This window comes from Streptomyces sp. NPDC104096, from assembly GCF_055584385.1.
In genome coordinates this window covers 146715-203203 of the sequence record NZ_JBVJMD010000002.1, presented here as the reverse complement: position 1 = coordinate 203203, position 56489 = coordinate 146715, and the positions used below count along the sequence as shown (strand labels likewise).

Sequence of the window (56489 nt, the reverse complement as noted above, 5' to 3'; positions counted from 1 at the left end):
CAGCAACGGTGCGCCGGCGAGCAGTGCTCCGGTGCACCGCAGCAACCGGCGGGCAGGTGAGGGACTCGTCCCCTGGAAGTCTGCCGCCTCGGCCACGCGCTCGCCCGTCCCTCGTCGTCGTCAGTGGTCGTTGGAATGTGCGTCCACGCATGGTAACGATGTGCGCTGAGGGGAAGTGCCGCGGACTGCACTACAAGATCGGTGGCCGTCGGCCTACCGAACCCCTATCGGCCGATATGAAGAGAACCTTCGGTCTGGGCTCACAAAGGCGCACTCTGCGAGCGTATCGGCCGGGATGTCTGTACGTGATTAATGCGGACGCCTCCGGTCGCCCCGGCCACGTACCCTCTTCTGTTGTGCCGAACGCCAACGAAGACACCTCCAGTGCCCTCAGCCAGGGGCAGCACCACGCGGTCAGCGAACTGCTGCGGGTCGCTCCTGTCGCCGACGAGCTCGCCCACCGTTTCCAGGAGGCCGGGTTCTCCCTCGCCCTGGTCGGCGGATCGGTCCGGGACGCGCTGCTCGGCCGGCTCGGCAACGATCTGGACTTCACGACCGACGCCCGTCCCGAGGACGTACTGAAGATCGTCCGGCCCTGGGCGGACGCCCTGTGGGAGGTCGGGATCGCGTTCGGCACCGTCGGAGCGCAGAAGGACGGCTACCAGATCGAGGTGACCACCTACCGCTCCGAGGCGTACGACCGGACCTCGCGCAAGCCTGAAGTCTCCTACGGCGACTCCATCGAGGAGGATCTCGTCCGCCGCGACTTCACCGTGAACGCGATGGCCGTGGCGCTGCCGGCGAAGGAGTTCATCGATCCGCACGGCGGCCGTGCGGACCTCGCGGCCCGTGTGCTGCGTACCCCGGGCACTCCGCAGGACTCCTTCTCCGACGACCCGCTGCGGATGATGCGGGCCGCGCGCTTCGCGGCCCAGCTCGACTTCGAGGTCGCCCCCGAGGTCGTCGCCGCGATGGAGGAGATGGCCGGCCGGATCGAGATCGTCTCGGCGGAGCGCGTGCGGGACGAGCTGAACAAGCTCATCCTGTCCACGCACCCCCGCAAGGGGCTGAGCCTGCTCGTCGACACGGGCCTGGCCGATCATGTGCTTCCCGAGCTTCCGGCGCTGCGTCTGGAGAGTGACGAGCACCACCGGCACAAGGACGTCTACGAGCACACGCTGATCGTCCTGGAGCAGGCGATCGCGCTGGAGGCGGACGGTCCCGACCTCACCCTCCGGCTGGCCGCGCTGCTGCACGACATCGGCAAGCCGCGTACGCGGCGCTTCGAGACGGACGGCCGGGTCTCGTTCCACCACCACGAAGTGGTCGGGGCGAAGATGACCAAGAAGCGCATGACCGCGCTCAAGTACTCCAACGAGCTGGTGAAAGACGTCTCACGGCTGGTCGAACTCCATCTGCGCTTCCACGGCTACGGCACCGGAGAGTGGACGGACTCGGCCGTCCGCCGCTATGTCCGGGACGCCGGCCCCCTTCTCGATCGCCTGCACAAGCTGACCCGCTCGGACTGCACCACGCGGAACAAGCGCCGGGCAGCCGCGCTGTCGCGGGCCTACGACGGCCTGGAGGAGCGCATCACGCAGCTGAAGGAGCAGGAGGAGCTGGACTCCATCCGGCCCGACCTCGACGGCAACCAGATCATGGAGATCCTGGGTGTGGGTCCCGGCCCGGCCGTCGGGCAGGCGTACAAACACCTTCTGGAGCTTCGGCTGGAGCACGGCCCCATGGAGTTCGACGCGGCGGTGGCAGCGCTCAAGGAGTGGTGGGCCGAGCAGAGCTGACCAGGTGCGGAACGTCAGCAGAGCTGACGGTGCACGCAACGGGGGCATGTTTCACGTGAAACATGCCCCCGTTCTGTATGAGGCAGGGGCGGTGTTTCACGTGAAACACCGCCCCTGCCTCTTGCCCCCCGACTGCCTTACTTGACTTCGCTCAGGCAGAGAACGACGTCGTGGCCGTTGCCGTACTGGACGTAGGAGATCGTCGCTTCCGTGACGGCCTCGCACTTCTTGTCGTCACTGGTGTCGTCGAACTTCTTGACGACCTTGTACTGGGCGTCGCTGGAGGAGCAGTCGACCTCGTTGAGGTCGGCGTTGCTGTCCGAGCCGTCGTTGTGCATGCAGGAGCCCACCGAGGTGGTCTCCGCGTCGGTCTCGCTGGCCCAGAAGCCGATGCCGAACTTGATGAGACCGATGATGACGGCGACGACGATCAGCCCGACTATGCGCATGACCTTCTTGCCGCCGCTCCTGCCCGGAGCGGCCGGAGGCGGAACCGGAGCGCCACCCTGGTTGGGGAACGGAGCGTAGGGGGCTCCCTGCGGCGGGACCGGCTGCTGCCCCGCGGGCGGGGGAGGTGTCTGGGCGTACGGGTTCTGGCCCTGGGGCGGCGGAGTTGTCACGGTGGGAGTCCCCCTAGAACATGGGTGCGCTGAACATGAAGTAAGACCCAGGTAAGCTACCGGGCCCCACTGGTCACTTTGCTTTCCCGAGAGGACTCTGTGGCTTTGATGTGACACTTACCGGTACTCAAAGCGGGCCATAGTCAGAGCAACCGCTCCGTAGACCGTGGCCACGAACACCACCAGCGCCACCGAGCGGCCGTCCGCGGGGAGCATCACGGCGGCCACCGCGGCGGCACCGACGAAGGCGACGTTGAAGAGGACGTCGTACAAGGAGAAGACCCGGCCACGGAAGCCGTCCTCGACCGAGGACTGCACGACCGTGTCCGTGGCGATCTTGGCCCCCTGGGTGACGAGTCCCAGGACGAACGCGCCGACGAACAGGGCGACTTCGGTGAAGGGCAGGAACAGGACGAGCTCCAGAACGGCGGCGGCCGCCGAGCAGACGACGATCCAACGGCCCGGCCCGAGTCGGCCCACCGCCGCCGGTGTCACCACGGCGGCCGCGAAGAAACCCGCTCCGGAGATACCCACCGCGAGGCCCAGCAAGGCCAGTCCCTCGTCCGAGCCGGGCGACCAGGCGTACCGGCAGAGCATCAGGACCATGACGGTCAGGGCGCCGTAGCAGAACCGCATCAGGGTCATCGAGGCCAGCGCCCAGGCGGCCTCCCTCCTGGGCGGCTCGGCGAGATGCCGTACACCGGCAGCGAGCCCGCGGGCGGTACCGCTCAGCGCCGTCGTCAGCCTGGGGTGAACCAACGCGCGCTCGGGGCCCAGCAGATGGGGTGCCATCCGCAGTGACGCGAGGGCCGCGCACAGATACAGCGTGGCGCCCAGCAGCACCACGGCGGCATCGGAGTCCGAGACCACCAGACGGACGGTGAAGGCGAGGCCGCCGCCGGCCGTCGCGGCCAGCGTTCCGGCGGTCGGGGACAGCGAGTTGGCCATCACCAGACGCTCGGTGTCGACCACACGGGGCAGCGCGGCGGACAGTCCCGCGAGGACGAACCGGTTGACGGCGGTGACGCACAGGGCGGAGACGTAGAAGAGCCAGTCCGGGACCTGGCCGACCATCAGGGCAGCCGTCACCGTGGCCAGCAGGGTCCGCAGCAGATTGCCGTACAGGAGGACCTGGCGTCGGCGCCAGCGGTCCAGCAGGACACCGGCGAAGGGGCCCACCAGGGAGTACGGCAGCAGGAGCACCGCCATCGCGGAGGCGATCGCGGACGCCGAGGTCTGCTTCTCCGGTGAGAAGACGACGTAGGTGGCGAGGCCCACCTGGAACACCCCGTCGGCTCCCTGGGAGAGCAACCTCACGCCCAGCAGGCGCCGGAAACCCCCGAAACGCAGCAGGACGCGCAGATCGCGGACGACGGACATGGGGCACAGCCTCACATATGCGGAGGGTCCCCGGGTCGTGGAACCCGGGGACCCTCAACCGCCCTGGCAGGAGCAGTGTCAGCGCCGTGGCGCGATGCCCGGCCGACGCTCGGCGCGCGGTCTCGCTAGCGCTCGACCTCGCCCTTGATGAACTTCTCGACGTTGGCGAAGGCCTCGTCGTCGAAGTACTGGACCGGCGGGGACTTCATGAAGTACGAGGAGGCCGACAGGATCGGGCCACCGATGCCGCGGTCCTTGGCGATCTTGGCGGCGCGCAGGGCGTCGATGATGACACCGGCCGAGTTCGGGGAGTCCCAGACCTCGAGCTTGTACTCCAGGTTCAGCGGAACATCGCCGAAGGCACGGCCCTCGAGGCGGACGTACGCCCACTTGCGGTCGTCCAGCCAGGCCACGTAGTCCGACGGACCGATGTGGACGTTCTTCTCGCCCAGGTCGCGGTCGGGGATCTGCGAGGTGACGGCCTGGGTCTTCGAGATCTTCTTCGACTCGAGGCGGTCGCGCTCGAGCATGTTCTTGAAGTCCATGTTGCCGCCGACGTTGAGCTGCATGGTGCGCTCAAGACGGACACCGCGGTCCTCGAACAGCTTCGCCATCACGCGGTGCGTGATGGTCGCGCCGACCTGCGACTTGATGTCGTCGCCGACGATCGGGACGCCCGCCTCGGTGAACTTGTCCGCCCACTCCTTGGTGCCGGCGATGAAGACCGGGAGGGCGTTGACGAAGGCGACCTTGGCGTCGATGGCGCACTGGGCGTAGAACTTCGCCGCGTCCTCGGAACCGACGGGCAGGTAGCAGACGAGAACGTCGACCTGCTGGTCCTTGAGGACCTGGACGACGTCCACCGGCGCCTCGGCGGACTCCTCGATGGTCTGGCGGTAGTACTTGCCGAGACCGTCCAGGGTGTGGCCGCGCTGGACCGTGACGCCCTTGTTCGGGACGTCGCAGATCTTGATGGTGTTGTTCTCGCTGGCGCCGATGGCGTCGGAGAGGTCGAGACCGACCTTCTTGGCGTCGACGTCGAAGGCGGCGACGAACTCGACGTCACCCACGTGGTAGTCGCCGAACTGCACGTGCATCAGGCCCGGGACCTTGGCCGCCGGGTCGGCGTCCTTGTAGTACTCGACGCCCTGCACCAGCGATGCAGCGCAGTTGCCCACGCCGACGATGGCTACGCGAACCGAACCCATTCCGGTTGCTCCCTGTGTGTACGAGTGAGGCCCTGAATGGGACTCACGTGGCGGTGTCGTCGGGCGTATCCGGCCGGGGGTCGAACCCCGGCCGGGGCAGGCCGCCCGTCGCTCCAGATGTGTTGTCCTGCTGAGCGGACCCCCCAGAAGCGGAACCTTGGAGGTCCCGTCCGGCCCGCTCACTTTCGATGAGCTCGTTCAGCCAGCGCACTTCGCGCTCCACGGACTCCATTCCGTGGCGCTGGAGCTCAAGCGTGTAGTCGTCGAGGCGCTCCCGGGTGCGCGCCAGGGAGGCGCGCATCTTCTCGAGGCGCTCCTCCAGCCGGCTGCGGCGACCCTCCAGTACGCGCATGCGTACGTCGCGTGACGTCTGCCCGAAGAAGGCGAAGCGAGCGGCGAAGTGTTCGTCCTCGTACGCGTCGGGGCCCGTCTGCGAGAGCAGATCCTCGAAGTGCTCCTTACCCTCCGCCGTCAACCGGTAGACGATCTTGGCGCGACGCCCCGCGAGGGAAGCGGCGAGGGCGTCCTCGGGCGCATGGCCCGCCTCTTCGATCAACCAGCCGTTGGTGACCAGCGTCTTGAGACAGGGGTACAGCGTTCCGTAGCTGAACGCCCGGAACACACCGAGTGACGTATTGAGTCGTTTGCGCAGCTCATAGCCGTGCATCGGGGATTCGCGGAGCAGGCCGAGTACGGCGAACTCGAGGATCCCGGAACGCCGGCTCATCGTCGCCTCCTCTCTGCCGCGGACTGGCCGTGACGGTTGCTATGTCGTGCTGATGTATCGACTCGATACATCAGCACGATAGAACGACCTTCCTCATGGGACAAGGGGAGGGAGGGTGAACGGGATCACATCGCAGATTCGTTGTGTGCAAGTTGCCTGATTTGGGGTGAACTTCGGAGCTCGGCGGGTTTTGGCGGTGCGTAGTCTGTGCGCCATGCACACCACCGGGAACCGAGTGACGCCTGGGGACGTCCTCGTCCTCGGTGCAGTACGGGTGAATGCGAGACCGACCACATCCGTACTTCGGGGGGACCGGAAACCAGCCGCCGTTTCCAGGCGCGCAAGGGTGCGCCTGCCCGAGGAGTAATCGTTCGATGAGCGAGCACCGTCGCAAACCGCCGCAGCCGCAGGGAGGCGGACGTGCCGCGACCCGACGTGGCCAGTCCGGTCCGTCCTCCGGTCGCCGTGCGGCACCGCGAGGCGCCACCGGGTCTCTGTCCGATTCGTACGGGTCGGATTCCTATGAGCCGGATGGCGATGAGTCGTCGTACGGCAGCCGTGCCGAGGCCCGACGCGCGGCGCAGAGAGGTGGAGGCCGCCGCAGAGTGGCCGACAACGGCCCCGGAGGTCGCCAAGGCGGCCCCGCCGGCCCTGGACGAGGCAGGGGGCGTGCGACCGCGCCCGGCAGGAAACGCCTCATCGACTATCCGCGCTACGGCAAGGACGGATGGCGCCGTTGGATGCCGTCCTGGAAGCTCGTCTCCGGCCTGTGCATCGGCTTCGTGGGCAGCTTGGTGGTCGTCGCGGGCGTCGGGTACGCCATGGTGAGCGTGCCGAACGTCGCGGACACCGCGACGGCCCAGAACAACGTCTACTACTGGTCCGACGGCTCCCAGATGGTCGCCACGGGCGGTGAGACCAACCGCCAGATCATCAACCTGTCGCAGATCCCCAAGGCGATGCAGTACGCCGTGATCTCGCAGGAGAACAAGACCTTCTACACCGACAGCGGCATCGACCCCAAGGGCATCGCCCGCGCCGTGCTGAACATGGCGAGCGGCGGTCAGACGCAGGGTGGATCCACCATCACCCAGCAGTACGTGAAGAACGCGCGCCTCGACGACCAGTCGCAGACCGTCACGCGCAAGTTCAAGGAGATCTTCATCTCCATAAAGGTGGGCGCCACGGTCAAGAAGGACGACATCATGGCGGGCTACCTGAACTCCGCGTACTACGGGCGTAACGCCTACGGAATACAGGCCGCCGCCCGTGCGTACTTCAACAAGGACGCCATCAAGCTGAACCCGGGCGAGTGCGCCTTCCTGGCGGCGATGCTCAAGGGCGCCACGTACTACGACCCCGCCGGCGGTGTCACCTACGACACGACCGCCACTCCCGACGCGAACAGCAAGCGGGCTTTTCGCCAGATGCAGGACACCCTCGACAAGATGGTCGAGTACGGCCACTTGGAGGCCGCGGTCAGGGCCCAGTACACCAAGATGCCCGACTGGAAGAACCCGCGCTCGAACACCCAGCTCGGCGGCCAGGTCGGATATCTCGTCGACCTCGCCAACAGCTACCTGGTGACCCACAGCGACGAGACCGGAATCACCCAGAAGAAGCTCACGCAGGGCGGCTACTCGATCCGTACGACCTTCGACAAGAAGAAGGTCAAGGAACTCGAAGCCGCCGTCTCCAAGGTCCAGAAGGCGAACATCAAGCCCAAGGAGCGCCCGGAGACCGACACCCACGTCCAGTTCGGCGGGGCGTCCGTGGATCCGGCGACCGGTGCCATCAAGGCCATCTACGGCGGTGAGGACGCGACCAAGCACTTCACCGACAACGCCGACACCACCGGTGCCCAGGTCGGCTCCACGTTCAAGCCGTTCGTGCTCGCCGCGGCGATGAAGTGGGGCGTCAAGGATCCCAAGGGTCTGGCGTCGCAGGCGCAGGACGAGCGCACCATCGCCTCTCCGAAGAGCCTGTTCAGCGGTCAGAACAAGCTCAAGATCAAGGAGTACAACGGGGAGGTCTGGAGGAACGAGAAGGGCGAGGAGTGGCTGCAGACCAACGACGGCAACGCCTCGTACGGCGCCGCGCCCAAGTACCAGATCGATCTTCGTGAGGCGATGCGGGAGTCGGTCAACTCCGCCTTCGTCCAGCTCGGCATGGATGTCGGTCTGGACAAGGTGAAGGAGTCGGCCGTGGACGCGGGTCTGCTGGAGTCCAGCCTGACCGGCACCAGCTTCCCGTCCTTCTCCATCGGCATCTCGGACCCCAGCGCCATCCGCATGGCGGGCGCGTACGCCACCTTCGCGGCCAGCGGCAAGCAGCGGAGCCCGTACTCCGTCCAGTCGGTGACCAGCAAGGACGGCCCGGTCTACACGCACAAGGTCAAGTCCGAAGAGGCCTTCACCCCGGCGGTCGCCGACAACGTCACCGACGTCCTGAAGACCGTGGTCGAGAAGGGCACGGGTACCAACGCCCAGCTGCCCGGCCGCGATGTGGCGGGCAAGACCGGTACCACCGACGGCAACAAGTCGGCCTGGTTCGTCGGCTACACCCCGCAGCTGTCCACGTCGATCACGATGTTCCGGTACGACGACGACGAGACCAAGAAGAACCGCACGTTCCTCGAGATGTACGGAACGGGCGGCCAGAAGAAGATCCACGGTGCGTCGTTCCCGGCCCAGATCTGGCACGACTACATGGCGGAGGCGCTGAAGGGCGAGGAGGCGGAGAAGTTCCCGACCCCCGAGCCCATCGGTGAGGTCGTCAACGCGCAGCCCTCGCCGTCCCCGACGCCCTCGGCCACCGAGAGCGAAGAGGCGAGCCCGAGCCCGACGCCTTCGGAGACGCTGACCAGCCCGTCTCCCTCGGCGAGCGAGACCTGCCGGTTCACCCGTTTCTGCAACAACAGCAACGGTGGTAACAACGGTGGCTCCACCGACGCCGGCACCACGGACGGCGGTACCACCGACGGCGGGGTGACCTCCTCGCCGACGGCCACGGACACGGCCGACACCTCGAGAGGCAATACCAACGGCAACGGAGGCGGCATCTTCGGAGGAACGACCGGATAGTCGCGCACATCCCCGGCGTGGGTGTTTCACGTGAAACGCCCGAATGTTTCACGTGAAACGAGGGCCGTCGCACCGATTCAGGTGTGGCGGCCCTCGGTGTATTCCTAGGTGCGTACGGCAGGATGTGCCCCATGCCCAGTGCAGAATCGACATCGACGAGCGTGCACGAGCCCGATCCGGTACGGCCGACCAGGGACGACGAGGTCGCGGCGGCCGCCAGCGAGCTGATCGGTGGTCCCATCGGCCGGCGTGCCCTGCTGGGGACGTCCTGGTGGACCCCGGTGCGAGTCGTCGCGCTTGTGGCGATCGGGATGTTCGCCCTCGGTCTCGTCCAGAAGATGCCGTGCTACGACAGCGGCTGGTTCTTCGGCGCCAGCTCCCAGTACACGCATGCGTGCTACTCGGACATTCCGCACCTCTATCAGGGACGCGGATTCGCCGACGGGCTCGTGCCGTACTTCGACAAGCTCCCCGGCGACATGCAGTACCTCGAGTACCCGGTGCTGACGGGTGTGTTCATGGAGGTGGCCGCCTGGCTGACGCCCGGAAGCGGCACGATCCAGCACCAGGAGCAGTGGTACTGGATGGTCAACGCGGGGATGCTGATGGCCTGTGCGGCCGTCATCGTCGTCTGTGTCTCCCGCACCCACGGCCGTCGCCCCTGGGACGGCCTGCTGGTCGCTCTGGCACCGGCCTTCGCGCTGACCGCCACCATCAACTGGGACCTCCTGGCGGTCGCTCTGACCGCCGCCGCGATGCTGATGTGGTCGCGGGGCCGTTCCCTCGCCTTCGGCGTCCTCCTGGGGCTCGCCACGGCCGCCAAGCTCTATCCCGTCTTCCTGCTCGGTCCGCTGTTCGTGCTGTGCTGGCGTGCGGGCAAGTGGCGGGACTTCGGCAAGGCCTTGGGAGGCGCGGCCGTCTCCTGGGTCGTGGTGAACCTGCCGGTGATGCTCTTCGCCTTCGAGGGCTGGTCGAAGTTCTACACGTTCAGCCATGACCGAGGCGTCGACTTCGGATCCTTCTGGCTGATCATGGCGCAGAACTCGACCCATCCGCTCAGCACCGACTCGGTCAACACCGTGGCCATGGTCCTGGTGCTGCTCTGCTGCGTGGGCATCGCGGCCCTGACCTTCACGGCTCCGCGCCGGCCGCGCTTCGCACAGCTGGCCTTTCTGATCGTCGCGGCGTTCATCCTCACCAACAAGGTGTACTCCCCGCAGTACGTCCTGTGGCTGGTGCCGCTGGCCGTGCTGGCCCGGCCGAAGTGGCGGGACTTCCTGATCTGGCAGGCCTGCGAGGTGGCGTACTTCCTGGGGATCTGGCTGTACCTCGCGTACACGACCAGCGGGGACGCCCACAAGGGTCTGCCGACCGACGGCTACCACTGGGCCATCGGCGTGCACCTGCTGGGGACGCTGTACCTGTGTGCCGTCGTCGTGCGTGACATCCTCATGCCGGAGCGGGACGTGGTCCGCCGTGCGGGCGACGACGACCCCTCGGGCGGGGTGCTCGACGGCGCGGCGGACGTGTTCGTGCTCGGCTCGGCGGCCCATCCGCCCAGGCACGCCGTCCCGTTCGACGGCCCGCAGGTGGAGTGGGGCAAGCAGGAGCCGACCGACGGTTCGCTCTGAGCGAACAGGGCGCGGGCGGGTCACACGAAAGGCCGTACACGGAGACTCCGTGTACGGCCTTCGGCTTACGCGTGCGGCTCAGCGCCGGACCCGCACCGCTCAGCGGTCGACGATGCGGTCGAACTGGGTGGTGGTGTGCCGCAGATGGGCCACCAGCTCCTCGCCGACCTTCGGTTCCGCGGAGTCCGCGGGTACGAACAGGATGGAGACCTGCATGTGCGGCGGTTCGGCGAACCAGCGCTGCTTGCCGTCCCAGACGAACGGCGAGAGGTTCCGGTTCACCGTGGCCAGGCCGGCACGGGCGACGCCCTTGGCGCGCGGCATGACGCCGTGCAGGGCCTTGGGGGCCTCCAGACCCACCCCGTGCGAGGTACCGCCCGCCACGACCACCAGATAGCCCTCGGAGGCCGCCTTCTGCTGCCGGTAGCCGAACCGGTCGCCCTTGGCCACACGCGTGACGTCCAGGACGGCGCCCCGGTACTCGGTGGCCTCGTGGTCCCCCAGCCACAGCCGCGTGCCGATGCGGGCACGGAAGCGGGTCTGCGGGAACTGCTGTTGCAGCCTGGCGAGTTCCTGCGCCTTGAGGTGGCTGACGAACATGGTGTGCAGCGGCAGCCGGGCCGCGCGCAGCCGGTCCATCCAGCCGATGACCTCCTCGACGGCGTCCGAGCCGTCGGTCCGGTCCAGCGGCAGATGGATCGCGAAGCCCTCGAGGCGGACGTTCTCGATGGCGGAGTGGAGCTGGGACAGGTCCTGCTCACTGATGCCGTGCCGCTTCATCGAGGACATCACCTCGATGACCACCCGGGCACCGACCAGGCCGTACACACCGTCGATGGACGACACCGAGCGGATCACCCGGTCCGGCAGCGGCACGGGCTCCTCCCCGCGCCGGTACGGCGTCAGCACCAGCAGATCGCCGCCGAACCAGTCCTTGATGCGCGCGGCCTCGTACGTCGTGCCGACGGCCAGGATGTCCGAGCCCAGCCGCGTGGCCTCCTCGGCCAGCCGCTCGTGACCGAAGCCGTAGCCGTTGCCCTTGCAGACCGGGACGAGTCCCGGGAACTGCTCCTGCACGTGCTTGTGGTGCGCCCGCCAGCGCGCGGTGTCGACGTAGAGGGTGAGCGCCATGGCCGGACCTGGAACCTTTCTGGTGGCAGCGGTGTGTCAGAGGTATGGAAGCACTGAACGTGAGGTCAGCGTCGCGACATGTAGATGTCGAGGGCCTTGTGGAGCAGTTTGTTCAGCGGGAAGTCCCATTCGCCGAGGTATTCGGCGGCCTGTCCGCCCGTACCCACCTTGAACTGGATCAGGCCGAAGAGGTGGTCGGTCTCGTCCAGTGAGTCGGAGATTCCGCGCAGGTCGTAGACCGTGGCGCCGAGTGCGTAGGCGTCGCGCAGCATCCGCCACTGCATCGCGTTCGAGGGGCGGAACTCACGACCGATGTTGTCGGAGGCGCCGTAGGAGTACCAGACGTGGCCGCCGACGATCAGCATCGTCGCCGCCGACAGGTTCACGCCGTTGTGCCGCGCGAAGTACAGCCGCATGCGGTTGGGGTCCTCGGTGTTGAGGGCCGTCCACATGCGCTGGAAGTACGAGAGCGGGCGGGGCCTGAAGTGGTCGCGCACGGCCGTGATCTCGTACAGGCGCTGCCATTCCTCCAGGTCGTGGTAACCGCCCTGGACGACCTCGACACCGGCCTTCTCGGCCTTCTTGATGTTGCGGCGCCACAGCTGGTTGAAGTTCTTGTGGACCTCTTCCAGGGAGCGGTTGGCCAGCGGCACCTGGTAGACGTAGCGGGGCTGGACGTCGCCGAAGCCGGCACCGCCGTCCTCGCCCTGCTGCCAGCCCATGCGGCGCAGCTTGTCGGCCACCTCGAACGCGCGCGGCTCGATGAAGTCGGCCTCGATGTCCCGCAGCCGCTTCACGTCCGGGTTCTGGATGCCGGCCTTGATGGAGGTGGCCTCCCAGCGCCGGATGATCACCGGGGGGCCCATCTTCACGGAGAAGGCGCCCTGTTGCTTGAGGTGCGCGAGCATCGGCTCGAGCCACTCGGTGAGGTTCGGCGCGTACCAGTTGATGACCGGGCCCTCGGGCAGATAGGCCAGATAGCGCTTGATCTTGGGCAGCTGGCGGTAGAGGACCAGGCCCGCGCCGACCATCTCGCCGGTGCGCTCGTCGAACCAGCCGAGGTTTTCGGAGCGCCACTCCGCCTTCACATCTGCCCAGGCCGGAACCTGCATGTGACTCGCCGCCGGCAGGCTCTGGATGTATGCCAGATGTTGCTCGCGGCTGATGGTCCTCAGGGTCAGGCTCATTCGGGGGGCTCCTCGGGCTGGGCTGTCCCCATGGGTACAGGGGCTCCGGCTCTCGCGCGAAGCCTACTGCGCCGTGCGAGCGGCTCGAATGGGCGTATGGGGGGATGCCCCGGCACGGAGACCGGCCGGGGCGTCCGCAGTGGTCCGCACGGTGTCCTTGTGTGGGGACTTCGTGTGGTTCGACGGAGCCTTCGGCGGACTCAGAAAAGTCCGCCGAAGAGTCCGCCGTGTGCCATGCCGAGATAGAAGCCGAGGGCCGAGGCACCGAGGCCCAGGATCAGCCCGAAGCGCTCGCGGGTCGTCTCGGAGATCCACTGGCCGTAGGCGCCGGTGACGATCCCCACCAGGCCGGCCCAGGAGCTGAGCAGGTGCAGGCTGTGGAAAGCCGAGGAGACGAGAGCCGTGATGCCCAGCACCAGGGTCACCACGAGCAGGGTGTCCTGGAGTACATGGGGCTTTCCGTCCGTGGCGAAGAGTCCGCCGACGGTGTTGGGTCGCAATGCCTGTGCCATAGGGCACCTCCTGCGGAAGGCGGCGCATCGTAGCGCCGTACACACCCGATGTGTACAGATTGACGGTCCCCACCCTCGGATTTCAACCGGAAGCAGGTGTGCGGGTAGTCTGTAGCGTCTGCACCGGTGTCTGCCCAGGCTCAGCCAGGGATCCGCCCAGGCCAGAACGGGGACGTCGTCCGACGACCCCCGATTGTCAGTGGCGGCCGATACCGTTGCGTACGCATCACAACCCTCCTGCCACGGAACGACCGTGGCCGCTGAGTCCAAAGGAGGTGGGTTACACATGCGTCACTACGAGGTGATGGTCATCCTCGACCCCGATCTGGAGGAGCGCGCTGTCGCCCCCCTGATCGAGAACTTCCTCTCCGTCGTCCGCGAGGGCAACGGAAAGGTCGAGAAGGTCGACACCTGGGGCCGTCGTCGTCTCTCGTACGAGATCAAGAAGAAGCCCGAGGGCATCTACTCGGTCATCGATCTGCAGGCCGAGCCTGCGATCGTCAAGGAGCTCGACCGCCAGATGAACCTGAACGAGTCGGTCCTCCGGACCAAGGTCCTCCGTCCCGAGACCCACTGAGCTCTCCCGCTCAGCTGATCTCGGGATTCGAGTAGCAGCACCAGCAGCCAGCAGCAAACCCGCCGAGAGGTTCCCCCATGGCAGGCGAGACCGTCATCACGGTCGTCGGCAATCTTGTCGATGACCCCGAGCTGCGCTTCACCCCGTCCGGTGCGGCGGTCGCGAAGTTCCGCATCGCGTCCACTCCCCGCACCTTCGACCGCCAGACGAACGAGTGGAAGGACGGCGAGAGCCTGTTCCTGACCTGCTCGGTCTGGCGTCAGGCGGCGGAGAACGTCGCCGAGTCGCTTCAGAAGGGCATGCGCGTCATCGTGCAGGGCCGGCTGAAGCAGAGGTCCTACGAGGACCGCGAGGGCGTCAAGCGCACGGTCTACGAACTGGACGTCGAGGAAGTCGGCCCCAGCCTGCGCAACGCCACGGCCAAGGTCGCCAAGACCGCCGGTCGCGGTGGCCAGGGCGGCCAGGGTGGTTACGGCGGCGGTGGCAACCAAGGTGGCGGCGGCTGGGGTGGAAACTCCGGCGGCGGCCAGCAGGGCGGCGGCGCTCCTGCCGACGACCCGTGGGCTTCCAGCGCTCCCGTCGGCGGCAACCAGGGTGGCGGCGGCTGGGGTGGAAACTCCGGCGGCGGTGGCGGCTACTCGGACGAGCCCCCCTTCTAGGCCTACGGGCCGGGCCCCTCGGGCCCGACCGGGTCGAAGGCGGGCCGTATCCCAACTTCTTGATCACACAGGAGAAACACCATGGCGAAGCCGCCTGTGCGCAAGCCTAAGAAGAAGGTCTGCGCTTTCTGCAAGGACAAGGTCACGTACGTGGACTACAAGGACACGAACATGCTGCGGAAGTTCATTTCCGACCGCGGCAAGATCCGTGCCCGCCGCGTGACCGGCAACTGCACGCAGCACCAGCGTGACGTCGCCACGGCCGTCAAGAACAGCCGTGAGATGGCGCTGCTGCCCTACACCTCCACCGCGCGATAAGGGAAGGGTGACCGACTCATGAAGATCATCCTCACCCACGAGGTCTCCGGCCTCGGTGCCGCGGGCGACGTCGTGGACGTCAAGGACGGTTACGCTCGCAACTACCTGATCCCGCGGAAGTTCGCTATCCGCTGGACCAAGGGTGGCGAGAAGGACGTCGAGCAGATCCGTCGTGCTCGCAAGATCCACGAGATCCAGACCATCGAGCAGGCCAACTCCGTGAAGGCCCAGCTCGAGGGCGTCAAGGTCCGCCTGGCCGTTCGCTCCGGCGACGCCGGTCGTCTCTTCGGTTCCGTCACCCCGGCCGACATCGCTTCGGCGATCAAGGCTTCCGGTGGCCCCGAGGTCGACAAGCGCCGCATCGAGCTGGGCGCGCCGATCAAGACGCTGGGCGCCCACGAGACGTCCGTGCGTCTGCACCCCGAGGTTGCCGCCAAGGTCAACATCGAGGTCATCGCGGCCTGATCTCCGCGCTTGGCTTGAACAGCCGGGAAGGGGCCGCACCCGTCAGGGTGCGGCCCCTTCCGCATGGCTGGAGCGAGTGAGGTCGCCAGGAGCGTGGGAGTTGTGGGCGCTGCATCGGCCTCGTGGCCGGTGCGGTACTGGGCATGTTTCACGTGAAACGTCGGTTTCACGTGAAACGGTCAGCGCGACGCACCCGTGACGATCCAGCGTCCGGAGCGGGTACGCAGCCATAGCGTCAGCATGCGCACGGTCATCATCAGCGTCATGGCTCCCCACAATGCGGTGAGACCGCCGCCGAGAAGTGGGACCAGGAGCGCTACCGGAGCGAAGACCGCCAGGGTCACCACCATCGCCCGGGCCAGATACGGGCCGTCGCCCGCTCCCATCAGGACGCCGTCCAGGACGAAGACGATGCCGCAGACGGGCTGCGAGAGCGCCACCATGAGCAGTGCCGGCAGGGCTGTGTCCTTCACCAGCGTGTCGCTGGTGAACAGGGGCAGAAACAGAGGACGGGCGAGGACCACGAGCAGGCCGAGTGCGAAGCCTGCGGCGATGCCCCACTGCGCCATGCGACGACAGGCTTCGCGGGCGCCCAGGGCGTCGTCGGCGCCGAGGTACCGCCCGATGATGGCCTGCCCCGCGATCGCGATGGCGTCGAGAGCGAAGGCCAGCAGGCTCCACAGGGACAGGATGATCTGATGTGCCGCGATGTCGGCGTCGCCGAGACGGGCCGCGACGGCCGTGGCGATCATCAGAATCGCCCGCAGGGAGAGAGTGCGGACCAGCAGAGGCGCACCCGCCTGTGCACAGGCCCTGATCCCCTTGGCATCGGGACGCAGTGAGGCTCCGTGCTCGCGGGCTCCGCGGACGACCACCACGAGATAGACGGCGGCCATGCCGTACTGCGCGATGACGGTGCCCCAGGCGGAGCCGGCGATGCCGAGTCCGACGCCATAGACAAGGCCCGTGTTGAGCACGGCGTTGGCGACGAAGCCGCCGATGGCGACGTAGAGCGGTGTTCTGGTGTTCTGCAGACCGCGCAGTACTCCGGTGGCGGCGAGCACGACCAGCATGGCCGGGATGCCGAGGGAGGAGACGCGCAGATAGGTGGTGGCGTACGGGGCCGCCGTGTTCGATGCGCCGAAGAGGTTCACGAGGGCTGGAGCCGAGGGAAGCACGGTGACGATGACGGCGGCACCGAGCAGCAGCGCCAGCCAGATGCCGTCCATGCCCTGGCGGATGGCCGCCTGGAGATCGCCCGCGCCGACCCGGCGTGCCACGGCTGCCGTGGTGGCGTAGGCGAGGAAGACGAAGACGCTGACGGCTGTGGTGAGAAGAGCCGAGGCGATGCCGAGTCCGGCGAGTTGTGCGGTGCCGAGATGGCCGACGATGGCGCTGTCGGCCATGACGAAGAGGGGCTCGGCGACCAGTGCGCCGAAGGCCGGAACGGCCAGCGCGACGATCTCGCGGTCGTGCTGCCGCCGGACGGCCCTGGCGGGCGCGGGAGCCTGTGTCATGAGCACTAATCTAACCGTCCACAGGTAAGAGATACAAAGCATTAGTGACCCTTACCACCCTTTGAGCTGTGTGGACTTTCGCGCAGCGTTCGAGGGGATCTTGGCCCGACTTGGAAAGTTTTTCTTCTGCACAGGTCGTGGATGGGAAAGTGCCTGGTCAAGGCGCCTGTTCTGTTGGGGATGGGAGCTTGTTCACAGGCCTGTCCACCGCGTCGTACACAGGTTTTGCGAAGTTCTCCACAGCATCGGGGCCGTCGTCCACAAGGCCTGTGGATAACCAGATTGGCTGACGGTGCCCGCAGGCCTACCGTGGTCCGGCGCCCGCTCCGCCCGTCGACCAGAGAACCATCACAAAACAGACGCGACGGAACCGGAGTCTGGGCCTCTCATCTGTCAGTGCCGTGCCGTAGAAATGAGTAGCGCGGCGAGGTCCGCTCCGCGGACGGGAGGAGGTGGCTCGGTGAGCATTTCCGAGCCCTTGGACGATCCGTGGGCCGACAGCGGTCCCAGTGATCGTCTGCCCGCGTCCCGCCACCGCGCCGACGGCGGTCGCGGCCGCGGCGAGCAGCACGACCGAGGCCGGGACGACGGTGCGTGGGAGGGCGGGGGCACGGCCTTCGAGCGCGTACCCCCGCAGGACCTCGACGCCGAGCAGTCCGTCCTCGGTGGCATGCTGCTGTCCAAGGACGCCATCGCCGATGTCGTCGAGGTCCTCAAGGGCCACGACTTCTACAAGCCCGCCCACGAAACGATCTTTCAGGCGATCCTCGACGTCTACGCCAAGGGCGAGCCGGCCGACCCGATCACCATCGCCGCGGAACTCACCAAGCGTGGTGAGATCAACAAGGTCGGCGGCGCGTCGTATCTGCACACACTCGTCCAGACCGTCCCGACGGCGGCCAACGCCGAGTACTACGCGGAGATCGTTCACGAGCGGGCGGTTCTCCGCCGACTTGTCGAAGCCGGCACCCGCATCACCCAGATGGGTTACGCGGCCGACGACGATGTGGACGAGATCGTCAACCGGGCCCAGGCCGAGATCTACGCGGTCACCGAGCAGCGCACCAGCGAGGACTATCTGCCGCTGGGCGACATCATGGAGGGCGCGCTCGACGAGATCGAGGCGATCGGCTCGCGCAGCGGTGAGATGACCGGTGTGCCCACCGGCTTCACCGACCTCGACTCGCTCACCAACGGCCTGCACCCCGGCCAGATGATCGTCATCGCCGCCCGACCGGCCATGGGTAAGTCGACCCTCGCACTGGACTTCGCCCGAGCCGCGTCGATCAAGCACAACCTGCCGAGCGTCATCTTCTCCCTCGAAATGGGCCGCAACGAGATCGCGATGCGTCTGCTGTCCGCCGAAGCCCGTGTCGCGCTGCACCACATGCGCTCCGGCACCATGACGGACGAGGACTGGACCCGGCTGGCCCGCCGGATGCCCGAGGTGTCGTCCGCGCCGCTCTTCATCGACGACTCCCCGAACCTGTCGATGATGGAGATCCGCGCGAAGTGCCGTCGGCTCAAGCAGCGCAACGACATCAAGCTGGTCATCATCGACTATCTCCAGCTGATGCAGGCCGGCGGGTCCAAGCGCTCCGAGAGCCGTCAGCAGGAGGTCTCGGACATGTCCCGTAACCTCAAGCTCCTCGCCAAGGAGCTGGAGGTGCCGGTGATCGCGCTCTCCCAGCTCAACCGTGGTCCCGAGCAGCGCACGGACAAGAAGCCGATGGTGTCCGACCTGCGTGAGTCCGGCTCCATCGAGCAGGACGCCGACATGGTGATCCTGCTGCACCGCGAGGACGCCTACGAGAAGGAGTCGCCGCGCGCGGGCGAGGCGGACATCATCGTGGGCAAGCACCGTAACGGTCCGACGGCGACGATCACCGTGGCTTTCCAGGGCCACTACTCGCGATTCGTGGACATGGCACAGACCTGATCCGGGCGGCTCCGACGAAATGGATTCGACGTGGGATGCCGGGCCGGGTGGACTGGGGCCATGACGTCTTCTCAGGAACAACTGCTGCCCGGTACATGCCGGGCGCTGCTCCATCGCATCGCCGTGGCCCAGGCGGAGGGGCGGGCGCCGTCGCTGGTCGCGACCGTCGTACGGGACGGGCGGGCCGTCTGGCACGGCGCCCGGACCTCGGTGGACGGGCACGGCCCGGACGAGCGTGTGCAGTACCGGATCGGCTCGATCACCAAGACCTTCACCGCCGTGCTCGTCCTGCGACTGCGTGAGGAGGGCCTGCTGGACCTGGGCGATCCGCTGGAGAAGCATCTGCCGGGGACCGGCGCGGGCGAGGTCACCATCGCCGATCTGCTCGCCCACACCGGCGGGATCGCCGCCGAGTCGCCTGCCCCCTGGTGGGAGCGCACCCCGGGATCGCTGCGGCCGGAACTCGCCGATGTGCTCGGTGAAAAGCCCCTGCTGCACCCCGTCGGTCGTCGGTTCCACTACTCGAATCCCGGATACACCTTGCTGGGAGCGCTGGTGGAGAAGCTGCGCGGCGCCTCCTGGGAGGACGTCCTTCGGCGTGAAGTGCTGGAACCGCTGGGGCTGGAGCGGACGAGTGCCCAGCCTCAGGAGCCCCACGCGGGTGGATGGGCGGTCCATCCGTGGGCCGACGCGCTGCTGCCCGAGTCCGTGGAGGATCTGGGAATCATGGCGCCGGCCGGACAGCTCTGGTCCACGTCCGGTGACCTGGCCCGCTTCGCCGTCTTCCTGGCCCGGGGGGACGACCGCGTGCTGAGTGCCGACACCGTGCGGGAGATGCGGACGCCGGCTGCCCCGGCCGAGCCCTCGGACGTGGCGGACGGCATCAGCTACGGCCTCGGTATGCAGATTCAGCAGCGCGACGGACGGCTTCTCGTCGGTCACTCCGGTTCACTGCCCGGCTTTCTCGCGAACCTGACCATCAGCGTGGAGGACGACGTCGCCGCGGTGGTGCTGGCCAACTGCACCTCAGGACCGCTGCTGGGCGCTGTGGGCGCCGATCTCGTACGCATCGTCGCGGAGGCCGAGCCGCGGATTCCCGCGCCCTGGCGGCCTTCGCTCGAAGTCGCTCCGGAAGAGCTGGAGTTGACGGGGCAGTGGTACTGGGGAACCCAGGCTTTTGCGCTGCGCCTGACGGCCGACGGGGCGGCCTCGCTGGAGCCGCTGTCCGGCATGGGCCGGCGCTCACGGTTCCGGGCGAACGGAGACGGCACCTGGACGGGGCTGGAGGGCTACTACGCCGGAGAGCTCCTGAAGGCCGTACGACGCCCGGACGGGTCCGTGGACCACCTGGATCTCGGGTCGTTCGTGTTCACGCGCCAGCCCTACGACAGGGCGGCTTCGGTGCCCGGTGGCGTGGACCCGGACGGATGGCGAGGTCTCAAGCCGCGCCAGTAGGGCGTCATGGATCCGGCGAGGACGGAAAAGCGGTCTGTTCCACGTGAAACAGACCGCTTTTTGCATCAGAGGCGGAGCTTGAAGCCGACATGCGAGGCGGTGAAGCCGAGCCGCTCGTAGAAACGATGGGCGTCTGTACGGGACGAGTCGGAGGTCAGCTGCACCAACTGGCAGTCCAGACGCCGGGACTCGTCGACCGCCCACTGGATGAAGCGCGTTCCCAGGCCGCTGCCGCGCTCGTCGGCGTGGACGCGTACGCCTTCGATGATCGCGCGGGTGGCACCCTTGTGGGAGAGTCCGGGAACGATCGTCAGCTGGAGGGTGCCGATCACCCGACCTTCGCATACCGCCACCATCAGATGCTGGTTCGGATCGGCGGACAGACGCTCCAGGGCCGCCCGATAGGGGGTCAGGTCGTCCGGTGACTCGCGCCGCGCGCCCAGCGGATCGTCGGCGAGCATGGCGACGATCGCCGGTATGTCGTCTGTCGTGGCGGGTCGAATGTCGAAATCTCCCATGGCCGCACCCTATGCGAGCACGTTGAGCGCCTCCACGGCCCTGACCAGCGGTGCGAGTTCGGCGTTCTTCGACGCCTCGTCGAGTGCCTCGCGCAGGGCGTCGTCGTTGGTGGGCCGGGCCTTGGCCAGCAGCTCGAGGCCGTCCTCGGTCACGTTGGTGTAGATGCCACGGCGGTCGGTGGGGCACAGATAGCGCTCGAGGAGGCCGCGGTCCTCCAGCCGGGTGACCAGCCGGGTGGTGGCGCTCTGGCTGAGTACGACGGCGTCGGCGACCTGCTTCATCTGTAGATGCCCGCCGTCGCCGTCGTGCTGTCGGCTCAGCACGTCGAGCAGGGAGTACTCGCGCACGCTCAGGTCGTGCCCCGCCTGAAGCGCGCGCTCGACATGGGCCTCGATCCGGCCGTGGAGCAGGGACAGGGCGCACCAGCCCTGAGCGAGGGCGGTGAGTGCGGGGTCTGTCGCTGTCATGGCGTCTCCTCCGTCCCGGGCGGCTGAACCCAGGATAGAGCACAGATGCAATAGTCTGCGATCGCGGATAGTAAGCGACTGCAAGGGTTGTGTGTGAGTCATTACGGGCTTGCTCGCCAGAGTCAGCCCGCTGCCACCGTGACGGGAGCGAACCGGCGGGTCCAGTCGCCCGGGAGGTGCGGGACGCCGTACGTCATGACCGCGTTGAAGGCGACGGAGACCAGGCCGCGCTCCTTCAGCCACGTCAGCAGTTCTTCGTGCCGCACGTCGACATCGGTCCGCAGCGGACGGTCGGTGTGGGCGGCGAGGGCGGTGACAAGGGCTTTGGCCGTCTCGGTGTCACGGGCGACCAGCGGGCCCACCACATGGGTTTCCATGTTGGGCCAGATAGCCGCGTAGCCGATGATCCGGTCGTTCTCCACGGCTACGCACAGCCGGTCGGCGAAGGCGGGCAGACGCGTGACGATGTGGGTGCGGTCAAGGCCGAAGACCTCCCCGTCGAGCAGAAGGATCTCCGTCAGGTCCGCGGCCGTGGCCGCGCGGGTGACGATGCCGGGCCGCGTCGCGTCGGGGGTGAAGTTCCCGCACACCATCTCGGCCCGTGCGGTGACCTTGAAGCCCAGTTCCTCGTACAGCGGAAGGCCGTTCGGTGTCGCGTGCAGTGTCAGCGGCGTGGGGCCCATCGTGGACACGATGCGGCGCATCAGCCGACGCCCGACCCCCTGACGGGCGTGCCGCTCGGCGACCAGCACCATGCCGATGGCCCCCAGACCGGGGCGCTCTCGCGGGCCGTACTCGGTGACCGTGCAGGCGGCGACGAGGCCGCCGTCGGGATCGTCGATGCCGTATCCCGTTCCGGCCGTGAGTAGGAAGCTCCATTTGTGTTCCTCCCGGGGCCACCCCCGGTTCTCCGACAGGTCGGCGCAGGCAGAGAGATCACGAAGCGTCAGACAGCGGACGGGGAGAGCAGCGAGGGAAGGAGTACGCACGCAGGTCAGGCTGTCCGACAGGTGGCCTCGGCGTCCACCTGTTTCGAGCGAGAGATACATGCTTTTGGCCATGCCGCGACCGGGCTTGTAGGGCGCGCAGAGAACGAGGGTGTTTCACGTGAAACACCGGCGACCGGTAGGCGTCCCATTCAGCCCAGATCGGGGGCGTGCATGGCGCGTACGCCCTCGATGTTCCCGTCGAGGTAGTGCCGCAGCGACAGGGGCACCAGGTGCACGGAGGCGATGCCGACCCGGGTGAACGGCACCCTGACGATCTCGTACTCGCCGGCGGGCTCGTCGACCTCGGGGCCGTGTCGCAGGGACGGGTCCATGGACCCCAGTCGGCACACGAAGAAGTGCTGCACCTTCACCCCGGTGGCGCCGCCGTCCGCGCCGATGTGCTCGACGGTGTCGACGAAGCAGGGCACGACATCGGTGATCTTGGCGCCGAGCTCCTCGTACACCTCACGGTGCAGGGCATCGACGACGGTCGTGTCCTCGGGCTCCACCCCGCCACCGGGCGTCACCCAGTAGGGATCCACGCCGGGCTTGGTGCGCTTGATCAGGATCAGATGGTCGCCGTCCAGGAGAACGGCTCGGGCGGTGCGCTTGACCACGGGTCGGACGGTCATGGGAGAAATGTGGCCCGGCTGGTTCCACGTGAAACATTCCGAAACATCATTGCAGGGGAATTTCCCGTGACATTGCGGGGAGACCGGCTCAGCACCAGTCGATGGCGGCCCGCTGGAGCCACTCGTGGGCCCGCGCTATGTGCGGCATCACCAGGGTGCCGGTGCGCACCACGAGGAAGTAGGTCCGCAGCGGCGGTACCGTCGGCTCGTGCAGCGCGACCACGTCACCGCGGGCCAGGGCGGAGGCGCACAGATAGCGCGGCAGCACCGCGAGACCGGCGCCCGCACACGCGCACGCGAGGACGGCGCGCAGATCGGGGACGATGACGGCACCTGAGGCGGCAGGTCGGGAGTCGAAGACGGAAGCCCAGTAGCGGGACATGAACGGCAGTGACTCGTGCACCTCGACGACGGGGAGGTTCTCCGGGACGGGCGCGCCCTTGCGGCGTCTCCAGGGTTCGATCCGCTCGGCCCAGCTCGGGGCGGCCACCAGGACATGCTCCTCGTCGCACAGGGGCGTCGCGGTGAGCAGGGCGCCGCGCGGACGGGCCGTGCTGATGGCCAGATCGTGGTGCCCCGCCGCCAGTCCTTCGAGGGCCTCCTCGGCCGTGCCGAAGGAGGCGCGCAGGGCGAGTCCCTGCCCGCCGTGGCCGGCCAGCTCGGTGAGTGCGGGCAGCGCCCGTTCGGCGGTGAACTCGGGTGGCCCCGCCAGATGCAGGGTGCGCAAAGAGGAGTCGTCGTCCAGGCCGGTCTCGGCGATCTCCACCAGGGCGTCCAGGTGAGGCGCGGCCTTGTGGGCGAGTTCGTCACCGATGGTCGTCGGGGTCACCCCGCGGGCCTGCCGCAAGAACAGGGGACGGCCCACCTGCCGCTCCAGTGTGCGGATCTGGGAGGTGACGGCCGGCTGGGAGAGTCCGAGGAGGGCCGCGGCACGAGTGAAGGAACCGGCTCGGTGCACCGTCACGAAGGTACGCAGCAAGGCGAGATCCACGCAGTGCCCTCCCCTCTCGCCGCCCCGCTCCAGATCCTTCCGGCCGGCCCCCTGCCGCACCCAACTATAAATATGTCGATAGGTCTCTGTCGCTACTGTGATTGGACACTGACACACAGTCAACTAGCCTTGGTCGCGCGGTTCTCAGCGCGCGGAACCGGGGGCGGTCCGAGCCACGAGGGGGGAGGCTCGGACCGTCCGTCGTGCGGAGCGGGACACCGTCGGGGCGTCCGCGCACAGGTCAGTCCGCCGACTCGTCCAGCGCGCGCAGCAGATCCGCCACCAGGTCCGCGGGGTCCTCCGCGCCGACCGAAAGCCGGATGAAGCCCTCCGGCACCGCGTCACCGCCCCAGCGTCCGCGCCGTTCGGCGGTGGAGCGCACTCCGCCGAAGCTCGTCGCGTCGTCCACGAGCCGCAGCGCGTCGAGGAAACGGTCGGCCCGCTCGCGCGTGGGCAGGGTGAACGAGACCACGCATCCGAAGCGCTGCATCTGCTCCGAGGCGATCTTGTGCGCAGGGTCGTCGGGGAGCCCCGGATAGCGCAGCCCGCTCACCTCGGGACGCTGTCGCAGCGCCTGGGCGACGGTGAGGGCGGACGCGTTCTGCCGGTCGACCCGCAGCTGGAGCGTGGCGATCGAGCGGTGTGCGAGCCAGGCCTCCATGGGCCCGGAGATCGCCCCGACGATCTTGCGCCAGCGGCGTACGGCGGCCATGGCCTCCGCGTCGCGGCCGGCGACATAGCCCAGCAGGACATCGCCGTGCCCGGTGAGCTGCTTGGTCCCGCTGGCCACGGAGAAGTCGGCGCCGAGTTCGAGGGGGCGCTGCCCGAGCGGCGTCGCGAGGGTGTTGTCGACGGCCACCAGCGCGCCACGCGCGTGTGCCGCCTCGACGAGCCGTCGGATGTCGCAGACGTCGAGCCCCGGGTTCGACGGGGACTCGATCCACAGCAGCCTGGCGCCGTCGAGGACGTCGAGCTGGGCGTCGCCCCCGGTGGGGGCGGTGCGCACCTCGACGCCGTACGCCTCCAGCTGGGCCCGTAGCAGGGGCAGCGCCTGGTATCCGTCGCTGGGCAGGACGACCGCGTCGCCCGCGCGCAGCTGGGAGAAGAGCACCGACGAGATGGCGGCCATGCCGGAGGCGAAGACGAGCGTCTCGACACCCTCGGCGCCGGGCGCCTCCAGCTCGCCGATGGCCCGCTCCAGATGGGTCCAGGTCGGGTTCTCGTCCCGTCCGTAGGCGTACGGGCCGGTGGGCTCGCCCGGCAGATGGAAGTGAGCGGCGAACACCGGTCCCGGCAGCGTCGGTTCGTGCTTGACCGGCTCCGGAAGCCCCGCCCGCACCGCGCGTGTTCCGTCGCCCGCGACGGGGGGACCCGCCGTACCGCTTCCGTCGTTGCTGGCAGAGTCGCTCATGCCGCCCGTCCTTCCACATGTTCACGTACCGCGGCGAGCAGCCCGGTGCTCGCCGCCTCCACCATCTCAAGGCACTCCTCGAAGCCGTCCGTGCCCCCGTAGTAAGGGTCCGGAACGTCGAGATCGTCCCCCGCGGCGGGGTCGTACGAGCGCAGCAGTCGCACCTTGCGCGCGTCCTCCTCGGTGGGCGCGAGCCGGCGCAGTTCCCGGAGATGGCCGTGGTCGAGAGCGATCACGAGGTCGAGGCGGGAGAACCAGGAGGCCCGGAACTGCCGGGCCGTGTGATCACTGTCGTAGCCGCCGTCCTCGAGGACGGTGACGGTGCGCGGGTCCGCGCCCGCGCCCTCGTGCCAGCCTCCGGTGCCGGCGCTGTCGACCTCGACCCGGTCGTCGAGCCCGGCACGCGCCACGTGGGCACGGAAGACGGACTCGGCCATCGGCGAGCGACAGATGTTCCCCGTGCACACGAAGCAGACGCGGTAGGTCATCGAGTGCTCAGTCCTTGCCGTCGGGCAGGACGATGTTGAGGGCCCAGGAGACGATCGAGATGATCAGGCCGCCGAGGACGGCGGTCCAGAAGCCGTCGACGTGGAAGCTGAGGTCGAGCTTCCCGCACACCCATGAGGTCAGCAGCAGCATCAGCGCGTTGACGACCAGGGTGATCAGGCCGAGCGTCAGGAGGAACAGCGGGAAGGTGAGCACCTTCACGATCGGCTTCACCAGGAAGTTCACCAGGCCGAAGACCAGGGCGACCAGGATCAGGGTGCCGACCTTCTTGCCCGTGCTGTCACCGGTCAGGGTGATCTTGTCGAGCAGCAGCACGGCGATCGCCAGGGCTCCCGCGTTGGCGATCGTCTTGACTACGAAATTCTTCATGTGTCTGATCGTGGCAGAAGAGATCGGATTCGAGCAGAGGTGTGGGGCGGACAAGAGCGATGAAGGCATTCCGGCTGGACGAACTGGAGGCGGAACGCGCCGCCAACGACGGTGCCTACCTGCAGTTTCTGCGCGAACGGAACATGTCGGTCGGCCTGTACGCGCTCGATGCCGGCGCTCGGGACGGCCAGAGCCCGCACAACCAGGACGAGGTGTATTTCGTGGTGAGCGGCCGCGCCGACATCACGGTCGGCATGGAGACGACCCAGGTGGCGCGCGGCAGCGTGGTGTACGTGCCGGCCGGAGTCGCGCACAAGTTCCATCACATCAGCGAGGACCTCAGGGTTCTGGTGGTCTTCTCTCCGCCCGAAGCCTGAGCGTCGGTCTCGGGGTTCCCTAGGGGACCGGTCAGGGGACGACAAGGGGTGCGAGGCCCCCGCTCGACCCCGTCCCGGCCCTAGCATTCTGGGCAGGACAACAGTCGGGCCCCGGAACGCCGGGCGGAGAAGCAAAGGACGAGACGATGCAGGAGATCTTCGCGGGACTGCCGTGGTGGGTGAAGTGGATCGCTGTGCCGGTCATCGCCCTGTTCGTGTTCGGCAGCCTCATAGCCACGGTCGTCACCATCGTGATCGGCCTGCTCTTCAAGGTCCTGGTCTTCGTCGCTCTGGTCGGCGGACTGATCTATGTCGTACGGAAGTTCATGTCGAGCTCCTCGTCGCGCAGCGACTGGTGACGAGATGAGGGGCAACCGGTGATCGGTAACAGGAATCACCGGTTCCCTCGGGCGAGGGAAGTTTTCCGGGCAGCCCGTCGGCGAGCGGTGGCAGACGGATAAAGTCCGGAACTCGACGCGGGGAAGACCCCCGCGAGCGGCGTACATCCCCACCCGTGTTCCCCGCACGGGCCGCCCCCTCGCGCAACGGGAGTGCCCCCTTGGCCACGGTCGACACCGCAACGACAGACACCGGTTCACCCCCCACCCGGTCGTGTTCCACCATGCCCCTGGTGCCGCGCCCGCCCTCCGCCTCGGTCCCCGAGCAGCCGCACTCCGCGACGACCACCCTGATCGGATCGGTCCAGCGCGCGATGCGTCTGCTGGAGTGCGTCGCCGCGCACGAGCACGGAGCCCCCGCCAAGCAACTGGCCCGCGAGACCGGTCTCGCCCTTCCCACGGCCTACCACCTGCTGCGCACCCTCGTGCACGAGGGCTATCTGCGTCGCGACAAAGGACTGTTCTTCCTGGGCGAGGCCGCCGAACGGCTAGGCGGCAGCGGAGCGACGCAGAAACGTCGCAGCACGGTCGCCGACCTGCTCGCGCAGTGGCGCGATGCCATCGGTGCCCCCATCTACTACGCCGCGTACCGCGGGGGTGAGATCGAGATGCTGTGCGTCTCCGACACTCCCGGCAATCCGGCGGTCGAGGAGTGGGCCGACTTCCGCGAGACTGGGCACGCGCACGCCATCGGCCAGTGCCTGTTGGCCCAGTTGGACGACGAGTCCCGCCGTGACCACCTGGACCGCTACCCCGTGCGGTCCCTCACTCCGTACACGGTGCACGACAACCGCACCCTGCTGCGACGACTGGAGCGGCTGCGGCGGCTGGGTCCGGTGACCGAGCGTCAGGAGTACGCGCTGGGGGTGGTGTGCGCGGCCATTCCGATCACGCTGGGCACCACCGCCGCGGCGATGGCCATCTCGCTGCCCGCCCATCAGTCCGACCGACTGCTCCCCGCCGTACAGCAGTTGCAGGCCGAGATCGGGCGACTTACCGGGTCGCTGGGACTCTCTATCAGCATCTGAAAAATCACTCCTTGTGATCTGTCGTGCACGTTCAGCAAGATGCCATCAAATGCAGGGGTTCATTCCAGGCCATTCGACGGCATATGACGGGGTAGGCGATGCGCGAGTCGGTACAGGCAGAGGTCATGATGAGCTTTCTCGTTTCCGAGGAGCTCTCGTTCCGCATTCCGGTGGAGCTGCGCTACGAGTCCAATGATCCGTACGCCGTGCGGTTGACCTTCCACCTTCCCGGCGACGCACCGGTGACCTGGGCCTTCGGGCGGGAGTTGCTGATCGACGGAGTGGGCCGGCCCTGCGGTGAGGGAGATGTCCGGGTCGCGCCCGTCGACCCGGATTCGCTGGGAGAGGTCCTGATCCGGCTTCAGGTCGGGGTCGACCAGGCGTTGTTCCGTTCGTCGACCGCCCCGCTGGTCGCCTTCCTCGACCGCACCGACAAGCTGGTGCCGTTGGGGCAGGAAGGGGTCCTCGCCGACTTCGACGCCCATCTCGACGAGGCCCTGGACCGCATCCTGGCCGAGGAGCAGAGCGCGGGCTGAAGCGCGGGGCGCACGGGGCGCGGGGGCACGCCGGACGCTCTGCGGCGGAGCCCGGGGGGGCCGGCAGGAACGCTTCTGTGGGGCGTGGGGGCCCGTAGGAGCGCTTCTGCGAGGCCCGGGAGACGCGCGGTGATGCCCGTCGGGCCGGGGCGCTCGTGAGGCCTTCTGGCCGCCGCTCGTTGGGGTGATCCCGAACGGGGTCACCGTTTGCGCCGACGTCCCCTTCCGCCGCGTGCAACGGTCGGCTGGTCACCCGCCGAAGCCGTTGCCGTGGCGGTCTCCGGCCCCTGCCGGTCCGCGGCGACCACCAGGGCCGCGAGCGCCGTGGTGACCGGCACCGAGGCGACCAGACCGATCGAGCCCACCAGCGTGCGCACGATCTCCTCCGCGACCAGCTCGCTGTTGGCGACCGCCCCGATGCTGCTCTGCGCTATCGAGAACAGCAGCAGCAGCGGCAGCGCCGCGCCCGCGTAGGCGAGGACAAGGGTGTTCACCACGGACGCGATGTGATCGCGTCCGATGCGGATGGCCGCGCGGTACAGGCTCCGCCAGCCCATCGACGGATTCGCCTCGTGCAGCTCCCAGACCGCCGAGGTCTGCGTCACCGTCACATCGTCGAGTACGCCGAGCGAGCCGATGATGATGCCGGCGAGCAGCAGACCGCTCAGGTCGATCGACGGATACAGGCCGTGGATCAGGCCGGTGTTGTCGTCGGTGTTGCCGGTGAGCGAGCCCCAGTCGACGAACAGCGAGCCGAGCACGCCGATCAGGAGCAGCGAGATCAGGGTGCCGAGCACCGCCACGGAGGTGCGCGCCGACAGTCCGTGGCACAGGTACAGGGCGATCAGCATGATGGCGCTGGACCCCACCACCGCGACGACCAGCGGGTTCGAACCCTGGAGGATGGCGGGCAGGATGAAGAAGTTCAGGATCAGGAAGCTGATGGCCAGCGCCACCAGGGCCATCACGCCCCGCAGCCGTCCGACGACCACCACGGCGAGGGCGAAGACACCTGCGAGCAGCGTGACCGGGAGCCGGCGGTCGACGTCGGTGACCGAGTACTGGAGGTCCTTCGGCGCGGAGGGCTCGTAGGCGACCACGACCTTCTCGCCCTCGTGCAACTGCCGTGACTGGTCCGGCTGGATGATCTCGGTGAACGTACGGCCCTTGTCCGAACCGGTTCCTACCTCGATCGTCGCCTTCTTGCAGGCGCTGGACTTCTGCTGGGCGGACGAGCCCCCGGCGGCCGGACCGCCACCGGTCGAGGCGCCGCCCGAGGCGTTCACCGAGGCGCAGTTCACGTTCACCACTTCGGTGACAGTGGCTTGCTGGGTCTGCCGGTCGAACCCGACCCCGGTGCGCTCGTGCGCCGGGGCGCCACCAGGCCACAGCACCATCAGCCCGACCACCACCGCGGCCGCGAACGGCACGAGGACCGCCGCGATGACCTTGCGCAGGTGCTTGGAGACGGGGGCGGCCGGCCCATGGCTGTGCGTATGGCCGTGTCCGCCGCCTGAACCCGGGTTCCGCTTGCCGTGGCCGTGGCCGTGGCCGTGGCCGTGGTCGTGGCTGTGACCGGGACCGGGTTCCGGATCCTGTCCCTGCCCGTAGTGCTGCCCCTCGGTGAAGTCATGAGCACGCCCTGGACCGATGCTGTCACCGCTCCCGTTGCCGTGGCCGGCACCGGGCCTGCGCGGCGGCTCGGGAAGGGGGTACGGAGGCTCTTGGGTCGTGGTCACCGCCCGATCATCGCAAGAACGGCGGAGGCCCACTGTTCACCGCGCCACACATGCCGCTAGCGTGGAGGCACCTTTGCACACGCGGGAGCTCGGAGCACCGGGCTGAGAGGGCGCTGACCTCCGTCTTTGCGATGTTTCACGTGGAACGAGTGATGTTTCACATGAAACTTCTGTTGACGGAAGCCGCTGCGTCGACCGCTGAACCTGTTACCGGGTAATGCCGGCGTAGGGAGTAGGTCTCATGACCAACAAGGACGCGCGCACGCCTGCCTCCGATCAGGGTGAACAGCCCCAGGAGGCCGGAACGTCGATCGGCTGGCACAAGGCGTATGTCGAGGGCTCACGCCCCGACCTGCGGGTGCCGGTTCGCCAGGTGCACCTCACCAACGGGCAGTCGGTCACGCTGTACGACACATCGGGCCCGTACACCGATCCGTCCCACGAGACCGACGTCCGCAGGGGCCTGCAACCCCTGCGGGAGAACTGGATCGTCGGACGTGGAGACACCGAGGAGTACGCGGGCCGACCCGTCCGTCCCGAGGACGACGGAATCAAGCACACCTCACCGCGCGGTGGGCTGCGCAACCTCGACGCGGTCTTCCCCGGTCGACCACGCCAGCCCCGCCGCAGCCGCGACGGCAAGGCGGTCACCCAACTCGCCTACGCGCGCCGGGGCGAGATCACGCCCGAGATGGAGTTCGTGGCCATCCGGGAGAACGTGGCACCCGAGGTGGTCCGCGAGGAGATCGCGGCGGGCCGGGCGGTGCTGCCCGCGAACGTCAACCATCCGGAGATCGAGCCGATGATCATCGGCAAGCGATTCCTGGTGAAGGTCAACGCCAACATCGGCAACTCCGCCGTCACCTCCTCCATCGAGGAGGAGGTGGAGAAGATGACCTGGGCGACCCGTTGGGGCGCCGACACGGTCATGGACCTGTCCACCGGGCGCAACATCCACACCACCCGGGAGTGGGTGCTGCGCAACTCACCGGTTCCCATCGGCACGGTGCCGCTCTACCAGGCTCTGGAGAAGGTGGACGGCAGGGCCGAGGAGCTGACCTGGGAGATCTACAAGGACACCGTCGTCGAACAGGCCGAGCAGGGCGTGGACTACATGACCGTCCACGCGGGCGTCCGGCTGCCGTACGTGCCGCTGACGGCCAACCGCAAGACGGGCATCGTCTCGCGCGGCGGTTCGATCATGGCGGCCTGGTGCCTCGCGCACCACAAGGAGTCGTTCCTGTACGAGAACTTCGAGGAACTCTGCGAGATCCTCGCCGCCTACGACGTCACGTACTCGCTGGGCGACGGCCTGCGGCCGGGATCGATCGCCGACGCCAACGACGAGGCGCAGTTCGCCGAGTTGCGGACTCTCGGGGAACTCAACCGGATCGCGAAGCGTTTCCACGTACAGACGATGATCGAGGGCCCGGGCCATGTCCCGATGCACAAGATCAAGGAGAACATCGACCTTCAGCAGGAGATCTGCGATGAAGCTCCGTTCTATACGCTCGGCCCCCTGACGACGGACGTCGCACCGGCGTACGACCACATCACCTCCGGCATCGGCGCCGCGATGATCGCCTGGTGGGGCACGGCGATGCTCTGTTACGTCACGCCCAAGGAGCACCTGGGCCTGCCCAACCGTGACGACGTCAAGACCGGTGTCATCACCTACAAGATCGCTGCCCACGCTGCCGATCTGGCCAAGGGGCATCCCGGTGCCCAGGACTGGGACGACGCGCTGTCCGACGCCCGGTTCGAGTTCCGGTGGGAGGACCAGTTCAACCTTGCTCTCGACCCGGACACGGCACGGCAGTTCCACGACGAGACCCTCCCGGCCGAGCCGGCCAAGACGGCCCACTTCTGCTCGATGTGCGGGCCGAAGTTCTGCTCGATGAAGATCAGCCAGAGCATCACGGAGCGGTTCGGCGGGGCGGCGGCCGAGGGGGCGTCGTCCGCCGAGATCGCCGAGGGGATGCTCCAGAAATCGAAGGAGTTCGCGGAGAGCGGGAACCGGGTGTACCTGCCCATCGCGGACTGAGGTCCGAACGCGTCGGCCGTGCTCCGACCGGCTTCCGCTGTCGGTGCCTGCTCCGGTGACCCGGCCGGATGCTCGGCCTGCGCCTTCCCTGCGAGGGCGCAAGCCGAGGGGCTATTCCGGCTGGTGCTCCGGGCCGCCGAAGTCCGGGCTGGTGAAGTCCGGGCTCGTGTAGCTCGGGCGCGGACCCGCGGCGGGGCCGTCGTCGGGGCTGGTGAAGCCCGGGCGGTCGTAGCCGAGGCGGGGGATGCGGCCGGTCGGTGCCGACGGGGCGGTGCGGTGTCCCGCGACCGCCGTGCCGGGTTCGGCGAGTGCTTCTTGCAGGAACGGCAGGATGCCCCGCTCCAGGAGGGCCTCGCACCAGGCCTCCCTGGCCCGGGTCACTTCCTCGTTGAGCGCGGCCTGCGATTCCGCTTCGAGTGAGGGCCGGTTGCGCAGCGCGGTGAGCAGCAGTCCGACGGTGGCCACGAGGATCGCGGCCGCCGTCATGGCGCCGAACACCCATCCGGCGGTGATCATGGTCTGGGCGATCGTCGGCTCGGGGTCGAGCATTTTGAGTATGTAGCCCACGAGCAGGAAGATCGCCGCGGCGGTTCCGGCGAGGACGGGGGCGAGGACCGCGACGACGGCGACGGCGCCTGCGCCGGCGGTCTCCGCGACCTCCCCCATGGTGGCGGCGAGCCCCAACGCGCCGCCCGCCCCCGGCTCCGCTGAGCCGGACACGGGCATGGGCGACGAAGGGGTGGACGGCGCCGGCTGGCGCAGTTCCTCGCGGACCTTCACGTAGTGCTGGTATTCGGTCGCCGCGGCGGCCGTGATGAGCGCGGTGGCGTTGAGCGCCATGGTGCGCAGTTGTTCGGGGTTGAGCCGCTGTCCGACAGCGGCGAGTTCCGGGCGGTGTGGTGCGGAGCGCAGCGCCTCACCGAGGACCCGCTCGTACTCCTGGCGGTCCTCGCTCAACAGGTGCTGCGGAACGCTGTTCATGTGCATCCCCCGATGCTCCGTAGGGCTTGAGGCTCGCATGGCGACGAGCCGTCGGGCAGAAACGGAGGGGAGCCTGCTACGGATAAGCCGATAGTAGAGCGGCTACGGCTCGGGGTGACAGGGGGTTTCCAGAATTGGGTGCCGTCCTGCAGAGGCTCCGTCTGCCGGAGGTGAGCCCCGCGAACGCTCAGACCGGTAGCGGAAGTTGCTGGACCAGCAGCTTTCCGGCCATGGTCACACCGCCGTCCATCGCGATCGCGAGACCTTCGGCATAGACGTGAGGTCCGTCGACCACGGGACGGCTGCCGTCCTCGTCGTCCTCGGAACCGACCTCGCCCAGCAGATAGGGGATCGGGCTGTGGCCGTGGACGATGCGGGTGCCGCCGTACACGTCGAGCAGGGAGCGGACGGCGTCCGCTCCCCCCTCGTCGCGGAAGGAGAAGCGCTTGGTGAACTTGCGGAACAGGTCCCAGACCTCGTCCGCGTCGTTGCGGGTGAGGGCCTCGCGGATGGTGTCGTTGACCGCTTCGATCGAGTCGCCGTAGTCGAGGTAGGCGGTGGTGTCCGAGTGGACGAGGAGATGGCCGTCGACCTCCTCGATGGCGTCGAGGCGGGCCATCCACTGGAGGTGGTGGTCCTGGAGGCGGTCCATGTCGGTCTTCTGGCCGCCGTTGAGCAGCCAGGCCGCCTGGAAGGTGGCCGTGCCCGCGCCGGAGTTGACGGGGGTGTCGTTGAACCGCTTGGCGCCGAGCAGCAGCAGCTCGTGGTTGCCCATGAGGGCCTTGCAGTAGCCGCCGGCCGCGGCGGCCTCCGCGGACAGCCGCATCACGAGGTCGATCACGCCGATGCCGTCCGGGCCGCGGTCGGTGAAGTCGCCGAGGAACCACAGCCGTGTGGTGCCCGCGCACCACTGACCGGCCGCGTCGATCAGGCCCTTGGCCTGGAGAGCGGCGACCAGCTCGTCGAGATAGCCGTGCACATCACCGACGACGTACAGCGGGCCGGGTCCGGCAGCGGGCTGCGGGACGGGGGCGGACGCCGGTTCGACGGGGACCTGAAGGGTGTCGCCCCGGTTGATCACCGGCAGGTCGCGCTGGGTGGGCGTGTACCCGTCGGGATGCTCCACCGCCTCCTCCACGGGCGCGACGGCCTCGCCGGCGTGGACGTCATGGGCGTACGGACCGGTCTCATGGACGTACGCGGGCACCCGGAAGTCGCGCAACGTCGCCGTCCGCTCCACCTCGGGTCCCTGACCGGCCCCCTGAGTCATCAGACCCCTCCACCATCGCGCCGCATCTGCACCGTTTCGGACTGCCTGGTCGCAGCGGCCCACGGTGCCGTGGGCCCATCATAGGAATGCGGATCGTGCCGTGTGATGACCCAGGGGTGGTGAATCAGAACAGGACTCCGATCCGTCGCCGCTTTTGCCCTCATAGGTCCGTTCTTCGGCCACCTGTCGACGCGGGTGTCCGCCGGTCCACGAGAGCGGCCGGGCGTCGATGTCACAGCTGTGTCCCAGGATCGGGAACCCGCGTGGGCGGCGCTGCCGACCGGGGACGGGATCACGTTCACGCGTCGCGCCGGGGGAGCGGGCCGACACCTTCGCCCACCGAGCCGTTGCCGGGCGGTGACCGCGGCCGAGAACGCCACCGCGGCCGGTCCCGGGGCCGGCCCGCTCCCCTGCGCGGTCCGCCTTCTGCGCGGCCCGTCCCCTGTGCGGGCCGCACGGCGGCGTCGCGCGGCCGGGGCGTCCCGAGGGCCCCGGCCCGCCCCGTGAGCGCTCGCTATCTCCGGTCGGGAGTCCTCGGCGGACTGACCGTGGTGCGCGGCGGGCGCCGCTGGGAGGAGGTGCGCACGATCAGCTCGGTGGGTATCACCTGTTCGACCGGCAGGTCGGACTCCACGCCCTCGATGGCGTCGATGAGCAGCTGGACCACCGCTGTGCCGATGCGCCGGGGTTTCAGCGAGAGCGTGGTGATGGGCGGCTCGGTGGTGGCGTACACGGTGGACTCGCTGCAGCAGACCAGCAGCAGGTCGTCCGGGACGCGCAGCCCGTAGCGGCGGGCGGCGGCCAGCAGATCGGTGCCGTTGGGGTCGAACAGGCCGTAGACCGCGTCGGGGCGGTCGGGGCGGGCGAGCAGCCGGTCGGCGGCGACGGCGCCCGCGCACGGATCGTGCGCGGGGTACGCCTCGTACACCGGGTCCTGGCCGACGCGCTCGCACCAGCGCAGGTACGCGGTGGTGGACAGATGGGTGTAGGTGTCCGTCGTCGTACCCGTGAGCAGCCCGATCCGTCGGGCGCCGGCGTCGGCCAGGTGGTCGAGGATGCCTAGGACGGCGGCCTCGTGATCGTTGTCGACCCAGGCGGTGACCGGCAGGGAGCCGACCGGGCGGCCGTCGGAGACGACCGGCAGCCCTTGGCGCACCAGCTCGCTGACGACCGGATCCTGGTCCGAGGGGTCGATGACGACCGTGCCGTCCAGGGCGACGTTCGACCACACGTCGTGGCGCGAGGTCGCCGGCAGGATGACGAGGGCGTAGCCGCGGGCGAGCGCGGCGGAGGTGGCGGCTCTGGCCATCTCCGCGAAGTACGCGAACTCCGTGAAGGTGAAAGGTTCATCCCCGTACGTCGTCACCGTCAGGCCGATGAGGCCCGACTTGCCGGTACGGAGGGTTCGGGCCGCGGCCGAAGGGCGGTAGCCCAGTCGGTCGGCGACTTCGCGGACATGGCGTCGGGTGGCGTCGGGGAGCCGGCCCTTGCCGTTGAGGGCATCGGAGACGGTCGTGATGGAGACCCCGGCGGCGGCGGCCACATCCCTGATGCCCGCCCGGCCCGGCCGGCTGCCTCGACGTGAGGTTTCCGCGCGGCTCACCTGGTGCTTCCCTGCTGCTGTCATGGCGAGCCGATAGTAGGGCTCATGCGGTGGGGTAGGGCGGGCGCATATGCACGCATTGACAGGCACGTTTCTGCATGGTCATAAGCAGGCAACTACCTTAGAAAGCAAGTCAGTTGATCGATTCAGTGTCAGTACGTGACTTGCCGAGGTGCGCCGACCTGCCAAGTACCTGATGTCTCGAAGAGGTCTCAACTCACCTTCACGAGGGATGCGCGCCACGGCGTGAGCCACCGGCGCGTAGATATATGTGCGACACGCCCCCTGGAGGGTGCACCTCGGTCCCCGTGGTGCCTCTGATACTGCCGTGACGCTTGAGCTCACCCCGGCCGACAGCCCCGGCGGCGAAGAGGTGGGGCACCACCCGTGCGCAGCCGCGCCGAATCCTCATAAGGTGAGAAGTATTGGAAGCGGTGGTGGTCACGAGGAGGACTGCGGTGAGCGAGACGAGCCCCAAGCTGCGCGCCGAGCTGGAGGGGATCCCCACCTACAAGCCGGGCAGGCCCGCGGCGGCCGACGGCCCGGTGGCGTACAAGTTGTCCTCCAACGAGAACCCGTACCCGCCGCTGCCCGGTGTGATGGAGAGCGTGACGGCCGCGGCCTCCGCCTTCAACCGCTACCCGGACATGGCGTGCACGGCCCTGATGAACGAGCTGGCCGACCGCTTCGGCGTCCCGGTCTCCCACCTGGCGACCGGCACCGGTTCCGTCGGTGTCGCCCAGCAGCTGATCCAGGCGACCTCCGGACCGGGCGACGAGGTGATCTACGCCTGGCGGTCCTTCGAGGCGTACCCGATCATCACGCAGGTCAGCGGTGCCACCTCGGTGCAGGTCCCGCTGACGCCGGGCGATGTGCACGACCTGGACGCGATGGCGGACGCGATCACCGACCGCACGCGGTTGATCTTCGTCTGCAACCCCAACAACCCGACGGGCACGGTGGTGCGCCGGGCCGAGCTGGAACGTTTCCTGGACCGGGTGCCCGGCGATGTGCTGGTGGTGCTCGACGAGGCGTACCGGGAGTTCATCCGTGACACCGAGGTGCCGGACGGGGTGGAGCTGTACCGCGACCGCCCGAACGTCTGTGTGCTGCGCACGTTCTCCAAGGCGTACGGCCTCGCCGGCCTGCGCGTCGGATTCGCCATCGCCCATGAGCCGGTCGCCGCGGCGCTGCGCAAGACGGCGGTCCCGTTCGGGGTGAGCCAGCTCGCGCAGGACGCGGCGGTCGCCTCGCTGAACGCCGAGGACGAACTGATCGGGCGGGTCGGCTCCCTGGTGTGCGAGCGCACACGCGTGGTCGACGCCCTGCGCGCCCAGGGCTGGACGGTGCCCGAGACCCAGGCCAACTTCGTGTGGCTGCGGCTGGGCGAGCGCACGGTCGACTTCGCGGCGGTGTGCGAGCAGGCGGGCGTCGTGGTGCGGCCGTTCGCCGGTGAGGGCGTACGGGTGACGATCGGGGAGAACGAGGCGAACGACATCTTCCTGAAGGTGGCGGAAGGGTTCCGCAGGGACCTGTAGGGCTCCCGCTGGACCGCTCGACGGGCCCGAAAGCCGACGTGAGGGGCGTCTGTTCCACGTGGAACAGACGCCCCTCACGTCGTCGGTGCTCCCCGGTGGGGCCGAACGGCCCCGGAGGTCGGGCCGGTGGGACTCGCTTAAGGGACCCCCGGCCCTCAGGTGTCGAACGGGCATGCGCCATACTTGCTTGTGAATGTGAACGCGTTCACAAGCGTGTCCCATTTACTCCGCTGATATGTGTGACAAATGGGGCAAACTGCCGCTGTATTGCGGCAACGTAAGGAGACTGACGACGTGGAATTGGCTCTGGCGCCGGAGACGCTGGCGCGCTGGCAGTTCGGCATCACCACCGTCTACCACTTCCTCTTCGTCCCCCTGACGATCTCGCTCGCCGCCCTCGTCGCCGGTCTCCAGACCGCCTGGGTGCGCACCGAGAACGAGAAATACCTCAGGGCGACGAAGTTCTGGGGCAAGCTCTTCCTGATCAACATCGCGATGGGTGTCGTCACCGGCATCGTGCAGGAGTTCCAGTTCGGCATGAACTGGTCGGACTACTCGCGCTTCGTCGGCGACATCTTCGGCGCTCCGCTGGCCTTCGAGGCCCTGATCGCCTTCTTCTTCGAGTCCACCTTCATCGGTCTGTGGATCTTCGGCTGGGACAGACTGCCCAAGAAGATCCATCTGGCCTGCATCTGGATGGTCGCGATCGGAACGATCCTGTCGGCGTACTTCATCCTCGCGGCCAACTCGTGGATGCAGCACCCCGTCGGCTACCGGATCAACAAGGTGAGGGGGCGTGCCGAACTCACCGACTTCTGGCACGTCCTGACCCAGAACACCGCACTTGCCCAGGCGTTCCACACGCTCACCGCCTCCTTCCTGACCGGCGGCGCGTTCATGGTCGGCATCGCAGCCTTCCACCTGTTCCGCAAGAAGCACGTCCCCGTGATGAAGACGTCGCTGCGGCTGGGTCTCGTCACCGTGGTCATCGCCGGCCTGCTCACCGCGATCAGCGGTGACACCCTCGGCAAGGTCATGTTCAAGCAGCAGCCGATGAAGATGGCCGCCGCCGAGGCGCTCTGGGACGGCCAGAACTCCGCGCCGTTCTCGATCTTCGCCTACGGAGACGTCAGCAAGGGTCACAACACCGTCGAGCTGTCCATCCCGGGGATACTGTCCTTCCTCGCCGACGACGACTTCAACTCGTACGTCCCCGGCATCAACGACACCAACAGGGCCGAGCAGCTGAAGTACGGGCCCGGCGACTACCGGCCCATCATCCCCGTCACCTTCTGGGCGTTCCGCTGGATGATCGGCTTCGGCATGGCGTCCTTCGCCATCGGGCTGGTCGGACTCTGGCTGACCCGCAAGAAGTTCATGCTGGCCCAGCACCTCAGGGTCGGCGAGGACGAGGTGCCGCACCTGGTGCTCTTCAAGAACAAGGCGCTCAGCCCGCGGCTCGGCAGGCTGTACTGGCTCGTGGCGATCTGGACCCTGGGCTTCCCGCTGATCGCCAACTCCTGGGGCTGGATCTTCACCGAGATGGGCCGTCAGCCGTGGGTCGTCTACGGCGTGCTCCAGACCCGCCAGGCGGTCTCCCCCGGTGTCTCCCAGGGTGAGGTCCTCACCTCGATGATCGTCTTCACCGCGCTGTACGCCATCCTCGCCGTCGTCGAGGTCAAGCTGCTGGTGAAGTACATCAAGGCAGGACCGCCGGAGCTCACCGAGGACGACCTCAACCCGCCCACGAAGATCGGCGGCGATCCCCGTGACGCCGACAAGCCGATGGCCTTCTCGTACTAGGCCGAGGGAGCTGCACAGTCATGGAACTGCACGACGTCTGGTTCGTCCTGATCGCCGTCCTGTGGACCGGTTATTTCTTCCTGGAGGGCTTCGACTTCGGGGTGGGCATCCTCACCAAGCTGCTCGCCCGGGACCGCCCGGAGAGGCGGGTGCTGATCAACACCATCGGGCCCGTCTGGGACGGCAACGAGGTGTGGCTGCTGACGGCGGGCGGCGCGACCTTCGCCGCGTTCCCCGAGTGGTACGCCACGCTGTTCTCCGGCTTCTACCTGCCCCTGCTGATCATCCTGGTCTGCCTGATCGTCCGGGGTGTCGCCTTCGAGTACCGGGCCAAGCGGCCGGAGGAGAACTGGCAGCGCAACTGGGAGACGGCGATCTTCTGGACCTCCCTGGTCCCGGCGTTCCTGTGGGGTGTGGCCTTCGGCAACATCGTGCGGGGTGTGAAGATCGACCAGAGCTTCGAGTACGTCGGCAACTTCTGGGACCTGCTCAACCCGTACGCCGTCCTCGGCGGTCTGGTGACGCTGACGCTGTTCACCTTCCACGGGGCGGTGTTCACCGCGCTCAAGACCGTCGGGGACATTCGGGAGCGGGCACGGAAGCTGGCACTCGTGGTCGGTCTGGTGACCGCCGTGCTGGCGCTGGTCTTCCTGCTGTGGACGCAGATCGACAGCGGGGACGGCAAGAGCCTGGTGGCCCTGGTCGTGGCCGTGGCGGCCCTCGTGGCGGCTCTCGCGGCGAACCAGGCGGGACGTGAAGGCTGGTCGTTCGCCTTCTCCGGTCTCACCGTCGTGGCCGCCGTGGCCATGCTCTTCCTGTCGCTCTTCCCGGACGTCATGCCGTCCTCGCTCAACTCGGACTGGAGCCTCACGGTCACCAACGCCTCGTCGAGCCCGTACACCTTGAAGATCATGACGTGGTGTGCGGCGATCGCCACGCCGATCGTCCTGCTCTACCAGGGTTGGACCTACTGGGTGTTCCGCAAGCGGATCGGCACGCACCACCTCGCCGAAGCCGCTCACTGAGTCCGATCAGGGGTGTGTTTCACGTGAAACACACCCTTCTGGTCCGAAGGGCATGTTTCACGTGAAACCGATCGATCCGCGCCTTCTGCGTTACGCCCGCGCCACGCGCGTCTTCCTGGTGGCCGTCGTCGGCCTGGGCGCTCTCGGGGCCGGGCTGGTCATCGCGCAGGCGATGCTCATCGCCGAGGTGGTGGTCGGCGCGTTCCAGCGCGGACTGACGGCAGGTGAACTCGGCACGCCCCTGATGTTGTTGGCGGCCGTCGCGGGTGGACGGGCGCTGGTCGCCTGGCTCACCGAACTGGCGGCCCACCGCGCGAGCGCGGCCGTGAAGTCGGAACTGCGGATGCGGTTGCTGGACCGGGCGGCAGCGCTCGGTCCGGGATGGCTGAGCGGTCAGCGCACCGGATCACTGGTCGCCCTCGCCACCCGGGGAGTCGACGCCCTCGACGACTACTTCTCCCGCTGTCTGCCGCAGTTGGGTCTCGCCGTGGTCGTACCGGTGGCCGTACTCGCGCGGATCGTCACCGAGGACTGGGTCTCCGCCGCCATCATCGTCGGCACACTGCCGCTCATCCCCCTGTTCATGATGCTGATCGGCTGGGCCACCCAGTCCCGGATGGACCGGCAGTGGCGGCTGCTGTCCCGGCTCTCGGGGCACTTCCTCGACGTGGTCGCGGGACTGCCGACACTGAAGGTGTTCGGGCGCGCCAAGGCGCAGGCCGACTCCATCCGGCGTATCACCGGCGAGTACCGCCAGGCGACCATGCGCACCCTGCGGATCGCCTTCCTCTCCTCGTTCGCGCTGGAACTGCTCTCCACGCTCTCGGTGGCCCTGGTCGCCGTGACGATCGGCATGCGGCTCGTCCACGGCGAGATGGACCTGTACATCGGTCTGGTCATCCTCGTGCTCGCCCCCGAGGCATATCTGCCGCTGCGCCAGGTGGGGGCGCAGTACCACGCGGCGGCGGAGGGGCTCGCGGCGGCCGAGGAGATCTTCGCCGTGCTGGAGACCCCTGTGCCGGCGACGGGCACGGCCGCCGTGCCGACGGGAGGTGTGGCCTTCGAGGGAGTGATGGTCAGGTATCCCGGACGCTCCGAGGACGCCGTGACCGGGGCCTCCTTCGCTGTCGAGGCCGGGGAGACGGTCGCACTCGTGGGGCCGAGCGGTGCGGGCAAGTCGACGCTGCTCCATGCCCTGCTGGGCTTCGTGGACCCGGCCGAGGGACGGATCCTGATCGGCGGTGCCGACCTGGCCGGCCTCGACCTCGCACAGTGGCGGTCCCAGATCGCCTGGGTGCCGCAGCGCCCGCACCTGTACGCCGGGACGATCGCGGAGAACGTACGGCTGGCCCGCCCCGGAGCGGACGACGAGGCGGTACGCCGGGCGCTGCGGGACGCGGGAGCGCTGGACTTCGTCGACGCCCTTCCGGCCGGGACCGGCACCGTCCTCGGTGAGGACGGCGCGGGTCTGTCCGCCGGACAGCGGCAGCGGCTCGCACTGGCCCGCGCGTTCCTCGCCGACCGGCCCGTGCTGCTGCTCGACGAACCGACCGCGGCGCTCGACGGCGCGACCGAGGCCGAGGTCGTCGAGGCGGTGCGGCGGCTGGCGGTGGGGCGGACCGTGCTTCTCGTCGTGCACCGGCCGGCGCTGCTGGCGGTGGCGGACCGGGTGGTTCGGCTGGAACCGGCCGAGCCGGCCGCTCCCGGGGCGGCCGTGGCCGGAAGCAACCCGGCACGTCCTGCCGGGACGGGGGCGGGGGGGGCGGCGTCCGTCGCCCCCGACGACACCACGGGGCACGTCACGACGAGCACCCGCGGCACCCTGGCCCGGGTGCGTGCCATGGCCGGCGCCCGGCGCGGTCGGCTCGTCCTGGCGCTGCTGCTCGGCGGTCTCGCGCTCGGGAGCGCCGTCGGGCTCATGGCCACCTCCGGGTGGCTCATCTCGCGGGCCTCGCAGCAGCCGCCCGTGCTGTATCTGATGGTGGCGGTGACGGCGACCCGGGCCTTCGGGATCGGGCGGGCCGTCTTCCGCTATGCCGAGCGGCTGGTGTCGCACGACGCCGTGCTGCGGATGCTGGCCGACACCCGGGTCGCCGTGTACCGGCGGCTGGAGCGGCTGGCGCCCGCCGGGCTGCGCCGGACCCGCCGGGGCGACCTGCTCGCGCGGCTCGTCGCCGATGTCGACGCCCTTCAGGACTACTGGCTGCGGTGGCTGCTGCCGGCCGGGGCCGCCGTGCTCGTCTTCGCCGGATCCGTCGCGTTCACGGCCTGGCTGCTGCCCGAGGCGGGCGCCGTGCTCGCGGCCGGACTGCTCGCGGCCGGGGCCGGGGTGCCGCTGGTGACCGCCGCCGTGGCCCGGCGCGCGGAACACCGCCTCGCCCCCGCCCGCGGCGTGCTCGCCACCCGGGTGGCCGACCTGCTCACCGGCACCGCGGAGATCACCGTCGCCGGTGCCCTGCCCGTGCGTGCCGAGGAGGTCCGCAGGGCCGACACAGCACTCACCCGGATCGCCTCGCGGGCCGCGGCCGCGACCGCGCTCGGTGACGGGCTGACCGCGCTGCTCTGCGGCCTGACCGTGACCGCCACCGCCGCCGTGGGCGCCCAGGCGGTCGCTGCCGGGCGGCTGGAGGGGGTGGCGATGGCCGTCGTCGTCCTGACGCCGCTGGCCGCCTTCGAGGCCGTCCTCGGGCTGCCGCTCGCCGCACAGTTCCGGCAGCGGGTCCGCAGGAGCGCACAGCGCGTGTACGAGGTGCTCGACGCCCCCGAACCCGTTCGTGAGCCGGAACGGCCCCGGCAGGCACCGGCGTCGCCGTTCCCGGTCGTCCTGAAGGGGCTGTCCGCCCGGCACGCCGGGCAGGACCGGGACGCGGTCCGCGGGGTGGACCTCACGCTGGCGCAGGGGCGCCGGATCGCCGTGGTCGGGCCGTCCGGGTCCGGCAAGACGACGCTCGCGCAGGTGCTGCTGCGCTTCCTGGACGCGGACGCGGGCTCGTACACGCTGGCGGGTGTGGACGCGCAGGCGCTGGACGGCGACGACGTACGGCGCCAGGTCGGACTGTGCGCACAGGACGCGCACCTCTTCGACAGCTCGGTGCGCGAGAACCTGCTCCTCGCGAGGAAGGACGCGACCGAGGACGACCTGCGGGACGCGCTCGTGCGGGCCCGTCTGTGGGACTGGGCGGACACCCTGCCCGACGGACTGGACACGCTGATCGGCGAACACGGGGCCCGGCTGTCCGGTGGGCAGCGGCAGCGGCTCGCGCTGGCCCGGGCGCTCCTCGCCGATTTCCCGGTGCTCGTGCTCGACGAGCCCGCCGAGCATCTCGACCTGGCGACGGCCGACGCGCTCACCTCCGATCTGCTGGCCGCCACCGAGGGCCGTACGACCCTGTTGATCACCCATCGGCTGGCCGGTCTCGAAGCCGTGGACGAGGTGCTCGTACTGGACGAGGGGCGGGTGGTGCAGCGCGGTACCTACACGGAACTCGCGGCCACGGCCGGGCCGCTGCGCAGCATGGTGCGGCGGGAGGCGGAGTCGGAGCTCCTGGTGGCCGCGGGATGACCGACCGACCGCGAGCCCTCGTGCGATGACCGGCCGGCGCTCTCGACTTTCGGCGCAAAAGGGGACTCATTAGGCTCGGGGCATGTCCACCGCGTCGTCCCGCGAACCCCTGTCGGGGCCGTCGGCCGAAGCGGCGGGACGGGTCCTGCGGCTGCTGGAGGCCATGCGGTCCGTCGGCAGGGGCCTGGAGCTGCACTCCACCCTGGACCGCATCTGCGAGACGGCGGCCGACCTGACCGGAGCCCGGTACGCGGCCATCGGTGTCATCGCCGAGGATGGTGAGGGACTCTCCGACTTCGTGCACCACGGGGTCGACGAGGAGACCGCCCGCCGGATCGGACGGCGGCCCGACGGGCGCAAGGGGCTGCTGGGCGCGCTGATCCGCGACCCGGGACCGGTCCGGCTCGCGGACCTCGCCACGGACCCGCGCTCCTGCGGCTTCCCCGCGCACCATCCGCCGATGCGCAGCTTCCTCGGGGTCCCCATCCGCGTCCACGGTGCCGTCTTCGGCAACCTCTATCTGACCGAGAAGCGCGGTGGCGGACCCTTCCACGAAGACGACCTCGACGTGGTCCGGGTGCTGGCCATGGAGGCGGGCATCGCGGTGGGCAACGCCCGCCTGTACGAGGCCGCGCGGCAGCGCGAGCGCTGGATCGACGGTTCGGTCGCCGTCACCACCGCCCTGCTGTCCGGCGGTGACGCCGACGACGCCCTCCAGGTCGTCGCCGAACAGGCCCGCCGGCTGTCCGGATCGGCCGTCGGCGCGGTGCTGCTGCCCGCCGACGAAGGGGGCCTGGAGATCGTCGCCGTGGCCTCCCGCCCGCCGTCGGCCCTGCTGGGAGTGGTCATCCCGGCGGAGAACCGGGTCGTCGCCGAACTCCTCGACGGGCAGCCGGCCTTCGTCGACGACGCGGCCACCGACCCACGCCTGTCCACCGGGTTCATGCGCGGCTACGGGCCGACGATGATGCTGCCCCTGAAGAGCGACGGGCGCGTTCTCGGCGCCCTCGTCACACCACGCGCCCGCGGGGGGCGGCCGTTCACGCGGGGCGAGCGCACCCTCGCGGCGCAGTTCGCCGCGCAGGCCGCGCTCGCCCTGATGATGGCGGAGGCACAGCGCGACCGGGAGCGGCTCGCGGTGTACGAGGACCGCGAGCGCATCGCCCGCGATCTGCACGACCTCGTCGTCCAGCGGCTGTTCGCGGCGGGGACGATGCTGGAGCGCGCCCGACGCGGGTCCGTCGTGCCCGAGGTGCGGGAGCGGGTCGACAGGGCAGCGGTCGAGCTCGACGTCACCATCCAGGAGATCCGCAGCGTGGTCTTCGCGCTCCGGCAGGACCTCGGTACGGCCGCGGCGGGGTTGCGTACGCGCGTGCTGCGCGAGATCAGCACGGCCGCCGTGCCGCTCGGCTTCAGGCCCGCGCACCGATTCGTCGGTGAGATCGACGGCCTGGTCGGCGACCTCACCGGGACGAACCTCGTCGCCGCGCTGCGGGAGGCGCTCTCCAACGCCTTCCGGCACGCCGGGGCCGCTCGGATCGATGTCGTCGTCGACGCGACGGTGACCCTGCCGGACGGTCGGCCCGGCGTCCGGCTGACGGTCGCGGACGACGGTGTCGGTATCCCCGAGGGGGGTCGGCGCAGCGGCCTGTGCAATCTCGCGCGGCGCGCCGAGTCGCTCGGCGGCGGCAGCCGGTACGGGCCGGGCATCGGACCCGGCGGCCGTGGCACGACGCTGGTGTGGGAGGCCCCGTACTGAGCCCGAACCGGCAGTCGTCCGAACCGGGCTGTCCGTACCGGCAGCCGTCCGAACCGGACTGTCCGTACCGGCAGCCGTCCATACCGGACTGTCCGTACCGGCAGCCGTCCATACCGGACTGTCCGTACTGGGCCGTCCGGGGCGGCGCGTCCCCCGTGCATACGACCTGAACAGGACCGGGCCCGCTCGGCCCGGCGATGATCACTGACATGCACTCATCTCGCCGTCGCCCGCTGCTGGTTCCGGTACTGCTGTGCGCGCTGGCGGTGTTCGTGGCGCACTCCACGGGAGCCGACGGGGATGCCGGGGAGGGACAGGCCGTCCAGGGCACGGGTGCGGAGGTGGCGCGGCTGTACGAGGCGGACGCGGAGGTGGCGCGGCAGTACGCGGCGGGGCGGCACGAGGCCGAGCGGTTGCTGGCGGCGGTGCGGCGGGCCGGGCTGCTCCTGGAGCGTGAACGCCGGGCAGGCGCCGCCCTGCGCCAGGACCGGGGCCGGATCGTCCGCCCTCACGACGCCGGGGCCCCACGGGCGGTCGCGCGGCTCGCCGGGGCGGCCCGCCCCGGCAGTCAGGCAGACAGCCGACCCGGTCCCTCCGGGGCGGGTCGGGCCGTCGGCGACGCGATCGCCAGGAGCCGGCGGGCCGAGGCGCGGCTGGTGGCCGACCAGGCGACGGCCACCGCGCGCTGGCGGCTGGCGCGGAAGCGCAACCGCGTGCTGGCCGAGGTCAGGGGGACCATCGGGGCGAAGCTCGACGAGGCCCGAGAACGGTTGCGGGCGCAGGCCGCCGCCTCGGTCGCCGCGGGCAGCTGCGGCGGCACGGTCCGGCTCGGCCGGCCGTCGAAGAGCGTCACGAGCGCGTGGGTGGCGCCGGTGGCGGAGTACACGCTGTCCGCGCGCTTCGGCAGCCGTGGCGAGCGGTGGGCGCACCGGCACACCGGACAGGACTTCGCCGTGCCGATCGGCACCCCGGTCCGGGCCGTCGGCGCGGGCCGGGTGGTGAAGGTCGCCTGCGGGGGCGCCTTCGGCATCCAGGTCGTCATCCGCCACGACGACGGCTACCGCACCCGGTACGCCCATCTGGCCGCCGTCGCCGTCGACCCGGGCGACCGGGTGACGACCGGCCAGTGGATCGGTCTGTCGGGCACCACCGGCAACTCCACCGGCCCGCACCTGCACTTCGAGGTGCGGGCCGGCACGGAGTCGGACTCGGCGCTGGACCCGGTGCCCTGGCTCGGAGGCCGCGGGGTGCCGGTGGGACCGCTCGGTTAGCCCCGCTCCGCCAGCATCCGCTCGATCACGACCGCCACCCCGTCGTCGTTGTTGGCGACCGTCCGTCCGGAGGCCGCGGCGACCACGGCCGGGTGGGCGTTGCCCATCGCGTACGACCGGCCCGCCCAGGTCAGCATCTCGACGTCGTTGGGCATGTCCCCGAAGGCGACGACCTCCTCGGGGGAGATACCGCGCTCGGCACAGCACAGAGCGAGGGTGCTGGCCTTGGAGACGCCGGGACCGCTGATCTCCAGCAGGGCGCTCGGGCTGGAGCGGGTGACGCTGGCACGCGTGCCGATCGCGAGGCGGCCGACGTCGAGGAAGTCGTCGGGGTCGAGGTCGGGGTGGTAGGCGAGGATCTTCAGCACCGGCTCGCCGGCACCGGGGCCGTCGGGCGCCAGCAGGTCCTCGGCCGGGGCGCGATGGTCGGGGATCTCCATGTGCAGCTTCGGGTAGGCGGGCTCCTGGTAGAAGCCGTAGGTCTGCTCGACGGCGACCACCGTGCCGGGGGCCGCGTCACGCAGGAGCTGTACGGCGTCCAGCGCGTTCTGCCGGGCCAGCTCCCGCACCTTCACGAACCGGTGCATGCCGGGGCCGCCGTGCAGGTCGACCACGGCGGCACCGTTTCCGCAGATCGCCAGGCCGTGCCCGTGGACGTGGGCGCTGACGACGTCCATCCAGCGGGCCGGGCGGCCGGTGACGAAGAAGACCTCGATACCCGCCTCCTCGGCCGCGGTGAGGGCGGCGACCGTGCGCGGCGACACCGACTTGTCGTCGCGCAGCAGGGTGCCGTCGAGATCGGTGGCGATCAGCCGTGGGGGAACGGCGGCGGCCTGGGTCGCGGATGCTCTGGTCGCTGAGGTCACCGGGTCATTCTCGCGCATATGCCCGCACAGGTGTGCCGGTGTGCGTACAGCTGAGACACAGATGACGTGGTGTCGGCGGTCAGCCGAGCTGCGCCGGGGCCTCCATGGCGATCCGTTCGAAGACCTTCATGTCCGCGGCGAAGTCCGACTCGGGGATGGGCCAGTGGATGACCAGCTCCGTGAAGCCCAGCTCCTGATGCCGTCCGGCGAAGTCCACGAAGGCGTCGAGCGACTCCAGCGGACGGCCGCGGTCCGGGGTGAAGCCGGTGAGCAGGATCTTGTCCAGCTCGTCCACGCCCCGGCCCAGCTCGGCGCAGGCGTCGGCCAGCTTGTCGGCCTGGCCGCGGAGGGCGCGAAGCGACTCCTCCGGGGTGCCGTTCTCGTACAGCTTGGGGTCGCCGGTGGTCACCCACGCCTGCCCGTACTGTGCGGCGAGCTTCAGTCCGCGCGGGCCGGTGGCGGCCACGGCGAAGGGCAGCCGCGGACGCTGTACGCATCCGGGGATGTTGCGCGCTTCGTGCGCCGAGTAGAAGTCGCCCTCGTACGACACCGAGTCCTCGGTGAGGAGCCGGTCGAGCAGGGGGATGAACTCGGCCAGCCGGTCGGCGCGCTCGCGCGGGGTCCAGGGCTCCTGACCGAGGGCGGTGGCGTCGAATCCGGTGCCGCCCGCGCCGATGCCGAGGGTGACCCGGCCGGCGGAGACGTCGTCCAGGGAGATGAGCTCCTTGGCGAGGGTCACCGGGTGCCGGAAGTTCGGCGAGGTCACGAGCGTGCCGAGGCGCAGCCGGTCGGTGACGGCGGCCGCCGCGGTCAGCGTCGGCACGGCTCCGAACCACGGGCCGTCGCGGAAGGTCCGCCAGGAAAGGTGGTCGTAGGTGAATGCGGTGTGGAAGCCCAGCTCCTCGGCGCGTCGCCACTTGTCGCGGCCCTCGTCGCGCCAGCGGTCGATCGGCAGAATCACAGTGCTCAGTCGCATGGGGTCGACTCTACGAGAGACCGAGCAGGTGTTGCATCGACTGCGCGGCGCGGACGGCGGCGTCACCGCAGCAATTGTTGAACAGGACGTGGACTTCCTGCGCCTGCTCGGCCATCTCACGGATGCGTGGTGTCCACTCGGAGAGCTCTTCGAGCGTGTACGAGTGACGGAATCTCTCTTCCTTGGTGCCGGTCCTCCAGGCGCTGCTGCGACCGTGGAAACGCACCAGGGCGAATTCCGGGGTGGTGACCCGTGCGACCGGTGGCATGGAAGCAGGAAGGGTCTGCACCGTGTCCACGGCCACGGCTGCCGTGTCCAGGTCCGTCAGCAGGGCGGTCGTCGCATCGACGCGTTCCTCGCGCCACCAGTCGGGGTGCCGGAACTCCACGGCCATCGGCCATCCCGCGGCGCGCTCACGGCACCGGCGCAGAAACTCCACCGCCGCCCTCCCCGGTTCGAACCGGTGTGAGAACTGGAAAACCAGCGTTCCCAGGCGGCCGTGTTCGCGGAGTGGTTCGAGAGCCCCGCTGTACCGGTCCCACACATCGTCGAGCAGTCCAGGGTCGATACCTGGCCGTCCCCGCTGCCGCGCGAAGGCCGGGCGCAGGTCCGCGGGCAGTGCTTCCGGTCGTGTCGGATGCCCGGTGAGCAGGGAGAACGCTTTCACGTCGAACCGGAACCCCGCAGGGGTGCGGTCGATCCACAGAAGGCTGTTGTGGGTACTGGGCAGCCCGTAGTAGGTGGAGTCCACCTCTGCCACCGGGAACTGTGCGGCGTAGTGCCGCAGTCTGCCCTCCGCGTCGCGGTGACCTGTCGGGTACCACCCGCTGGATACCAGCGCCTTGTCCGTCCATGAGCAGGTTCCGACCCGGATCTCTCCCATTCCGTCTGCCTTCCCCGTATGCGGCGACGGATTCGTCCGGTACATGGTCTTTTTGCGCGTCTCGTCATCGGGAGCGGCGGGCACGTGAAACGGTCACCGCACACGCCTTCAGTGCGGCTGGGGAAGCCGCAGATACCGCGGAGGTACGGCCTTCGTCAGCCACACCCCGTTCGCACTGACCTGGAAGACATGGCCGTCGCGGTGCATCGCGGCGGCGTCCACGGAGAGCACGACGGGTCGTCCGCGGCGGGCGCCGACGCGGGTCGCCGTCTCGCGGTCGGCCGAGAGGTGTACGTCGTGCCGGTTCATGGGCCGCAGACCCTCGGCGCGGATCGCGTCCAGATGGCGGGCCACGGTTCCGTGGAAGAGGTACGGCGGTGGCGTCGTCGGCGGCAGCCCGAGGTCCACCTCGACGCTGTGGCCCTGGCTGGCCCGGATCCGGGTGCCCTCGATCGCGAAGCGCTTCTTGTCGTTCACGGCGACCACATGGTCGAGCTCGTCCCGGGTGAAGCGGAAGCCGTGGGCGGCGGCCGCCGCCATCAGGGTCCCGATCTCGACCCAGCCCCCGTCGTCGAGGGTCAGACCGATGCGCTCGGGCTGATGGCGCAGGTGTTTCGAAAGGTACTTCGACACCTTCACGGTGCGTCTTTCATCCATTCCGACAGCATGGCGCGGGAGACGCGGATCACGCACTTTGTTTTGCGGTGGAGGTTTGGTCCACAGCTAACTCTAGTTATCCACAGATGAATTGAGCGATCTGTGGACAACTGCTTGTCGATTCGCGCGCTTTTGTCAAGATCGACTGATGTGGAGCGACGTGCGACGTGCGACGGCCCGACCCGAGGCGCCCGGGCCCGGTACGGGAGGCGGGCGCCCCCAGCGGTCAGACCGGTGGCCTCACCCGGGCCAGTGCCCGCAACGCTCCGGGCGCCCATCGCGTCAGCAGACGCGCGCCCCGCGCCTCCGGGGTCACCGCGACCACCGCCTCGTCGCGGACCACCGCGCGCAGGATCGCCTCGGCGACCTTCTCCGGCGGATAGTTGCGCAGTCCGTACAGGCGCGCGGCCCGCTGCCGCCGACGCCGCTGTTCCTGCGCGTCCACACCCGCGAAGGTCGCCGTCGAGGTGATGCCGGTGTTGACGATGCCGGGGCAGACGGCCGTCACGCCGATGTCCTGCCCGGCCAGTTCGGCCCGCAGGCACTCGCTGAGCATCAGGACCGCCGCCTTGGAGGTGCTGTAGGCGGGCAGGGCCCGGGAGGGCTGGTACGCCGCCGCGGAAGCGGTGTTGACGATGTGACCGCCCTGGCCGCGCTCGGCCATCTGCCGGCCGAAGAGACGGCAGCCGTGGATGACACCCCACAGATTGACGTCCAGGACCCTGCGCCAGTCGTCCGGTGTCGTCGCGAAGAAGGAGCCGGACAGGCCGATGCCGGCGTTGTTCACCAGCACGTCGACCACGCCGTGCTCGGCGGCGACCCGTTCGGCGAGCTTCTCCATGGCCTGCTCGTCGGAGACGTCGACCGTCTCGGCCCAGGCGTCCGGGGCGCCGGCCGACCGGGCCAGTTCGGCGGTGCGGGCGGCGGCCTCCCCGTCGCGGTCTACGGCCACCACCCGCGCGCCGCACTCGGCGAACGCGAGCGCCGTCGCCCGTCCGATGCCGCTGCCCGCGCCGGTGACCAGGACGAGCTGCCCGCCGAAGCGGTCGGCGTACCGGCCGGTGGGCCGCCGTTCCCGGCGCCCCCTCTCCACATCGGTCGCGAACTCGGTGATCCAGGCGGCGAGCTGATCGGGCCGGGTGCGCGGGATCCAGTGCCCCGCGGGCAGGGTGCGCCGGGTCAGCCGTGGGACCCACCGCTCCAGTTCGTCGTAGAGCCGCTGTGACAGGAACGCGTCCCCGAGGGGCGTCACGAGCTGCACGGGCGCGTGCGCGCGGGCGTTCGGGCGGGGCCTGCGCAGTCTGGTCCGGACGTTGTCCCGGTACAGCCAGGCGCCGTGTGCGGCGTCCGAGGGCAGCGACGAGGTCGGGTAGTCGCCCGCCGGGACCTTCTCCAGGCGGCGCAGGAGCGTCGGCCAGCCTCTGCCGAGCGGCCCGCGCCAGGCCATTTCCGGCAGCGCGGGTGTGTGCAGCAGGTACACGTACCAGGACCTGGCGCCCTGGCCGAGGAGTTGGCCCACCCGGCGGGGCGTCGGCCGTTTCACCCGCGACTCGATCCAGTGCCCGAAGTGGTCGAGCGACGGGCCGGACATCGAGGTGAAGGACGCGATCCGGCCCTCGGTGCGGCCGACCGTGACGAACTCCCAGGCCTGCACCGACCCCCAGTCGTGCCCGACCAGGTGCACCGGCCGGTCCGGGCTGACCGCGTCCAGGACGGCCAGGAAGTCGTCCGTCAGCTTCTCCAGGGTGAAGCCCCCGCGCAGCGGGCGCGGTGCCGTGGAGCGTCCGTGGCCCCGGACGTCGTACAGGACCACGTGGAAGCGGTCGGCGAGCCGGACGGCGACCTCGGACCAGACCTCCTTGCTGTCCGGATAGCCGTGCACCAGGACCACCGTCGGCTGCCCGGCGTCGCCCAGCTCGGCCACGCACAGCTCGACCCCGCCGGTCCGCACCCGACGCTCCCGCGCGTCCTTCAGCGTCGTCACCCGTGCCACCCGCGTCACCTATCCTTCGCCCAGCGCCGCATGTGCGGTAGTTCGTCGTCCAGCCGGAAGGTGCTGCACCGGCGAATCTCGCAGTTGTTAGAGGAATCGTCAATAGGGGCGAACGGACGGATGGACCGGCCCGCCCGGGGGAAGGAATCAGGGCAGGCGGAGGGGCGACCTCAGGGTGACCCTGAGATTCCCGTACGACTCCAGACCGACACCAAGACAGCTCTGCGGGGTGACGACCCGCGTGGCACGCGTCACTACTGTCGACGACGTGACTGTGATCGCGACCGAAAGCCTGAGCAAGCGGTTCCCCCGGGTGACCGCGCTTGACCGGCTCTCCGTGGACGTCGGCCCGGGTGTGACCGGGCTCGTCGGAGCCAACGGAGCCGGCAAGTCCACACTGATCAAGATCCTGCTGGGTCTGTCCCCCGCCACCGAGGGCCGCGCCGAGGTGTTCGGCCTCGACGTCGCCACCGAAGGCGCCGCCATCCGGGAACGCGTCGGGTACATGCCGGAGCACGACTGCCTGCCGCCCGACGTCTCGGCCACCGAGTTCGTCGTGCACATGGCCCGCATGTCCGGCCTGCCGCCCACCGCCGCGCGCGAGCGCACCGCGGACACCCTGCGCCACGTCGGCCTGTACGAGGAGCGCTACCGTCCGATCGGCGGCTACTCGACCGGCATGAAGCAGCGGGTGAAGCTCGCCCAGGCCCTGGTCCACGACCCGCAGCTGGTCTTCCTCGACGAGCCGACCAACGGCCTCGACCCGGTCGGCCGCGACGACATGCTCGGCCTGATCCGCCGCATCCACACGGACTTCGGCATCTCGGTCCTGGTCACCTCGCACCTCCTCGGCGAGCTGGAACGCACCTGCGACCACGTCGTCGTCATCGACGGCGGCAAGCTGCTGCGCTCCAGCTCCACCACGGACTTCACCCAGACCACCACCACGCTCGCCATCGAGGTCACCGACACCGACGAGCACCCCGACGGCACCCGCGCGGTGCGCGAGGCGCTGCACGCGCGCGGCGCGGAGGTCGTCGACGGCAGCGGCGGACTGCCCGGCGCGGGCCACGTCCTGCTGCTCACCGCCCAGGGCGAGCAGACGTACGACCTGGTCCGCGACGTCGTCGCCGACCTCGGTCTCGGGCTGGTGCGCATGGAACAGCGCAGACACCACATCTCCGAGGTCTTCAAGAACGACACGGACAGCGACACACAGCGCAAGGAGGCGGTCGGCCATGACGGTTGAGCACCCCGTCGCACCCGTCCCGGCGGGTGACCAGACCCGTATCCACGACATCGGCTACCGCAGCTACGACGGCCCGCGCCTGGGCCGCGCCTACGCCCGCCGCTCCCTGTACTCGCAGTCCCTGCGCGGCGCGTACGGCCTCGGCCGCTCGGTCAAGTCCAAGGTGCTGCCGATGCTGCTGTTCGTGGTGATGTGCGTGCCCGCGGCCATCATGGTCGCCGTCGCCGTATTCACGAAGGCCAAGGACCTGCCGCTGGACTACACGCGCTACGCGATCGTCATGCAGGCCGTCATCAGCCTGTACGTCGCCTCGCAGGCCCCCCAGTCCGTCTCGCGCGACCTGCGCTTCAAGACCGTCCCGCTGTACTTCTCGCGGCCGATCGAGACCTCCGACTACGTCCTCGCGAAGTACGCGGCGCTGGCCTCGGCGCTGTTCGCGCTCACCGCCGCCCCGCTGCTCGTGCTGTACGTCGGCGCGCTGCTGGCCAAGCTCGACTTCGGCGACCAGACCCAGGGGTTCGGGCAAGGGCTCCTCGCCGTGGCCCTGCTCTCGGTGCTGTTCGCCGGCATCGGCCTGGTCATCGCCGCCCTGACCCCGCGCCGCGGCTTCGGCATCGCCGCCGTCATCGCCGTACTGACCATCTCCTACGGGGCGGTCTCCACCCTCCAGGCGATCGCCGACGTCCAGGACAGCGCGAACGTCATCCCCTGGGTCGGCCTGTTCTCGCCCATCACGCTCATCGACGGGGTGCAGTCCGCCTTCCTCGGCGCGACCTCGTCGTTCCCCGGCGGCGTCGGCCCCTCGCACGGGCAGGGCGTGGTGTACGTCCTCGCCGTCCTGGGCCTGAGCGCCGCCTGCTACGGCCTTCTGATGCGCCGCTACCGAAAGGCCGGACTGTGACCACGCTCAGCATCGACCACGTGTCCCGCTGGTTCGGCAACGTGGTCGCCGTCAACGACATCACCATGACCATCGGCCCGGGCGTCACCGGTCTGCTCGGCCCCAACGGAGCCGGGAAGTCCACCCTCATCAACATGATGGGCGGCTTCCTCGCCCCCTCCACCGGGTCCGTCACCCTCGACGGACAGCCGGTGTGGCGCAACGAGCAGATCTACCGGCAGATCGGCATCGTCCCCGAACGCGAGGCGATGTACGACTTCCTCACCGGGCGCGAGTTCGTCGTCGCCAACGCCGAACTGCACGGACTGGGCGACAAGGCCGCCCGGCAGGCGCTGGCCACCGTCGAGATGGAGTACGCCCAGGACCGGAAGATCTCCACCTACTCCAAGGGCATGCGCCAGCGCGTGAAGATGGCCTCCGCGCTGGTCCACGAGCCGTCCCTGCTCCTGCTGGACGAGCCGTTCAACGGCATGGACCCGCGCCAGCGCATGCAGCTCATGGACCTGCTGCGGCGCATGGGCGACGAGGGCCGCACGGTGCTGTTCTCCTCCCACATCCTGGAGGAGGTCGAGCAACTCGCCTGGCACATCGAGGTGATCGTGGCCGGCCGGCACGCGGCGAGCGGCGACTTCCGCCGCATCCGCCGCCTGATGACCGACCGCCCGCACCGCTATCTGGTGCGCTCCAGCGACGACCGCGCCCTCGCGGCCGCGCTGATCGCCGACCCGTCGACGTCCGGCATCGAGGTCGACCTCGCCGAGGGCGCGCTGCGCGTCCAGGCCGTCGACTTCGGCCGGTTCACGGCCCTGCTGCCCAAGGTGGCCAGGGAGCACGGCATCCGGCTGCTCACGGTCTCGCCGTCCGACGAGTCCCTCGAGTCCGTCTTCTCGTATCTCGTCGCGGCGTAGGAGGCCGAACATGTACGACCCCACAGTCGCCCGGCTCACCTACCGGGCCCTGCTCGGCCGCCGGCGGGCCCTTGTCCTCGGCGCGCTGCCGCTGCTGCTGATCGTGATCTCCACGGCCGTCCGGGCCCTCACCGGGGCCGACGACCAGACCGCGGCGGACGTGCTGGGCGGGCTGGCGCTCGCCACGATGGTGCCGATCATCGGCGTCATCGCCGGCACCGGCGCGATCGGGCCGGAGATCGACGACGGCTCGGTGGTGTACCTGCTGTCCAAGCCGCTCAAGCGGCCGACGATCATCTTCACCAAGCTGATCGTGGCGATCGCGGTGACCATGGTGTTCTCGGCGCTGCCGACCCTGCTCGCCGGGCTGATCCTGAACGGCAACGGGCAGCAGATCGCCGTCGCCTACACGGTGGCCGCGCTGGTCGCCTCCATCGCCTACGCGGCGCTGTTCCTGCTGCTGGGCACGGTGTCCCGGCACGCGGTGGTCTTCGGCCTCGTCTACGCCCTGGTCTGGGAGGCGCTGTTCGGCTCCCTGGTGCCGGGCGCGCGCACGCTCAGTGTCCAGCAGTGGTCGCTGGCCGTCGCCCACAAGGTCGCGGGCGGGGACCTGGTCACCTCCGACGTCGGGCTGACCACGGCGACGGCCCTGCTGGTCGCGGTCACCGTGCTGGCCACCTGGTACGCGGGCCGCAAGCTGCGCACGCTGACCCTCGCCGGGGAGGAGTAGCGGCCGGGCCCCCGGCCCTGACGGCGGCTTCATCCCGGCCGGAGCACACTGGACGGAGCTACGGCTAGGAGGCCGGGATGGAAGAGGAGACGCCGCAGGACGAAGGCCGGGGGCAGGGCACGCCGGACGGGGACGGCTGGGACGGTCTCGTCCTGGACGAGGGGTTCGTACGGGCCGCGGAGACGGCCGAGCCGTCGGCGCGGGCCCGGATGCTGGCCGCCCGCTGGCGCGCCGAGGAGCCCGAGCCGCAGCCCTGGCGCTCCGACGAGCCGCCCGCCGGGTGGTTCTTCGGCAAGGCC

The 56489-nt window shown here is 69.3% G+C and carries 51 protein-coding genes (2 of these 51 cut by a window edge); 25 read left to right on the top strand and 26 right to left on the bottom strand.

Annotated elements, in window-relative coordinates; translation table 11 throughout:
- Window positions 1-96, bottom strand: the 5' portion of a protein-coding gene (locus tag ACZ60B_RS03375) for a DUF6049 family protein (protein ID WP_469383784.1). 2319 nt of this gene lie to the left of the window's left edge; 96 of the gene's 2415 nt are visible here — the first part of the coding sequence; its start codon is at window positions 94-96; its stop codon lies off the left edge, out of view.
- Between the two features lie 260 nt (window positions 97-356).
- Here ACZ60B_RS03375 and ACZ60B_RS03370 point away from each other — a divergent pair, with 260 nt between their 5' ends.
- Window positions 357-1799, top strand: coding sequence for a CCA tRNA nucleotidyltransferase (locus ACZ60B_RS03370; protein ID WP_469383782.1), 1443 nt, complete (start codon window positions 357-359; stop codon window positions 1797-1799).
- Window positions 1800-1936: 137 nt separating this feature from the next.
- Here the strand turns inward: ACZ60B_RS03370 and ACZ60B_RS03365 are convergent, their stop codons facing one another.
- The 4 genes from ACZ60B_RS03365 to ACZ60B_RS03350 form a co-directional block, all read right to left on the bottom strand.
- Entirely contained in the window at window positions 1937-2419 is a 483-nt protein-coding gene (locus ACZ60B_RS03365) for an LppU/SCO3897 family protein (protein WP_469383780.1), read from the bottom strand.
- A gap of 117 nt (window positions 2420-2536) precedes the next feature.
- Window positions 2537-3799, bottom strand: coding sequence for an MFS transporter (locus ACZ60B_RS03360; protein WP_469383778.1), 1263 nt, complete (start codon window positions 3797-3799; stop codon window positions 2537-2539).
- A gap of 125 nt (window positions 3800-3924) precedes the next feature.
- Window positions 3925-5007: an inositol-3-phosphate synthase gene (locus ACZ60B_RS03355; protein WP_469383777.1), complete on the bottom strand. Its 1083-nt coding sequence runs from the start codon at window positions 5005-5007 to the stop codon at window positions 3925-3927.
- A gap of 43 nt (window positions 5008-5050) precedes the next feature.
- The gene (locus tag ACZ60B_RS03350) at window positions 5051-5734 is read right to left on the bottom strand and encodes a PadR family transcriptional regulator (RefSeq protein ID WP_469383775.1); all 684 of its coding nucleotides are present in this window, start codon (window positions 5732-5734) and stop codon (window positions 5051-5053) included.
- A gap of 374 nt (window positions 5735-6108) precedes the next feature.
- Between ACZ60B_RS03350 and ACZ60B_RS03345 the strand changes: the two genes are divergently transcribed.
- On the top strand, window positions 6109-8817 hold the full coding sequence (locus tag ACZ60B_RS03345; RefSeq protein WP_469383774.1) for a transglycosylase domain-containing protein: 2709 nt from the start codon (window positions 6109-6111) through the stop codon (window positions 8815-8817).
- Window positions 8818-8948: 131 nt separating this feature from the next.
- Window positions 8949-10448 carry a glycosyltransferase family 87 protein gene (locus tag ACZ60B_RS03340; RefSeq protein ID WP_469383772.1) on the top strand — a complete coding sequence of 500 codons (1500 nt, stop codon included), beginning with the start codon at window positions 8949-8951 and terminating at the stop codon, window positions 10446-10448.
- A gap of 99 nt (window positions 10449-10547) precedes the next feature.
- Here ACZ60B_RS03340 and ACZ60B_RS03335 read toward each other — a convergent pair whose 3' ends face one another.
- From ACZ60B_RS03335 to ACZ60B_RS03325, 3 genes are all read right to left on the bottom strand, one after another.
- Window positions 10548-11579, bottom strand: a complete 1032-nt coding sequence (locus tag ACZ60B_RS03335) for an alanine racemase (RefSeq protein WP_469383770.1) — start codon at window positions 11577-11579, stop codon at window positions 10548-10550.
- A 65-nt stretch (window positions 11580-11644) separates the two neighbouring features.
- A complete protein-coding gene (femX, locus tag ACZ60B_RS03330) occupies window positions 11645-12766 on the bottom strand; it encodes a peptidoglycan bridge formation glycyltransferase FemX (RefSeq protein ID WP_152888332.1) in 1122 nt (373 codons plus the stop codon).
- A gap of 200 nt (window positions 12767-12966) precedes the next feature.
- On the bottom strand, window positions 12967-13278 hold the full coding sequence (locus ACZ60B_RS03325) for a hypothetical protein (protein WP_450661075.1): 312 nt from the start codon (window positions 13276-13278) through the stop codon (window positions 12967-12969).
- 286 nt (window positions 13279-13564) lie between these two features.
- On the opposite strand from ACZ60B_RS03325, the gene rpsF reads away from it, so the two are divergent.
- From rpsF to rplI, 4 genes are all read left to right on the top strand, one after another.
- A complete protein-coding gene (gene rpsF / locus ACZ60B_RS03320; protein WP_010353482.1) occupies window positions 13565-13855 on the top strand; it encodes a 30S ribosomal protein S6 in 291 nt (96 codons plus the stop codon).
- 77 nt (window positions 13856-13932) lie between these two features.
- Entirely contained in the window at window positions 13933-14514 is a 582-nt protein-coding gene (locus ACZ60B_RS03315; RefSeq protein ID WP_469383767.1) for a single-stranded DNA-binding protein, read from the top strand.
- Between the two features lie 81 nt (window positions 14515-14595).
- A complete protein-coding gene (rpsR, locus tag ACZ60B_RS03310) occupies window positions 14596-14832 on the top strand; it encodes a 30S ribosomal protein S18 (RefSeq protein WP_003949403.1) in 237 nt (78 codons plus the stop codon).
- Window positions 14833-14850: 18 nt separating this feature from the next.
- On the top strand, window positions 14851-15297 hold the full coding sequence (gene rplI / locus ACZ60B_RS03305) for a 50S ribosomal protein L9 (protein ID WP_469383765.1): 447 nt from the start codon (window positions 14851-14853) through the stop codon (window positions 15295-15297).
- 179 nt (window positions 15298-15476) lie between these two features.
- Here the strand turns inward: rplI and ACZ60B_RS03300 are convergent, their stop codons facing one another.
- Window positions 15477-16814 (bottom strand): MATE family efflux transporter, encoded by a 1338-nt coding sequence (locus tag ACZ60B_RS03300; RefSeq protein ID WP_469383764.1) that lies wholly within the window; start codon window positions 16812-16814, stop codon window positions 15477-15479.
- Window positions 16815-17274: 460 nt separating this feature from the next.
- On the opposite strand from ACZ60B_RS03300, the gene dnaB reads away from it, so the two are divergent.
- A complete protein-coding gene (dnaB, locus tag ACZ60B_RS03295; protein ID WP_469383761.1) occupies window positions 17275-18753 on the top strand; it encodes a replicative DNA helicase in 1479 nt (492 codons plus the stop codon).
- A 60-nt stretch (window positions 18754-18813) separates the two neighbouring features.
- Window positions 18814-20208 (top strand): serine hydrolase domain-containing protein, encoded by a 1395-nt coding sequence (locus ACZ60B_RS03290; protein ID WP_469383759.1) that lies wholly within the window; start codon window positions 18814-18816, stop codon window positions 20206-20208.
- Window positions 20209-20273: 65 nt separating this feature from the next.
- On the opposite strand, the gene ACZ60B_RS03285 is transcribed toward ACZ60B_RS03290, so the two are convergent.
- The 8 genes from ACZ60B_RS03285 to ACZ60B_RS03250 form a co-directional block, all read right to left on the bottom strand.
- Complete coding sequence (locus ACZ60B_RS03285; RefSeq protein ID WP_469383757.1) at window positions 20274-20726, bottom strand: GNAT family N-acetyltransferase; 453 nt, start codon at window positions 20724-20726, stop codon at window positions 20274-20276.
- A 9-nt stretch (window positions 20727-20735) separates the two neighbouring features.
- Window positions 20736-21194 carry a MarR family winged helix-turn-helix transcriptional regulator gene (locus ACZ60B_RS03280; protein ID WP_469383755.1) on the bottom strand — a complete coding sequence of 153 codons (459 nt, stop codon included), beginning with the start codon at window positions 21192-21194 and terminating at the stop codon, window positions 20736-20738.
- A 122-nt stretch (window positions 21195-21316) separates the two neighbouring features.
- Window positions 21317-22183: a GNAT family N-acetyltransferase gene (locus ACZ60B_RS03275; protein WP_469383754.1), complete on the bottom strand. Its 867-nt coding sequence runs from the start codon at window positions 22181-22183 to the stop codon at window positions 21317-21319.
- A gap of 149 nt (window positions 22184-22332) precedes the next feature.
- On the bottom strand, window positions 22333-22815 hold the full coding sequence (locus ACZ60B_RS03270) for an NUDIX domain-containing protein (RefSeq protein ID WP_469383752.1): 483 nt from the start codon (window positions 22813-22815) through the stop codon (window positions 22333-22335).
- An 88-nt stretch (window positions 22816-22903) separates the two neighbouring features.
- Window positions 22904-23806, bottom strand: coding sequence for a LysR family transcriptional regulator (locus tag ACZ60B_RS03265; protein ID WP_469383750.1), 903 nt, complete (start codon window positions 23804-23806; stop codon window positions 22904-22906).
- A 241-nt stretch (window positions 23807-24047) separates the two neighbouring features.
- Window positions 24048-25217, bottom strand: coding sequence for a cystathionine gamma-lyase (locus ACZ60B_RS03260; protein WP_469383748.1), 1170 nt, complete (start codon window positions 25215-25217; stop codon window positions 24048-24050).
- Window positions 25214-25705: a low molecular weight protein-tyrosine-phosphatase gene (locus ACZ60B_RS03255; RefSeq protein ID WP_469383746.1), complete on the bottom strand. Its 492-nt coding sequence runs from the start codon at window positions 25703-25705 to the stop codon at window positions 25214-25216. Before ACZ60B_RS03255 ends, ACZ60B_RS03260 begins: the two co-directional genes overlap by 4 nt.
- A 7-nt stretch (window positions 25706-25712) precedes the next feature.
- Window positions 25713-26093 carry a phage holin family protein gene (locus tag ACZ60B_RS03250; RefSeq protein ID WP_392614034.1) on the bottom strand — a complete coding sequence of 127 codons (381 nt, stop codon included), beginning with the start codon at window positions 26091-26093 and terminating at the stop codon, window positions 25713-25715.
- A gap of 59 nt (window positions 26094-26152) precedes the next feature.
- Between ACZ60B_RS03250 and ACZ60B_RS03245 the strand changes: the two genes are divergently transcribed.
- From ACZ60B_RS03245 to ACZ60B_RS03230, 4 genes are all read left to right on the top strand, one after another.
- Window positions 26153-26470, top strand: a complete 318-nt coding sequence (locus ACZ60B_RS03245; RefSeq protein WP_469383744.1) for a cupin domain-containing protein — start codon at window positions 26153-26155, stop codon at window positions 26468-26470.
- A gap of 146 nt (window positions 26471-26616) precedes the next feature.
- On the top strand, window positions 26617-26829 hold the full coding sequence (locus ACZ60B_RS03240) for a DUF5326 family protein (RefSeq protein ID WP_450661062.1): 213 nt from the start codon (window positions 26617-26619) through the stop codon (window positions 26827-26829).
- A 263-nt stretch (window positions 26830-27092) separates the two neighbouring features.
- Complete coding sequence (locus ACZ60B_RS03235) at window positions 27093-27896, top strand: IclR family transcriptional regulator (protein ID WP_469383742.1); 804 nt, start codon at window positions 27093-27095, stop codon at window positions 27894-27896.
- Window positions 27897-27994: 98 nt separating this feature from the next.
- Window positions 27995-28432: an SsgA family sporulation/cell division regulator gene (locus ACZ60B_RS03230; RefSeq protein ID WP_469383740.1), complete on the top strand. Its 438-nt coding sequence runs from the start codon at window positions 27995-27997 to the stop codon at window positions 28430-28432.
- 200 nt (window positions 28433-28632) lie between these two features.
- Here ACZ60B_RS03230 and ACZ60B_RS03225 read toward each other — a convergent pair whose 3' ends face one another.
- Window positions 28633-30171 carry a YibE/F family protein gene (locus tag ACZ60B_RS03225; protein ID WP_469383739.1) on the bottom strand — a complete coding sequence of 513 codons (1539 nt, stop codon included), beginning with the start codon at window positions 30169-30171 and terminating at the stop codon, window positions 28633-28635.
- Between the two features lie 241 nt (window positions 30172-30412).
- Between ACZ60B_RS03225 and thiC the strand changes: the two genes are divergently transcribed.
- A complete protein-coding gene (thiC, locus tag ACZ60B_RS03220) occupies window positions 30413-32215 on the top strand; it encodes a phosphomethylpyrimidine synthase ThiC (RefSeq protein WP_469383738.1) in 1803 nt (600 codons plus the stop codon).
- Window positions 32216-32326: 111 nt separating this feature from the next.
- Here the strand turns inward: thiC and ACZ60B_RS03215 are convergent, their stop codons facing one another.
- The 3 genes from ACZ60B_RS03215 to ACZ60B_RS03205 all read right to left on the bottom strand — a co-directional run bounded on the left by ACZ60B_RS03215 (window position 32327) and on the right by ACZ60B_RS03205 (window position 36093).
- Complete coding sequence (locus tag ACZ60B_RS03215; RefSeq protein ID WP_469383737.1) at window positions 32327-33202, bottom strand: hypothetical protein; 876 nt, start codon at window positions 33200-33202, stop codon at window positions 32327-32329.
- Window positions 33203-33383: 181 nt separating this feature from the next.
- A complete protein-coding gene (locus ACZ60B_RS03210) occupies window positions 33384-34466 on the bottom strand; it encodes a metallophosphoesterase (protein ID WP_469383735.1) in 1083 nt (360 codons plus the stop codon).
- Window positions 34467-34980: 514 nt separating this feature from the next.
- Window positions 34981-36093 carry a LacI family DNA-binding transcriptional regulator gene (locus tag ACZ60B_RS03205; RefSeq protein WP_469383733.1) on the bottom strand — a complete coding sequence of 371 codons (1113 nt, stop codon included), beginning with the start codon at window positions 36091-36093 and terminating at the stop codon, window positions 34981-34983.
- A 434-nt stretch (window positions 36094-36527) separates the two neighbouring features.
- Between ACZ60B_RS03205 and hisC the strand changes: the two genes are divergently transcribed.
- The 6 genes from hisC (at window position 36528) to ACZ60B_RS03175 (ending at window position 47027) form a co-directional block, all read left to right on the top strand.
- Window positions 36528-37607, top strand: a complete 1080-nt coding sequence (hisC, locus tag ACZ60B_RS03200) for a histidinol-phosphate transaminase (RefSeq protein ID WP_469383730.1) — start codon at window positions 36528-36530, stop codon at window positions 37605-37607.
- A 294-nt stretch (window positions 37608-37901) separates the two neighbouring features.
- The gene (locus ACZ60B_RS03195; RefSeq protein WP_469383729.1) at window positions 37902-39410 is read left to right on the top strand and encodes a cytochrome ubiquinol oxidase subunit I; all 1509 of its coding nucleotides are present in this window, start codon (window positions 37902-37904) and stop codon (window positions 39408-39410) included.
- 20 nt (window positions 39411-39430) lie between these two features.
- Entirely contained in the window at window positions 39431-40435 is a 1005-nt protein-coding gene (cydB, locus tag ACZ60B_RS03190) for a cytochrome d ubiquinol oxidase subunit II (RefSeq protein ID WP_469383727.1), read from the top strand.
- A 52-nt stretch (window positions 40436-40487) separates the two neighbouring features.
- On the top strand, window positions 40488-43997 hold the full coding sequence (gene cydD / locus ACZ60B_RS03185; RefSeq protein WP_469383726.1) for a thiol reductant ABC exporter subunit CydD: 3510 nt from the start codon (window positions 40488-40490) through the stop codon (window positions 43995-43997).
- A gap of 82 nt (window positions 43998-44079) precedes the next feature.
- Window positions 44080-45756 (top strand): GAF domain-containing sensor histidine kinase, encoded by a 1677-nt coding sequence (locus ACZ60B_RS03180; protein WP_469383724.1) that lies wholly within the window; start codon window positions 44080-44082, stop codon window positions 45754-45756.
- A 209-nt stretch (window positions 45757-45965) separates the two neighbouring features.
- A complete protein-coding gene (locus ACZ60B_RS03175) occupies window positions 45966-47027 on the top strand; it encodes a M23 family metallopeptidase (protein WP_469383722.1) in 1062 nt (353 codons plus the stop codon).
- Here the strand turns inward: ACZ60B_RS03175 and ACZ60B_RS03170 are convergent.
- The 5 genes from ACZ60B_RS03170 to ACZ60B_RS03150 form a co-directional block, all read right to left on the bottom strand.
- On the bottom strand, window positions 47024-47911 hold the full coding sequence (locus ACZ60B_RS03170) for a Cof-type HAD-IIB family hydrolase (RefSeq protein ID WP_469383721.1): 888 nt from the start codon (window positions 47909-47911) through the stop codon (window positions 47024-47026). The genes ACZ60B_RS03175 and ACZ60B_RS03170 overlap by 4 nt on opposite strands.
- A 61-nt stretch (window positions 47912-47972) precedes the next feature.
- Window positions 47973-48869: an LLM class flavin-dependent oxidoreductase gene (locus ACZ60B_RS03165; RefSeq protein ID WP_469383719.1), complete on the bottom strand. Its 897-nt coding sequence runs from the start codon at window positions 48867-48869 to the stop codon at window positions 47973-47975.
- A gap of 10 nt (window positions 48870-48879) precedes the next feature.
- Entirely contained in the window at window positions 48880-49752 is an 873-nt protein-coding gene (locus tag ACZ60B_RS03160; RefSeq protein ID WP_469384083.1) for a DUF72 domain-containing protein, read from the bottom strand.
- A gap of 108 nt (window positions 49753-49860) precedes the next feature.
- On the bottom strand, window positions 49861-50409 hold the full coding sequence (locus ACZ60B_RS03155; RefSeq protein ID WP_469383718.1) for an RNA 2'-phosphotransferase: 549 nt from the start codon (window positions 50407-50409) through the stop codon (window positions 49861-49863).
- Window positions 50410-50635: 226 nt separating this feature from the next.
- Window positions 50636-52393 (bottom strand): SDR family oxidoreductase, encoded by a 1758-nt coding sequence (locus ACZ60B_RS03150; RefSeq protein ID WP_469384082.1) that lies wholly within the window; start codon window positions 52391-52393, stop codon window positions 50636-50638.
- A gap of 283 nt (window positions 52394-52676) precedes the next feature.
- Between ACZ60B_RS03150 and ACZ60B_RS03145 the strand changes: the two genes are divergently transcribed.
- The 5 genes from ACZ60B_RS03145 to ACZ60B_RS03125 form a co-directional block, all read left to right on the top strand.
- Window positions 52677-53651, top strand: coding sequence for an ABC transporter ATP-binding protein (locus tag ACZ60B_RS03145; protein ID WP_351604089.1), 975 nt, complete (start codon window positions 52677-52679; stop codon window positions 53649-53651).
- A complete protein-coding gene (locus tag ACZ60B_RS03140; protein ID WP_469383717.1) occupies window positions 53641-54552 on the top strand; it encodes an ABC transporter permease subunit in 912 nt (303 codons plus the stop codon). The genes ACZ60B_RS03145 and ACZ60B_RS03140 overlap by 11 nt, the downstream gene beginning before the upstream one ends.
- The gene (locus ACZ60B_RS03135) at window positions 54549-55460 is read left to right on the top strand and encodes an ABC transporter ATP-binding protein (RefSeq protein WP_469383715.1); all 912 of its coding nucleotides are present in this window, start codon (window positions 54549-54551) and stop codon (window positions 55458-55460) included. The genes ACZ60B_RS03140 and ACZ60B_RS03135 overlap by 4 nt, the downstream gene beginning before the upstream one ends.
- A 10-nt stretch (window positions 55461-55470) precedes the next feature.
- Window positions 55471-56190 (top strand): ABC transporter permease subunit, encoded by a 720-nt coding sequence (locus ACZ60B_RS03130; RefSeq protein ID WP_469383714.1) that lies wholly within the window; start codon window positions 55471-55473, stop codon window positions 56188-56190.
- A 77-nt stretch (window positions 56191-56267) separates the two neighbouring features.
- Window positions 56268-56489, top strand: the 5' portion of a protein-coding gene (locus ACZ60B_RS03125) for an SGM_3592 family protein (protein WP_469383712.1). Its footprint extends 27 nt past the window's final position; 222 of the gene's 249 nt are visible here — the first part of the coding sequence; the start codon lies at window positions 56268-56270; the stop codon falls past the right edge of the window.

What these genes read in the sequence shown, in the direction of transcription:
- ACZ60B_RS03360 (WP_469383778.1), bottom strand. Translation starts at nt 3,799, where the DNA reads ATGTCCGTCGTCCGCGATCTGCGCGTCCTGCTGCGTTTCGGGGGTTTC.
- ACZ60B_RS03355 (WP_469383777.1), bottom strand. Translation starts at nt 5,007, where the DNA reads ATGGGTTCGGTTCGCGTAGCCATCGTCGGCGTGGGCAACTGCGCTGCA.
- ACZ60B_RS03350 (WP_469383775.1), bottom strand. Translation starts at nt 5,734, where the DNA reads ATGAGCCGGCGTTCCGGGATCCTCGAGTTCGCCGTACTCGGCCTGCTC.
- ACZ60B_RS03345 (WP_469383774.1), top strand. Translation starts at nt 6,109, where the DNA reads ATGAGCGAGCACCGTCGCAAACCGCCGCAGCCGCAGGGAGGCGGACGT.
- ACZ60B_RS03340 (WP_469383772.1), top strand. Translation starts at nt 8,949, where the DNA reads ATGCCCAGTGCAGAATCGACATCGACGAGCGTGCACGAGCCCGATCCG.
- ACZ60B_RS03335 (WP_469383770.1), bottom strand. Translation starts at nt 11,579, where the DNA reads ATGGCGCTCACCCTCTACGTCGACACCGCGCGCTGGCGGGCGCACCAC.
- femX (WP_152888332.1), bottom strand. Translation starts at nt 12,766, where the DNA reads ATGAGCCTGACCCTGAGGACCATCAGCCGCGAGCAACATCTGGCATAC.
- ACZ60B_RS03325 (WP_450661075.1), bottom strand. Translation starts at nt 13,278, where the DNA reads ATGGCACAGGCATTGCGACCCAACACCGTCGGCGGACTCTTCGCCACG.
- rpsF (WP_010353482.1), top strand. Translation starts at nt 13,565, where the DNA reads ATGCGTCACTACGAGGTGATGGTCATCCTCGACCCCGATCTGGAGGAG.
- ACZ60B_RS03315 (WP_469383767.1), top strand. Translation starts at nt 13,933, where the DNA reads ATGGCAGGCGAGACCGTCATCACGGTCGTCGGCAATCTTGTCGATGAC.
- rpsR (WP_003949403.1), top strand. Translation starts at nt 14,596, where the DNA reads ATGGCGAAGCCGCCTGTGCGCAAGCCTAAGAAGAAGGTCTGCGCTTTC.
- rplI (WP_469383765.1), top strand. Translation starts at nt 14,851, where the DNA reads ATGAAGATCATCCTCACCCACGAGGTCTCCGGCCTCGGTGCCGCGGGC.
- ACZ60B_RS03300 (WP_469383764.1), bottom strand. Translation starts at nt 16,814, where the DNA reads ATGACACAGGCTCCCGCGCCCGCCAGGGCCGTCCGGCGGCAGCACGAC.
- ACZ60B_RS03290 (WP_469383759.1), top strand. Translation starts at nt 18,814, where the DNA reads ATGACGTCTTCTCAGGAACAACTGCTGCCCGGTACATGCCGGGCGCTG.
- ACZ60B_RS03285 (WP_469383757.1), bottom strand. Translation starts at nt 20,726, where the DNA reads ATGGGAGATTTCGACATTCGACCCGCCACGACAGACGACATACCGGCG.
- ACZ60B_RS03280 (WP_469383755.1), bottom strand. Translation starts at nt 21,194, where the DNA reads ATGACAGCGACAGACCCCGCACTCACCGCCCTCGCTCAGGGCTGGTGC.
- ACZ60B_RS03270 (WP_469383752.1), bottom strand. Translation starts at nt 22,815, where the DNA reads ATGACCGTCCGACCCGTGGTCAAGCGCACCGCCCGAGCCGTTCTCCTG.
- ACZ60B_RS03260 (WP_469383748.1), bottom strand. Translation starts at nt 25,217, where the DNA reads ATGAGCGACTCTGCCAGCAACGACGGAAGCGGTACGGCGGGTCCCCCC.
- ACZ60B_RS03255 (WP_469383746.1), bottom strand. Translation starts at nt 25,705, where the DNA reads ATGACCTACCGCGTCTGCTTCGTGTGCACGGGGAACATCTGTCGCTCG.
- ACZ60B_RS03250 (WP_392614034.1), bottom strand. Translation starts at nt 26,093, where the DNA reads ATGAAGAATTTCGTAGTCAAGACGATCGCCAACGCGGGAGCCCTGGCG.
- ACZ60B_RS03245 (WP_469383744.1), top strand. Translation starts at nt 26,153, where the DNA reads ATGAAGGCATTCCGGCTGGACGAACTGGAGGCGGAACGCGCCGCCAAC.
- ACZ60B_RS03240 (WP_450661062.1), top strand. Translation starts at nt 26,617, where the DNA reads ATGCAGGAGATCTTCGCGGGACTGCCGTGGTGGGTGAAGTGGATCGCT.
- ACZ60B_RS03235 (WP_469383742.1), top strand. Translation starts at nt 27,093, where the DNA reads ATGCCCCTGGTGCCGCGCCCGCCCTCCGCCTCGGTCCCCGAGCAGCCG.
- ACZ60B_RS03230 (WP_469383740.1), top strand. Translation starts at nt 27,995, where the DNA reads ATGCGCGAGTCGGTACAGGCAGAGGTCATGATGAGCTTTCTCGTTTCC.
- thiC (WP_469383738.1), top strand. Translation starts at nt 30,413, where the DNA reads ATGACCAACAAGGACGCGCGCACGCCTGCCTCCGATCAGGGTGAACAG.
- ACZ60B_RS03215 (WP_469383737.1), bottom strand. Translation starts at nt 33,202, where the DNA reads ATGCACATGAACAGCGTTCCGCAGCACCTGTTGAGCGAGGACCGCCAG.
- ACZ60B_RS03210 (WP_469383735.1), bottom strand. Translation starts at nt 34,466, where the DNA reads ATGACTCAGGGGGCCGGTCAGGGACCCGAGGTGGAGCGGACGGCGACG.
- ACZ60B_RS03205 (WP_469383733.1), bottom strand. Translation starts at nt 36,093, where the DNA reads ATGACAGCAGCAGGGAAGCACCAGGTGAGCCGCGCGGAAACCTCACGT.
- cydB (WP_469383727.1), top strand. Translation starts at nt 39,431, where the DNA reads ATGGAACTGCACGACGTCTGGTTCGTCCTGATCGCCGTCCTGTGGACC.
- cydD (WP_469383726.1), top strand. Translation starts at nt 40,488, where the DNA reads ATGTTTCACGTGAAACCGATCGATCCGCGCCTTCTGCGTTACGCCCGC.
- ACZ60B_RS03180 (WP_469383724.1), top strand. Translation starts at nt 44,080, where the DNA reads ATGTCCACCGCGTCGTCCCGCGAACCCCTGTCGGGGCCGTCGGCCGAA.
- ACZ60B_RS03175 (WP_469383722.1), top strand. Translation starts at nt 45,966, where the DNA reads ATGCACTCATCTCGCCGTCGCCCGCTGCTGGTTCCGGTACTGCTGTGC.
- ACZ60B_RS03170 (WP_469383721.1), bottom strand. Translation starts at nt 47,911, where the DNA reads ATGCGCGAGAATGACCCGGTGACCTCAGCGACCAGAGCATCCGCGACC.
- ACZ60B_RS03165 (WP_469383719.1), bottom strand. Translation starts at nt 48,869, where the DNA reads ATGCGACTGAGCACTGTGATTCTGCCGATCGACCGCTGGCGCGACGAG.
- ACZ60B_RS03160 (WP_469384083.1), bottom strand. Translation starts at nt 49,752, where the DNA reads ATGGGAGAGATCCGGGTCGGAACCTGCTCATGGACGGACAAGGCGCTG.
- ACZ60B_RS03155 (WP_469383718.1), bottom strand. Translation starts at nt 50,409, where the DNA reads ATGGATGAAAGACGCACCGTGAAGGTGTCGAAGTACCTTTCGAAACAC.
- ACZ60B_RS03140 (WP_469383717.1), top strand. Translation starts at nt 53,641, where the DNA reads ATGACGGTTGAGCACCCCGTCGCACCCGTCCCGGCGGGTGACCAGACC.
- ACZ60B_RS03130 (WP_469383714.1), top strand. Translation starts at nt 55,471, where the DNA reads ATGTACGACCCCACAGTCGCCCGGCTCACCTACCGGGCCCTGCTCGGC.